Annotated in this window: 52 protein-coding genes (1 of these 52 running past the window's edge); 18 read left to right on the top strand and 34 right to left on the bottom strand. The window is 70.7% G+C overall.

Annotated elements, in window-relative coordinates:
* Positions 1 to 550, top strand: the final stretch of a protein-coding gene (locus tag ACWDEW_RS42385) for a glycoside hydrolase family 13 protein (RefSeq protein WP_450520724.1). Its footprint begins 1,115 nt before the window's first position; 550 of the gene's 1,665 nt are visible here — the last part of the coding sequence; the start codon falls outside the window, past its left edge; its stop codon occupies positions 548 to 550.
* Between the two features lie 150 nt (positions 551 to 700).
* Positions 701 to 2,077, top strand: coding sequence for an alpha-amylase (locus ACWDEW_RS42380; protein WP_450520722.1), 1,377 nt, complete (start codon positions 701 to 703; stop codon positions 2,075 to 2,077).
* Here ACWDEW_RS42380 and ACWDEW_RS42375 read toward each other — a convergent pair.
* Positions 2,053 to 2,916: a helix-turn-helix transcriptional regulator gene (locus ACWDEW_RS42375; RefSeq protein ID WP_450520720.1), complete on the bottom strand. Its 864-nt coding sequence runs from the start codon at positions 2,914 to 2,916 to the stop codon at positions 2,053 to 2,055. The genes ACWDEW_RS42380 and ACWDEW_RS42375 overlap by 25 nt on opposite strands.
* Positions 2,917 to 3,002: 86 nt before the next feature.
* Between ACWDEW_RS42375 and ACWDEW_RS42370 the strand changes: the two genes are divergently transcribed.
* Positions 3,003 to 3,785 (top strand): SDR family NAD(P)-dependent oxidoreductase, encoded by a 783-nt coding sequence (locus ACWDEW_RS42370; protein ID WP_450520718.1) that lies wholly within the window; start codon positions 3,003 to 3,005, stop codon positions 3,783 to 3,785.
* A gap of 53 nt (positions 3,786 to 3,838) precedes the next feature.
* Here the strand turns inward: ACWDEW_RS42370 and ACWDEW_RS42365 are convergent, their stop codons facing one another.
* Positions 3,839 to 4,441: a DUF4232 domain-containing protein gene (locus ACWDEW_RS42365; RefSeq protein ID WP_450520716.1), complete on the bottom strand. Its 603-nt coding sequence runs from the start codon at positions 4,439 to 4,441 to the stop codon at positions 3,839 to 3,841.
* 136 nt (positions 4,442 to 4,577) lie between these two features.
* Positions 4,578 to 6,650, bottom strand: coding sequence for a carbohydrate-binding module family 20 domain-containing protein (locus tag ACWDEW_RS42360; protein WP_450520715.1), 2,073 nt, complete (start codon positions 6,648 to 6,650; stop codon positions 4,578 to 4,580).
* Positions 6,651 to 6,841: 191 nt separating this feature from the next.
* On the opposite strand from ACWDEW_RS42360, the gene pulA reads away from it, so the two are divergent.
* The 3 genes from pulA to ACWDEW_RS42345 all read left to right on the top strand — a co-directional run bounded on the left by pulA (position 6,842) and on the right by ACWDEW_RS42345 (position 14,333).
* Positions 6,842 to 12,247, top strand: coding sequence for a pullulanase-type alpha-1,6-glucosidase (gene pulA / locus ACWDEW_RS42355; RefSeq protein WP_450520713.1), 5,406 nt, complete (start codon positions 6,842 to 6,844; stop codon positions 12,245 to 12,247).
* Positions 12,248 to 12,322: 75 nt separating this feature from the next.
* Positions 12,323 to 13,942, top strand: coding sequence for a SpoIIE family protein phosphatase (locus ACWDEW_RS42350; protein WP_450520711.1), 1,620 nt, complete (start codon positions 12,323 to 12,325; stop codon positions 13,940 to 13,942).
* 34 nt (positions 13,943 to 13,976) lie between these two features.
* Positions 13,977 to 14,333, top strand: coding sequence for a 5-carboxymethyl-2-hydroxymuconate Delta-isomerase (locus ACWDEW_RS42345; protein ID WP_019067327.1), 357 nt, complete (start codon positions 13,977 to 13,979; stop codon positions 14,331 to 14,333).
* 28 nt (positions 14,334 to 14,361) lie between these two features.
* On the opposite strand, the gene ACWDEW_RS42340 is transcribed toward ACWDEW_RS42345, so the two are convergent.
* From ACWDEW_RS42340 to ACWDEW_RS42320, 5 genes are all read right to left on the bottom strand, one after another.
* The gene (locus ACWDEW_RS42340) at positions 14,362 to 15,051 is read right to left on the bottom strand and encodes a TetR/AcrR family transcriptional regulator (RefSeq protein WP_450520708.1); all 690 of its coding nucleotides are present in this window, start codon (positions 15,049 to 15,051) and stop codon (positions 14,362 to 14,364) included.
* A gap of 69 nt (positions 15,052 to 15,120) precedes the next feature.
* Entirely contained in the window at positions 15,121 to 16,146 is a 1,026-nt protein-coding gene (locus ACWDEW_RS42335; RefSeq protein WP_450520707.1) for a PDR/VanB family oxidoreductase, read from the bottom strand.
* The gene (locus tag ACWDEW_RS42330) at positions 16,146 to 17,015 is read right to left on the bottom strand and encodes a metal-dependent hydrolase (RefSeq protein WP_450520705.1); all 870 of its coding nucleotides are present in this window, start codon (positions 17,013 to 17,015) and stop codon (positions 16,146 to 16,148) included. Before ACWDEW_RS42330 ends, ACWDEW_RS42335 begins: the two co-directional genes overlap by 1 nt.
* Positions 17,016 to 17,104: 89 nt before the next feature.
* On the bottom strand, positions 17,105 to 19,024 hold the full coding sequence (locus tag ACWDEW_RS42325; RefSeq protein ID WP_450520703.1) for a hypothetical protein: 1,920 nt from the start codon (positions 19,022 to 19,024) through the stop codon (positions 17,105 to 17,107).
* 49 nt (positions 19,025 to 19,073) lie between these two features.
* Positions 19,074 to 19,574, bottom strand: coding sequence for a tetratricopeptide repeat protein (locus tag ACWDEW_RS42320; protein WP_450520701.1), 501 nt, complete (start codon positions 19,572 to 19,574; stop codon positions 19,074 to 19,076).
* Positions 19,575 to 19,713: 139 nt separating this feature from the next.
* On the opposite strand from ACWDEW_RS42320, the gene ACWDEW_RS42315 reads away from it, so the two are divergent.
* Complete coding sequence (locus ACWDEW_RS42315) at positions 19,714 to 20,115, top strand: hypothetical protein (protein WP_450520699.1); 402 nt, start codon at positions 19,714 to 19,716, stop codon at positions 20,113 to 20,115.
* Between the two features lie 109 nt (positions 20,116 to 20,224).
* On the opposite strand, the gene ACWDEW_RS42310 is transcribed toward ACWDEW_RS42315, so the two are convergent.
* The 7 genes from ACWDEW_RS42310 to glnII all read right to left on the bottom strand — a co-directional run bounded on the left by ACWDEW_RS42310 (position 20,225) and on the right by glnII (position 28,034).
* Positions 20,225 to 21,769, bottom strand: a complete 1,545-nt coding sequence (locus ACWDEW_RS42310; RefSeq protein WP_450520697.1) for a DUF1996 domain-containing protein — start codon at positions 21,767 to 21,769, stop codon at positions 20,225 to 20,227.
* A gap of 183 nt (positions 21,770 to 21,952) precedes the next feature.
* On the bottom strand, positions 21,953 to 22,606 hold the full coding sequence (locus tag ACWDEW_RS42305) for a response regulator transcription factor (protein ID WP_359616215.1): 654 nt from the start codon (positions 22,604 to 22,606) through the stop codon (positions 21,953 to 21,955).
* The gene (locus ACWDEW_RS42300; RefSeq protein WP_450520695.1) at positions 22,591 to 23,844 is read right to left on the bottom strand and encodes a sensor histidine kinase; all 1,254 of its coding nucleotides are present in this window, start codon (positions 23,842 to 23,844) and stop codon (positions 22,591 to 22,593) included. Before ACWDEW_RS42300 ends, ACWDEW_RS42305 begins: the two co-directional genes overlap by 16 nt.
* A 140-nt stretch (positions 23,845 to 23,984) precedes the next feature.
* Complete coding sequence (locus ACWDEW_RS42295) at positions 23,985 to 24,983, bottom strand: NAD-dependent epimerase/dehydratase family protein (protein ID WP_450520693.1); 999 nt, start codon at positions 24,981 to 24,983, stop codon at positions 23,985 to 23,987.
* A gap of 60 nt (positions 24,984 to 25,043) precedes the next feature.
* Positions 25,044 to 25,649, bottom strand: a complete 606-nt coding sequence (locus tag ACWDEW_RS42290; protein ID WP_450520692.1) for a winged helix-turn-helix domain-containing protein — start codon at positions 25,647 to 25,649, stop codon at positions 25,044 to 25,046.
* A gap of 293 nt (positions 25,650 to 25,942) precedes the next feature.
* Positions 25,943 to 26,920 (bottom strand): DUF6891 domain-containing protein, encoded by a 978-nt coding sequence (locus ACWDEW_RS42285; protein ID WP_450520690.1) that lies wholly within the window; start codon positions 26,918 to 26,920, stop codon positions 25,943 to 25,945.
* A gap of 85 nt (positions 26,921 to 27,005) precedes the next feature.
* Positions 27,006 to 28,034: a glutamine synthetase gene (gene glnII, locus ACWDEW_RS42280; RefSeq protein WP_450520688.1), complete on the bottom strand. Its 1,029-nt coding sequence runs from the start codon at positions 28,032 to 28,034 to the stop codon at positions 27,006 to 27,008.
* Between the two features lie 415 nt (positions 28,035 to 28,449).
* On the opposite strand from glnII, the gene ACWDEW_RS42275 reads away from it, so the two are divergent.
* On the top strand, positions 28,450 to 29,337 hold the full coding sequence (locus tag ACWDEW_RS42275; protein ID WP_450520686.1) for an alpha/beta fold hydrolase: 888 nt from the start codon (positions 28,450 to 28,452) through the stop codon (positions 29,335 to 29,337).
* Between the two features lie 3 nt (positions 29,338 to 29,340).
* On the opposite strand, the gene ACWDEW_RS42270 is transcribed toward ACWDEW_RS42275, so the two are convergent.
* Positions 29,341 to 30,024, bottom strand: coding sequence for a hypothetical protein (locus ACWDEW_RS42270; RefSeq protein WP_450520684.1), 684 nt, complete (start codon positions 30,022 to 30,024; stop codon positions 29,341 to 29,343).
* Between the two features lie 142 nt (positions 30,025 to 30,166).
* Positions 30,167 to 30,526, bottom strand: a complete 360-nt coding sequence (locus ACWDEW_RS42265; RefSeq protein ID WP_450520682.1) for an arsenate reductase family protein — start codon at positions 30,524 to 30,526, stop codon at positions 30,167 to 30,169.
* A 164-nt stretch (positions 30,527 to 30,690) separates the two neighbouring features.
* On the opposite strand from ACWDEW_RS42265, the gene ACWDEW_RS42260 reads away from it, so the two are divergent.
* Positions 30,691 to 31,005, top strand: coding sequence for a hypothetical protein (locus ACWDEW_RS42260; protein ID WP_200716533.1), 315 nt, complete (start codon positions 30,691 to 30,693; stop codon positions 31,003 to 31,005).
* Between the two features lie 70 nt (positions 31,006 to 31,075).
* On the opposite strand, the gene ACWDEW_RS42255 is transcribed toward ACWDEW_RS42260, so the two are convergent.
* On the bottom strand, positions 31,076 to 32,257 hold the full coding sequence (locus ACWDEW_RS42255; protein WP_450520680.1) for a winged helix DNA-binding domain-containing protein: 1,182 nt from the start codon (positions 32,255 to 32,257) through the stop codon (positions 31,076 to 31,078).
* Between the two features lie 132 nt (positions 32,258 to 32,389).
* On the opposite strand from ACWDEW_RS42255, the gene ACWDEW_RS42250 reads away from it, so the two are divergent.
* Both ACWDEW_RS42250 and ACWDEW_RS42245 read left to right on the top strand, forming a co-directional pair.
* The gene (locus ACWDEW_RS42250) at positions 32,390 to 33,730 is read left to right on the top strand and encodes a DUF2252 domain-containing protein (protein WP_450520678.1); all 1,341 of its coding nucleotides are present in this window, start codon (positions 32,390 to 32,392) and stop codon (positions 33,728 to 33,730) included.
* A 227-nt stretch (positions 33,731 to 33,957) separates the two neighbouring features.
* Positions 33,958 to 34,257 carry a hypothetical protein gene (locus tag ACWDEW_RS42245; RefSeq protein WP_450520676.1) on the top strand — a complete coding sequence of 100 codons (300 nt, stop codon included), beginning with the start codon at positions 33,958 to 33,960 and terminating at the stop codon, positions 34,255 to 34,257.
* Between the two features lie 37 nt (positions 34,258 to 34,294).
* Here the strand turns inward: ACWDEW_RS42245 and pspAB are convergent, their stop codons facing one another.
* The 5 genes from pspAB to glnA form a co-directional block, all read right to left on the bottom strand.
* Complete coding sequence (gene pspAB, locus ACWDEW_RS42240) at positions 34,295 to 34,879, bottom strand: PspA-associated protein PspAB (RefSeq protein ID WP_450520674.1); 585 nt, start codon at positions 34,877 to 34,879, stop codon at positions 34,295 to 34,297.
* A gap of 2 nt (positions 34,880 to 34,881) precedes the next feature.
* Positions 34,882 to 35,805: a zinc metalloprotease HtpX gene (gene htpX / locus ACWDEW_RS42235; protein WP_450520672.1), complete on the bottom strand. Its 924-nt coding sequence runs from the start codon at positions 35,803 to 35,805 to the stop codon at positions 34,882 to 34,884.
* Positions 35,806 to 35,938: 133 nt separating this feature from the next.
* Positions 35,939 to 37,249 carry a hypothetical protein gene (locus ACWDEW_RS42230; RefSeq protein WP_450520670.1) on the bottom strand — a complete coding sequence of 437 codons (1,311 nt, stop codon included), beginning with the start codon at positions 37,247 to 37,249 and terminating at the stop codon, positions 35,939 to 35,941.
* A 5-nt stretch (positions 37,250 to 37,254) separates the two neighbouring features.
* A complete protein-coding gene (locus tag ACWDEW_RS42225) occupies positions 37,255 to 37,509 on the bottom strand; it encodes an SCO2583/SCO2584 N-terminal domain-containing protein (RefSeq protein ID WP_450520669.1) in 255 nt (84 codons plus the stop codon).
* Positions 37,510 to 37,620: 111 nt separating this feature from the next.
* Positions 37,621 to 39,030: a type I glutamate--ammonia ligase gene (glnA, locus tag ACWDEW_RS42220; RefSeq protein ID WP_450520667.1), complete on the bottom strand. Its 1,410-nt coding sequence runs from the start codon at positions 39,028 to 39,030 to the stop codon at positions 37,621 to 37,623.
* A gap of 198 nt (positions 39,031 to 39,228) precedes the next feature.
* On the opposite strand from glnA, the gene ACWDEW_RS42215 reads away from it, so the two are divergent.
* The 3 genes from ACWDEW_RS42215 (at position 39,229) to ACWDEW_RS42205 (ending at position 41,754) form a co-directional block, all read left to right on the top strand.
* A complete protein-coding gene (locus ACWDEW_RS42215) occupies positions 39,229 to 39,699 on the top strand; it encodes an RDD family protein (RefSeq protein WP_450520666.1) in 471 nt (156 codons plus the stop codon).
* A 214-nt stretch (positions 39,700 to 39,913) separates the two neighbouring features.
* Complete coding sequence (locus ACWDEW_RS42210; protein ID WP_450520664.1) at positions 39,914 to 41,083, top strand: acyl-CoA dehydrogenase family protein; 1,170 nt, start codon at positions 39,914 to 39,916, stop codon at positions 41,081 to 41,083.
* A 164-nt stretch (positions 41,084 to 41,247) separates the two neighbouring features.
* Positions 41,248 to 41,754 (top strand): flavin reductase family protein, encoded by a 507-nt coding sequence (locus tag ACWDEW_RS42205; RefSeq protein WP_450520662.1) that lies wholly within the window; start codon positions 41,248 to 41,250, stop codon positions 41,752 to 41,754.
* Between the two features lie 18 nt (positions 41,755 to 41,772).
* Here ACWDEW_RS42205 and ACWDEW_RS42200 read toward each other — a convergent pair whose 3' ends face one another.
* The 4 genes from ACWDEW_RS42200 to lipB all read right to left on the bottom strand — a co-directional run bounded on the left by ACWDEW_RS42200 (position 41,773) and on the right by lipB (position 44,848).
* Positions 41,773 to 42,477 (bottom strand): DUF4191 domain-containing protein, encoded by a 705-nt coding sequence (locus ACWDEW_RS42200; protein WP_019075887.1) that lies wholly within the window; start codon positions 42,475 to 42,477, stop codon positions 41,773 to 41,775.
* Positions 42,478 to 42,536: 59 nt separating this feature from the next.
* On the bottom strand, positions 42,537 to 42,737 hold the full coding sequence (locus ACWDEW_RS42195; protein ID WP_450520659.1) for an SCO2195 family GlnR-regulated protein: 201 nt from the start codon (positions 42,735 to 42,737) through the stop codon (positions 42,537 to 42,539).
* A gap of 242 nt (positions 42,738 to 42,979) precedes the next feature.
* Positions 42,980 to 43,945, bottom strand: a complete 966-nt coding sequence (gene lipA, locus ACWDEW_RS42190; RefSeq protein ID WP_019075885.1) for a lipoyl synthase — start codon at positions 43,943 to 43,945, stop codon at positions 42,980 to 42,982.
* Positions 43,946 to 44,050: 105 nt separating this feature from the next.
* On the bottom strand, positions 44,051 to 44,848 hold the full coding sequence (gene lipB, locus ACWDEW_RS42185; RefSeq protein ID WP_450520657.1) for a lipoyl(octanoyl) transferase LipB: 798 nt from the start codon (positions 44,846 to 44,848) through the stop codon (positions 44,051 to 44,053).
* A gap of 282 nt (positions 44,849 to 45,130) precedes the next feature.
* Between lipB and ACWDEW_RS42180 the strand changes: the two genes are divergently transcribed.
* Positions 45,131 to 46,567, top strand: coding sequence for a regulator (locus tag ACWDEW_RS42180; protein WP_450520655.1), 1,437 nt, complete (start codon positions 45,131 to 45,133; stop codon positions 46,565 to 46,567).
* A gap of 99 nt (positions 46,568 to 46,666) precedes the next feature.
* On the opposite strand, the gene ACWDEW_RS42175 is transcribed toward ACWDEW_RS42180, so the two are convergent.
* Together ACWDEW_RS42175 and ACWDEW_RS42170 are read right to left on the bottom strand one after the other, a co-directional pair.
* Positions 46,667 to 48,160, bottom strand: coding sequence for an NAD(P)/FAD-dependent oxidoreductase (locus ACWDEW_RS42175; RefSeq protein ID WP_450520654.1), 1,494 nt, complete (start codon positions 48,158 to 48,160; stop codon positions 46,667 to 46,669).
* Positions 48,161 to 48,351: 191 nt separating this feature from the next.
* Positions 48,352 to 49,248, bottom strand: coding sequence for a TIGR01777 family oxidoreductase (locus ACWDEW_RS42170; protein ID WP_450520652.1), 897 nt, complete (start codon positions 49,246 to 49,248; stop codon positions 48,352 to 48,354).
* A gap of 73 nt (positions 49,249 to 49,321) precedes the next feature.
* On the opposite strand from ACWDEW_RS42170, the gene ACWDEW_RS42165 reads away from it, so the two are divergent.
* Entirely contained in the window at positions 49,322 to 49,810 is a 489-nt protein-coding gene (locus ACWDEW_RS42165; RefSeq protein ID WP_450520651.1) for an N-acetyltransferase family protein, read from the top strand.
* A 9-nt stretch (positions 49,811 to 49,819) separates the two neighbouring features.
* Here the strand turns inward: ACWDEW_RS42165 and ACWDEW_RS42160 are convergent, their stop codons facing one another.
* On the bottom strand, positions 49,820 to 51,004 hold the full coding sequence (locus ACWDEW_RS42160; protein WP_450520650.1) for a MarP family serine protease: 1,185 nt from the start codon (positions 51,002 to 51,004) through the stop codon (positions 49,820 to 49,822).
* A 188-nt stretch (positions 51,005 to 51,192) separates the two neighbouring features.
* On the opposite strand from ACWDEW_RS42160, the gene ACWDEW_RS42155 reads away from it, so the two are divergent.
* Positions 51,193 to 52,002, top strand: a complete 810-nt coding sequence (locus ACWDEW_RS42155) for a peptidoglycan recognition protein family protein (RefSeq protein WP_450520648.1) — start codon at positions 51,193 to 51,195, stop codon at positions 52,000 to 52,002.
* A 125-nt stretch (positions 52,003 to 52,127) separates the two neighbouring features.
* On the opposite strand, the gene ACWDEW_RS42150 is transcribed toward ACWDEW_RS42155, so the two are convergent.
* A complete protein-coding gene (locus ACWDEW_RS42150) occupies positions 52,128 to 53,258 on the bottom strand; it encodes a lipid II:glycine glycyltransferase FemX (RefSeq protein ID WP_450520646.1) in 1,131 nt (376 codons plus the stop codon).
* 191 nt (positions 53,259 to 53,449) lie between these two features.
* On the opposite strand from ACWDEW_RS42150, the gene ACWDEW_RS42145 reads away from it, so the two are divergent.
* A complete protein-coding gene (locus ACWDEW_RS42145) occupies positions 53,450 to 53,680 on the top strand; it encodes a hypothetical protein (RefSeq protein WP_450520644.1) in 231 nt (76 codons plus the stop codon).
* Between the two features lie 34 nt (positions 53,681 to 53,714).
* Here the strand turns inward: ACWDEW_RS42145 and ACWDEW_RS42140 are convergent, their stop codons facing one another.
* The 3 genes from ACWDEW_RS42140 to ACWDEW_RS42130 form a co-directional block, all read right to left on the bottom strand.
* Positions 53,715 to 54,242: a carboxymuconolactone decarboxylase family protein gene (locus tag ACWDEW_RS42140; protein ID WP_450520642.1), complete on the bottom strand. Its 528-nt coding sequence runs from the start codon at positions 54,240 to 54,242 to the stop codon at positions 53,715 to 53,717.
* A gap of 58 nt (positions 54,243 to 54,300) precedes the next feature.
* Positions 54,301 to 54,822 carry a DUF4240 domain-containing protein gene (locus ACWDEW_RS42135; protein WP_450520760.1) on the bottom strand — a complete coding sequence of 174 codons (522 nt, stop codon included), beginning with the start codon at positions 54,820 to 54,822 and terminating at the stop codon, positions 54,301 to 54,303.
* A gap of 78 nt (positions 54,823 to 54,900) precedes the next feature.
* Positions 54,901 to 55,887, bottom strand: a complete 987-nt coding sequence (locus tag ACWDEW_RS42130) for a helix-turn-helix transcriptional regulator (RefSeq protein WP_450520641.1) — start codon at positions 55,885 to 55,887, stop codon at positions 54,901 to 54,903.
* Positions 55,888 to 55,961: the final 74 nt, after the last annotated feature.

Raw genomic sequence — 55,961 nt, 5'->3', positions numbered from 1 at the left:
CGCGGCGACGCTGCTGATGCTGGCGCTGCCCGGATCGGCGTACATCTACCAGGGTGAGGAACTCGGCCTGCCGGATGTCGTCGACCTGTCGGACGAAGTGCGCCAGGATCCCGCCTACTTCAGGGGCGCGGGCCAGGACGGCTTCCGCGACGGGTGCCGGGTGCCGATCCCGTGGACGCGCACCGGATCGTCGTACGGCTTCGGGAACGGCGGGAGTTGGCTGCCGCAGCCGGACGGCTGGGGCGAGTTGAGCATCGAGGCGCAGACGGGGACGGCGGGTTCGACGCTGGAGCTGTACCGGGCCGCGCTCGCCGCCCGCCGTACGCAGCCCGACCTCGGCGCGGGCGACTCGGTGGAGTGGCTGCGCGCGCCCGAGGGGGTACTCGCCTTCCGGCGGGGGGAGTTCGTGTGCGTCGCGAACACGAGCGGGGAGTCGGTGACGACGTCGGCGTACGGCCGTCTCCTGCTCGCCAGCGGTGAGGTGACCGAGGCGGACGGCGAGGCGAAGCTGCCCGCCGACACGACGGTCTGGTGGACCACCACCCCGTAACCACCGCTCCGCCGCAGGAAGTTCTTGCAGCAACTTCACACGGCCCGCTGCCCTTTTGGGTGGCGGGCCTTTAACATCTGGCCACCGCAAGGTTTCCACGGGATTTCAGCAAGAACATTCAAGTGCCTTCAACGGAGAAGGAACCCCCACATGGCCAGCAGCAGATCACTTGCAGGAGCCTTCGCCCTCGCCGCCGCGACGGCGGTCCTGGTGCCCGGCACCGCGCACGCCTCCCCGCCCGGCACCAAGGACGTCACCGCCGTCCTCTTCGAGTGGAACTTCGCCTCGGTCGCCAAGGAGTGCACCAACACCCTCGGTCCGGCGGGCTACGGCTACGTGCAGGTCTCCCCGCCCGCCGAGCACATACAGGGCTCGCAGTGGTGGACGTCGTACCAGCCGGTGAGCTACAGGATCGCCGGGCGGCTCGGCGACGCGACCGCCTTCCAGAACATGATCAACACCTGCCACGCGGCGGGCGTGAAGGTCGTCGTCGACACGGTCATCAACCACATGTCGGCGGGCAGCGGCACCGGCACCGGCGGATCGTCGTACACGAAGTACAACTACCCCGGCCTGTACTCCTCGTACGACATGGACGACTGCACCGCCACGGTCAGCGACTACACCAACCGCGCCAACGTCCAGAACTGCGAACTGGTCGGCCTCGCCGACCTGGACACCGGCGAGGAGTACGTCCGCGCCACCATCGCCGGCTACATGAACAGCCTCCTCGGCTACGGCGCCGACGGCTTCCGCATCGACGCGGCCAAGCACATCCCGGCGACCGACCTCGCGAACATCAAGTCCCGGCTGAGCAATCCGTCGGTGTACTGGAAGCAGGAGGTCATCTACGGCGCCGGTGAGGCCGTCCAGCCCACCGAGTACACCGGCAACGGGGACGTCCAGGAGTTCCGCTACGCCTACGACCTCAAGCGGGTCTTCAACAACGAGAACCTCGCCTACCTGAAGAACTACGGCGAGGGCTGGGGCTACATGAGCAGCTCGGTCGCCGGTGTCTTCGTCGACAACCACGACACCGAGCGCAACGGCTCGACCCTGAACTACAAGGACGGCGCCAACTACACCCTGGCCAACGTCTTCATGCTCGCCCACCCCTACGGCGCCCCGGACATCAACTCCGGCTACGAGTGGTCGGACGCGGACGCCGGACCGCCCAACAACGGTGCGGTGACGGCCTGTTGGCAGGACGGCTGGAAGTGCCAGCACGCCTGGCCGGAGATCAAGTCCATGGTCGCCTTCCGCAACGCCACCAGAGGCCAGTCCCTGACCAACTGGTGGGACGACGGCAACGACGCGATCGGCTTCGGGCGCGGCAGCAAGGGCTATGTGGCGATCAACCACGAGTCGTACTCGCTGACCCAGACCTACCAGACCTCGCTGGCCGCGGGCACGTACTGCAACGTCCAGAACAACACGTCGGTGACCGTGAACTCCAGCGGGCAGTTCACCGCCACCCTGGGCTCCAACACGGCGCTGGCGATCTACGTGGGCAAGACGTCCTGCTGATCCATCCGCTGCGTCCCGATGACGGCCAGCAGGCGCAAAGCCTCCTCCGACGGTGAGCCCGGGGTGGCGGTGTAGATCACGACCTGCTGGTCCCGGTCGGTGATGTCGAGGGCGTCGCAGTTGACGGTGACCGGGCCCACCACCGGGTGCTGGAAGGTCTTGGTCAGGGTGGGCTCGGCGGACACGTCGTGCGACTCCCACAGCCGGCGGAACTCCTCGCTCCCGGCGAGGAGTTCGGCCACCAGACTGGTCACCGTCGGCGAGTCGGGGTAGCGGGCGGCGACGGCACGCAGCCGCTGCGCGGAGAGCCTGGCGAAGGCGTCGACGTCCGACACCCCGTACAGCCTCCTGCCTTCCGGGCGCGGGGTGAGGAAGGCACGGCGAACCAGGTTGCGGTCGCGCGGGGCCAGGGCGGAGAAGTCCTCCATGAGAGCGGCGGCGAGATCGTTCCAGGCCAGTACCTCGAAGGTCGCGGACGTCACGAAGGCCGCGGCCTGCGGCAGCCGGCGCAGCAGGTCGAGGAGGCTCTGCCGTACCTCGCGCGAGGGCCCGGGCGGCGGTCCGGGCGGAGCCCCGGCGAGGTGGTGGAGATGCCCGCGCTCGGCGTCCGACAGCCGCAGCGCCCGCGCGAGACCGCCCAGCACCTCCCGTGACGGACGCGGTCCCCGGGCCTGTTCGAGCCGCGTGTAGTACTCGGTCGAGATGAACGCCAGCTGCGCCACCTCCTCGCGCCGCAGCCCGGGGGTACGGCGCCGCGGGCCGCGCGGCAGCCCCACCTCGGCGGGGGAGATCCGCTCGCGCCTGCTGCGCAGGAACGCTGCGAGTTCTTGCTTGTCCACGCCACCAGTGTGCGCCGGACGCGGGGCTCCATCCAGGTACCGCCGGTGCCTGGATGAGCCGCCGGGCCGGGACCAGGCTCGAAGCCATGACGAACACAGTGACGACGTACCAGGGCCTTCTCACCGACAAGGTCGCCTTCATCAGCGGCGCCGGCCGCGGCATCGGCGCGGCCGCCGCTCGGCTCTTCGCCCGCGAGGGCGCCCGGGTACTGCTGGCGGCCCGCACCGAGGACCAGCTCAAGGCGGTCACCGAGGAGATCCGCGCGGCGGGCGGCACCGCGGACTACGTGGTCTGCGACCTGGCCGACGCGGCGAGCATCCGCGCCGCCGTCGACCGCACCGTGGAGGTCTACGGCCACCTCGACATCGCCTTCAACAACGGCGCGGTCGCCCAGCACCCCGGCCCCCTGGACGAACTCCCCGAGCCGGACTTCGACCAGGTCACCGGCGTGAACCTCAAGGGCGTCTGGCTGGCCATGACCGCGGAGGTCAAGGCCATCCGCGCCACCGCCTCCGGCGGCGCCATCGTCAACAACTCCTCCATCGGCAGCCTCCGGGCCAACCCCGTCCTGCCCGTCTACGGCGCCCTGAAGCGGGCCGTCAACAGCCTCACCGAGTCCGCCGCCGTCACCTACGGCCCCGAGGGCATCCGCGTCAACGCCGTCGCCCCCGGCGGCACGCTCACCGAGATGGTCCGCGACTGGGACGCACTCACCCCCGGCGTCATCGACCGTATGAAGTCCATGACCCCGCTCGGCCGCACGGCCGCTCCCGAGGAGATCGCCGAAGCCGCCGCCTGGCTCCTCAGCGACCGGGCGTCCTTCGTGTCGGGCGCGATCCTGCAGGTGGACGGGGGAGCGGGCGCATGACGGAGGCCGCCACCGGCGGCGAAGCCCCCGGTGGCGGCCCGCCCGCCGTGAGGTCACGGCGTGACGTTGATGTGCCTGGCCAGCGCGGTGACGGAGAGGTCGCCGTGGTCGACCCACTGCGGGAAGGCCAGCGTCTTGTGCTGGGTGGAACCGGGCGGGGTGATCTCCAGGAAGGAGGCGCGGACCGCGCCCGAGGTACCGGTGTTGGCGTGGGTCCAGGCGACGACGGCCTCGGCGCTCTGGCCGTCCTTGAGGACGAGAGTCTTCTTGCCGGGGTTGTGCGCGTACCAGGTGTTGCCCCAGTGGGTGTGGGTCGTGAGCTTCTTGTGGGCGGAGTTCTCCAGTCCCAGGCCGGGGTAGCCGCGCAGCGCGCAGGTCCTGCCGCTGAGGTTGCGCAGCGTGATGACGACACCCTGGTGGTTCATGCCGCCCGCCAGCCCGCGGCCGAACGTGGCCTTGAGCGCCCCTGCGGAGCAGGTCGGCGTCGCCGTCGCGGCGCTCGTGGTGGTCGCGGCGTTGGCGGTGCTCGCCCAGGCCGCGAGCCCCAGCCCGGCGACGGCGGCCAGACCGATCACCGTACGCCCGAAGCGGCGCTCGGAGCGGTGCCGGGGCTTGGCGGGGGCGGCCTGGTCGGTGGTGTTCTGCTGCTCGTTCACGGTGATCGTGCTCCCACTCCTGCTCCGCGACGCGGGCCGCTGTGTGCGCCCCGCGCCCTCCTTTGGTGTCGTGCACTGAGTCCGATGCGCGCCACCGCGGATTTGTTCGGAGAAATGAGCGGGAGTTCGAGAAGGGCTACTTCCAGGTGTCGCTCGCCGTGTAGCCGGACGAGGTGCCCGTCGTGTACGAGCGGTTCGTGCCGGACTCCCAGGTCACGGTCCCTGAGCTGTCCTTCTTGATGTACTTGTACGCGAAGGTCGTGCTCTTGGGGACGATGACGAGCTTGCTCCACGTCGGGTACGACGCCGAGGACAGCGGGATCGCGTCGCTCGTGTTCCAGGAGCCGAGCGAGGCGATCGAGCCGACGACGTAGACGTTCGTGCCGAGGGTGGTGGTCGCCGTCTCGTTGAAGGTGACGTCGGTGGCGTCGGCGTCGGCCACGTTCCAGGAGTTGTTGAGCGAGACCGCCGAAGTGGTCGTCGTGGCGGCCCTGTTGACGTTCGACTCCCAGGTGACGTTTCCGGACGAGTCCTTCTTGATGTACTTGAAGGCGAAGGACGTGTTGGTCGGCACGCTCACCGCCCCGGACCAGACCGGGTAGCCCGACGACGACAGCGCGACCGCCTTCGACGTGTCCCAGCCGCCCAGCGCGTCGATGGAGCCGACGACGTAGACGTTCGTGCCGGACGTCGTGGCCGCGTACTCGTTGAAGGTGGCGGTCACCGTGGGGCCGGACGAACCGCCGCCGGTGTCGTCGCAGCCGACCGTGCAGGTGTAGGAGGAGTTGTAGAAGGCGATCGCGCTCTTCGCGGGGATGGTGAGGGACGCGCTGCCGCCCGAGACGGTGACGGTGGACGCGCCGCCGTCGACGACGTTCTTGTACGTGCCGTCGGCCATGCCCGTGGTGAAGGCGTAAGTCGCCGCCGAGGAACCGTTGTTGAGCGCGAAGAAGCCCGCGCCGCTGCGGCCGAAGCCGATCACGCTCGACGACTTGGTCTGCCAGTCGGAGACGGCGGCCGTGTCGACGGCGTTGTGCCAGGCGACCATGCCGACGACTCCGGTGTCCCGGTCGAGGCAGTACCAACTGCCGCCGGAGCAGTCCGTGTTGGTCACGAAGCCGGACGAGTTCGGCGGTGCCTGGTCGCTCTGCGTCCACTCCCAACTGGCGTACACCGTCGGGGTGGACCACTTGTAGGCGAGCTGGAAGAGGTTGGCGAGCTTGTAGGTGTCGCCGTCCTTGTAGCTCATGTGGAGGCCGTTGCGCTCGGTGTCGTGATTGGTCACGAAGGACACCGAGTTGGCGGCCGGGAGGATGCCGCTGCTCCCCAGGGAGGACAGGTCGCTCACGTTGCCCTGGAACGCCGATTTCATCTTGCTCGCGTACGTGAAGTCCAGGACGTCACCGGAGGCGTAGTAGTCGCTGGGCTGCGGGGTCGAGCCCGGATAGATCTCCTGGAAGACGTACGGCGCGGAGCCCGCCGTCGTGTTCGTCAGCTTGCCCTCGATCGCCGCCAGGTCGGCCTCGGGGATGTGCTTGGCCGCGTCGACCCTGAACCCGTCGACACCGAGGGCGAGTTGCTTGTTGAGGAAGTTCGCGATGCCCGCGCGGACCGAGTCCGAGCCGGTCTTCAGGTCGGGCAGGCCCAGGAGTTCGCAGTTCTGGACCTGGGTGAGGTTCGAGTAGTCCTGGATGGTCAGGTCGGAGGTGGGGCAGTCCGCGGAGGTGTGGTAGTCGCCGGGGTCCCAGTCCGGGGTGTCGTACTTGCTGGTGAGCGTGGTGCCGTTGTAGCCGGTGCCGGTCTGCGCTGCGGTGTGGTTGATCACCGCGTCCGTGTAGACCTTGACGCCCGCGGTGTGGCACGCGCTCACCATGCTCGCGAACTGGGCCGCCGTACCGAAACGGCTGTTCAGGTTGTACGAGTACGGCTGGTAGACGTCCCACCAGTAGTAGTTCGTCTGCTTCAGCGACTCGGCGGGCGGCGCCACCTGGACCGCGCCGTAGCCGGCCGGGCCCAGTACGTTCGTGCACTCCGAGGCGATGGAGTCCCAGTTCCATTCCCAGAGGTTGGCGATGACGTCGCCCTTGGCGGAGGTGTCCGCGTGGGCGGTGGCGGCGGGCAGCGCGACCACGCCCGCCAGGGCGAGGGCCCCGACGGCCACGGCAGTGGCCGCGCGCCTGATGGTTCCCGGTGTTCGGTATCTGCTCATGAGCGGCTCCGAAAGGGGGGTTCGGGGTTCAACAACTGGTGAGCGTGGGCCAGTTGAGAAGGGCACGTCAAGGTTGCGGATGAAAGTTCTTTCTGTGACTTTCACATGTCTTGCTGCAACCCTTGCGTCAGCGATACCGTCTCGCCGGGGTCGGACCCGAACTGAGCCGTAATCGCAAGGAGTTCACGCCTGTGATACCGAGATGGCCGGCGTCCCGCACGCGCCGCACCGAGCGACGGAGAAGGGCCACGGGCATCGTCGTCGCCGCGCTCCTCGCCGCGTTCCTCCAACCCCTCGCCGCCCACGCCGCGACCCCGCCCGCACCCCCGTCCGACGCGAAGCTGGCGGCCACGCCCGCCCGGCACGACGACACCCGCGAGCAGTTCTACTTCGTGATGCCGGACCGCTTCGCCAACGGTGACACCTCCAACGACCAGGGAGGGCTGACCGGTTCACGCCTCAGCACCGGCTACGACCCCACCGACAAGGGCTTCTACCAGGGCGGCGACCTCAAGGGTCTGACCGATCGGCTCGACTACATCAAGGGCCTCGGCACGACCGCCATCTGGATGGCCCCGATCTTCAAGAACCAGCCCGTGCAGGGGACGGGGAGCGACGCCTCCGCCGGCTACCACGGTTACTGGATAACGGACTTCACCAAGGTCGACCCGCACTTCGGCACCAACAAGGACCTCGCGACCCTCATCTCCAAGGCGCACGCCAAGGGCATGAAGGTCTTCTTCGACGTCATCACCAACCACACCGCCGACGTCGTCGACTACGAGGGCAAGTCCTACGACTACCTCTCCAAGGGCGCCTTCCCCTACCTCACCAAGGACGGGCAGCCCTTCGACGACGCCGACTACGCGGACGGCAAGAAGACCTTCCCCGCCGTCACCACCGCGTCCTTCCCGAAGACCCCGACCGTCCCGGCCGACAAGGCGGACGTGAAGGTCCCGGCCTGGCTCAACGACCCGACGATGTACCACAATCGCGGCGACTCGACCTACGCCGGCGAGAACGCCACCTACGGCGACTTCTCCGGCCTCGACGACCTGTGGACCGAACGTCCCGAGGTCGTCAGCGGCATGGAGAAGATCTACGAGAAGTGGGTCCGCGACTTCGGTGTCGACGGCTTCCGTATCGACACCGTCAAGCACGTCGACATGGACTTCTGGACCCAGTGGGCGACGGCCCTCGACAAGTACGCCGCCGCGCAAGGCCGGAAGAACTTCTTCATGTTCGGCGAGGTCTACTCCGCCGACACGTCGGTCACTTCGCCCTACGTCACCCAGGGCCGCCTCGACGCCACGCTCGACTTCCCCTTCCAGGACGCGGCCCGCGCCTACGCCTCCCAGGGCGGCAGCGCGCAGAAGCTCGCGAGTGTCTTCGGCGACGACTACAAGTACACGACCGACAAGGCGAACGCCTACGAGCAGGTCACCTTCCTCGGCAACCACGACATGGGCCGCATCGGCTACTTCCTCGACCAGGACAACCCGAAGGCCACCGACGCCCAACTCCTCGCCAAGGACAGACTCGCCAACGAGCTGATGTTCCTCAGCCGCGGCAACCCCGTCGTCTACTACGGCGACGAACAGGGCTTCACCGGCTCCGGCGGCGACAAGGACGCCCGCCAGACGATGTTCGCCTCGAAGGTCGCCGACTATCTCGACGACGACGAGATCGGCACCGACCGCACGGCCGCGAGTGACGCCTATGACTCAACTGCCCCGCTGTACAAGCAGATCGCCGCTCTCTCCAAGCTGCGCAAGGACAACCCGGCACTGACCGACGGAGTGCAGACCGAGCGGTACGCGGCCGACGGCGCCGGGGTCTACGCCTTCACCCGGACCAGCGGCAGCGCCGAGTACGTCGTCGCCCTCAACAACGCCGACACCGCGCAGACGGTGACCTTCGCGACCGGTTCGCCGGACATGAAGTACCGGGGGATCTACGGGACTTCGGCCACCGCGACGAGCGGCGCCGACAACAAGGTGACGGTCACCGTCCCGGCCGGTTCCGCGATCGTGCTCAAGGCGGCCGGTTCCCTCGCCCGGCCTTCGGCCAACCCGACGATCACCCTCAAGGCGCCGGACGCCGGAGCCACCGGCACGGTCGAGCTGAGCGCGGATGTCACCGGCGGCCAGCTCAACCGGGTCGTCTTCGCCGCCCAGACCGGCAACGGCAGGTGGCAGACGCTCGGTTCCGCCGACCACGCCCCGTACAAGGTCACCCAGACCGTCGGCAAGGACGTGGCGCCCGGAACCGCCCTGCGGTACAAGGCAGTTGTGGTCGACTCCACCGGACACGCGGCGAGCGCGACAGCCGCCTCCACCTCCGGCACCCCGCCCGCCGAGGAAGTCCCCACCGCCTCCTCCCGCGACTACGCGATCGTCCACTACAAGCGCACCGACGGCGACTACGACAACTGGGGCCTGTACGCCTGGGGCGACCTCGCGGACGGCGAGGCGACGACCTGGCCGGCCAGTCACCCGTTCGTCGGGCGGGATGCCTACGGCGCCTTCGCCTACGTCAAGTTGAAGCCCGGCGCGACGAACGTCGGCTTCCTGGTGATCGACAAGGACGGCAACAAGGACGTCGCCGCCGACCGTTCGATCGACGTCACCAAGACCGGCGAGGTCTGGATCGAGCAGGGCAAGGACACCGTACAGACGGAACGCCCGTCCTACCCGGCGCAGGACACCGCCAAGGCCGTCATCCACTACCACCGCGCGGACGGCGACTACACCGGCTGGGGCCTGCACGTCTGGACGGGCGCCGCGAACCCCACCGACTGGTCGAGCCCGCTGCAGCCGGTGAAGACCGACGCCTACGGGACTGTCTTCGAGGTACCGCTCAACTCCGGTGCCACCAGCCTCAGTTACATCATCCACAAGGGCGACGAGAAGGACCTCTCCGCCGACCAGTCGCTCGACCTCAAGTCCAACGGCTACGAGGTGTGGCTGCTGAACGGCCAGGAGAAATACCTCCTGCCGCAGCCCGCGGGCAGCGCGGCGGCCCTCGACCTGACCACCTCCAAGGCGGTCTGGATCGACCGGAACACGGTCGCCTGGAACGGCTCCGACGCGGCCGCCTCCACCCAGCTCCTGTACTCCCACGACGGTTCGATCGCCGTACGGGACGGCACGCTGACGAGCGACGACGAGCGGTGGCTGCGGCTGTCGAAGACCACGCTCACCGATGCCCAGAAGGCCAAGTTCCCCTATCTGAAGGACTACACGGCCTGGTCCGTCGACCCGCGTGACCGGGGCCGCGTCAAGGAGGCCCTGACCGGGCAGCTCGTCGCCTCCCAACGGGCCGTCAACGGAGCCGTGTTGGCCGCGACCGGCGTACAGATCGCCGGTGTCCTCGACGACGTGTACGCCGCCGCGACCAAGGCCGCCCTCGGCCCGACCTTCCGCAAGGGCCGTCCCACGCTGGCCGTTTGGGCGCCCACGGCACAGAACGTGTCCCTCGATCTCGACGGCTCGCTGAAGAAAATGAGCCGTGACGCCACCACCGGCGTCTGGTCCGTCACCGGTCCGGCCTCCTGGACGAACAAGCCGTACCGGTACGTCGTGAAGGTGTGGGCGCCGACCGTCCGGAAGGTCGTCACCAACCAGGTCACCGACCCCTACTCGGTCGCCCTCACCGCCGACTCCGAGCGCAGCCTCGTCGTCGATCTCGGCGCCAAGTCCCTTGCCCCCAGTGGCTGGTCGACCCTGAAGAAGCCCAAGGCGGTGGCGCTGAAGGACGCCGAGATCCAGGAGCTGCACATCCGGGACTTCTCCGTCGCGGACAAGACGGTCCCCGCGAAGGACCAGGGGACGTATCTCGCCTTCACCGACAAGAACAGCGACGGCTCCGAGCATCTGCGGGAGCTGGCCAAGTCCGGGACGTCGTACGTGCACTTGCTGCCCGCCTTCGACATCGCCACGATCCCCGAGAAGAAGTCCGAGCAGTCCACCACCGACTGCGACCTCGCCTCCTACGCCGCCGACTCCGAGAAGCAGCAGGAGTGCGTGGCGGCCGTCGCCGCGAAGGACGCCTACAACTGGGGTTACGACCCCTACCACTTCACGGTTCCGGAGGGTTCGTACGCGACCGACCCGGACGGCACCGGCCGTACCGTCGAGTTCCGCGAGATGGTCAAGTCGCTGAACGAGGACGGGCTTCGGGTCGTCATGGACGTGGTCTACAACCACACGGCGGCCGGCGGGCAGGCGGACTACTCGGTGCTCGACAAGATCGTGCCCGGCTACTACCAGCGGCTGCTGGCCGACGGCAGCGTGGCCACCTCCACCTGCTGCGCCAACACGGCGACCGAGAACGCCATGATGGGCAAGCTCGTTGTCGACTCCGTGGTCACCTGGGCCAAGGAGTACAAGGTCGACGGCTTCCGCTTCGACCTCATGGGGCACCAGCCGAAGGCCAACATCCTTGCCGTACGCAAGGCGTTGGACGCGCTGACGCCCGCGAAGGACGGCGTCGACGGCAAGAAGATCATCATGTACGGCGAGGGCTGGAACTTCGGCGAGGTCGCCGACGACGCCCGTTTCGTGCAGGCCACGCAGAAGAACATGGCCGGCACGGGCATCGCGACCTTCTCCGACCGGGCCCGTGACGCGGTGCGCGGTGGCAGCCCCTTCGACGCGGACCCCGGTGTCCAGGGCTTCGCGTCCGGGCTCTACACCGACCCCAACTCCTCCACCGCGAACGGCACTTCGGCCGAGCAGAAGGGCCGCCTCCTGCACTACCAGGACCTCATCAAGGTCGGCCTGAGCGGCAACCTCGCCAAGTACCGCTTCACCGACACGGACGGGAAGGATGTCACCGGCGCCGAGGTCGACTACAACGGCACGGCCGCCGGATACGCGGACGCGCCCGGCGACGCCCTCGCCTATGTCGACGCGCACGACAACGAGTCGCTGTTCGACGCGCTGACGTACAAGCTGCCCGCCGGGACGAGCGCCGCCGACCGGGCCCGGGCGCAGGTCCTCGCGATGGCCACCGCCACCCTCTCGCAGGGGCCGTCCCTCTCCCAGGCCGGAACCGATCTGCTGCGCTCCAAGTCCCTGGACCGCAACTCCTTCGACAGCGGCGACTGGTTCAACGCGATCCACTGGAAATGCGCGGACGGCAACGGCTTCGGGCGGGGTCTGCCGATGGCGGCCGACAACGAGTCCAAGTGGCCGTACGCGAAAGGCCTGTTGACGTCGGTGAAGGTCGGCTGCGGGCAGATCGAGGGGGCCTCGGCCGCGTACCGGGATCTGTTGAAGATCCGTACGACGGAGAGCGTGTTCTCGCTCGACACGGCCGGGCAGGTGCAGGCGAAGCTGTCGTTCCCGCTGTCCGGGAAGGACGAGACGCCCGGGGTGATCACCATGGAACTCGGTGATCTTGTCGTCGTGTTCAACGCGACGCCGAGCGGGCAGGAACAGCGGGTGGACGCCCTGGCCGGTACGGGCTACCGGCTGCACCCGGTGCAGGCCGCGGGCTCGGACGCCGTAGTGAAGTCCGCTTCTTACGACAAGGGCACCGGCACTTTCGTGGTTCCGGAACGCACTGTGGCGGTATTCACCCGGACATCCTGAAAGCGCATTATCGTGGTGGGGCGGGCTGTGACATCGGCCTGCCCCACCGGTGTGTCAAAGGGCCAGGGCTGACAAATGGACGTCGATGGCAAGCTGACGCACGCGACCGTGCTGCTCGTGGACGACGAGCCCGCGAGCCGGTTCGCGGTCGAGAGTGTGCTGAGCAGGGCCGGACATCGGGTCCTCGCGGTCGGCAGCGGCGGCGAGGCGCTCGCCGAGCTCGATGTGCGGCTGCGCAAGGGGAACCTGCCCGACGTGGCGCTGATCGACGTGCATCTGCCGGACATGAGCGGGTTCGACCTCTGCCGGCTGCTCAAGGAACGGCCGCGCATGGCGGGCCTGCCGGTCGTGCATGTCTCCGCCCTCGCCGTCCCCCCGAGTGACCGCTGCGCGGCGCTCGACGCGGGCGACGAGGCCTATCTGACGGTGCCCGCCGAGCCCGAGGAGATCGAGGCGGCCGTCCGGGCCGCGGTCCGGGCCGCCCGGCTGCGGGCCGACGACCAGGCGCTCGTCAAACGGCTGACCCTGCTGTCGGAGATGATCGTCACCATCCAGGCGGCGCGCTCCCTCCAGGAGCTCGTCGAGGTCGCCGCCGACGGCACCGCACGCCTCACCAACACACCCGCCGCCGTGTTCGTCCTCGACCGGGACGACGAGCTGTACCGCGGGCTGCCCCGGGACCGCACCTCGGTCGCGCTGCCCGGCCCGGACGCCGACCGGGCCGTGGCCCGGCTGCTGCGGCGGCTCTCCCAGGGGCAGTCCGGAGTGCAGATCACCACCGTGCCCGCGCCGCTGTGGCCCACCGGGCTCTTCCGGCCCGGCGTGGAACACGACGCCCGGCTCGCGGTGGTCCTCACCCAGGAGGGCCGCGCCCCGGTCTGTCTCGCCGCCCCCACCCGCGGGCTGCGCCGGGTGGGCCCCGAGGCCGAGGCGCTGCTGGCGCAGCTCGCCCAGGCCACCGCGCTCGCCGCCGAGCCGCTCCTCATGTACCAGGTCGAGCGGAATGTCGCCCTCACCCTCCAGCGCAGCTTCCTCCCCAAACCGGACCAGCTGCCCGAACTCCCGGGCGTCGACGCCGCCGTCCGGTACGTGCCCGCCTCCCAGGACGCCGAGATCGGCGGCGACTTCTACGCCGTACTGCGGGCCGGCGGGGGAGTGCTCTTCGCCGTCGGCGACGTCGTCGGGCACTCGCTGGAGGCGGCCACCGTCATGGTGGAGATACGGCACGCGCTGCGCGCCTACTGCGTCGACGAGAGCGACCCGAGCGTGCTCGCCGAGCGGCTGGACCGGATGCTGCGGCACTACCACCCCGAGACCACGGCCACCATGTGCCTGGTCCTCGTCGACCCCGACACCGGGCGCGCCCTCATCTCCAACTCGGGCCACATCCCGCCGCTGATCGTCCGGGACGCCGGCACCGCGGACTACGCCAAGGCGGCGGGCCCGCTGCTCGGCGTGGGCCTGTCCCACCCGCCGCCCACCGAGCTGTTCCTCGAACCCACCGACCGGCTCCTGATGATCACCGACGGTCTGATCGAGACCCGCGGCACGGACATCTCGGCCTCCATGGAACATCTCCGCGCCGCCGCCTCCGGCGCCCTGCCCGGCCTCGACGCCCTGTGCGACACCCTCCTCGACTGCTTCGGCGTCGACCGGGAGGACGACATCGCGATGCTGGCGCTGCGGCTAGGGTGAGCCCGTCATTGGCTGAGAACAACAGGGGAATCCCATGCCGCAGATCACCGTCGACCACTCCCACACGATCTCCTTCGACCAGGACGGTTTCGCCCGTGCGCTGCACGAGGCGGTGGTCGAGATCGCCGCGGCCAAGCCGGAGGCGTGCAAGACCCAGTTCCGCCCGGCCGAGTACACGGCCTTCGGGTACGAGGGTCTCGACGAGCTGGGACACACCGTCGTCCATGTCACCCTCGGCCTGCTCGCCGGCCGCACCGAGGAGACCAAGGCGAAGCTGACCGAGAAGGTCCTGGAACTCCTCCGCGAGTACATCGACGAGGACGGCTCCGTGCTGCACGCCTCCGCCGAGGTACGCGAACTCGACGCGTCGTACCGGAAGTTCGAGCGCTAGAACCTGTCCTTGGTCGCTGGTCGCTGTTCTACGACGCCAGTGCGACGAGCCGGACGACGAGGTCGGTGAACGGCCCGTCGCCCGGCTCGTTCCTGAGGGACTCGCGCAGCAGCGCGGCCAGTTCGTCGTCGTAGGCGGCGCTCACCGCCGCCAACGCCCCGAAGTCGTGCACGAGTTGGCGTTCCAGATCGGCGCGCGGGATACGCCGGCCGTCCAGCCAGATCAGTGCCGTCGACTCGACCAGCGAGATCCACGATCGGATCATCAACTCCAGCCGGGCGGGCGGCTGTTCGACCTTCATATGGGACAGGATCTGGAGGTACGCGGCCTGCCGCACCCCGTCCACGAGCGCGTTGGTGGTGGACGAGCCGACCGCCGGACCACCGCGCATCAGCGCCGCGAAACCGGGCCCGTGGTCGTCCACGAAGTCGAAGAACCGGCCCATCGCCCGCAGCAGCCGTCCCCCCAGCGAGCCCTCCTCAGGCACCACGAACCGCCCGGCGAGATCGTCCGAGGCGCGCTGCAACGCGGCCTCGTACAGGCTGAGTTTGCCGGGGAAGTAGTGGTAGACGAGCGGTCGCGAGATGCCCGCGGCGGCGGCTATCTCGTCGATGGAGACCTCGTCGGGCGAGCGATGGCTGAACAGGTCGAGAGCGACGCCGATCAACTGCTGCCGCCGTTCCTCGACTCCCATCCTGCGGCGAACCCCGGTACTCATGCGAACACCTTACCGATCTCATCCGACCCCGAACGAACCGGACCGACCAGGGTTGTTCACATCACCCCATCACAGATCCAACACCAGACGCACACTTCGGGCCCTGGACACGCAGATCAGCATCGAGTCGGCCCGCTCCGCGTCCGTCAGCAACTCGTCCCGATGCTCCACTTCCCCTTCCAGCACCCGCTGTTGGCAGGTTCCGCAGAATCCCTGCTCGCAGGAGTAGAGGGTGTCCGGCAGCTCCGCACGGACGGCGGCGAGCACGGTGGAGTCGGCGGGGACCGTCAACGTCCTTCCGCTGCGCCGGAGTTCGAGCTCGAACGCCTCGCCCTTCGACGCGGCCCGGGGCGTGAAGCGCTCCACGCGCACGTCCGGGAAACGTTCCGCGACGGCTGCCGTGAGCCCCTCCGGCCCACAGCAGTAGACGGCGGTCCCCTCCGGAACGTCAGCCAACTCCCCGTCCAGATCGGGGAGTCCGGTCACAACGGTCACCCGGTCCGGGCCGAGCTCCTCGATCTCCGCCAGGAACGGCATCGACTCCCGCGTCCGGCCCGCGTACAGCAGCCGCCAGTCGGCGCCCTCGGGCAGGGCCCGCAGCATCGGCAGGACGGGCGTGATCCCGATCCCGCCGGCCACGAAGACGTACTTCGGGGCCGCGACGAGCGGGAACCTGTTGCGCGGCCCCCGCACCTCCAACTCCGCTCCCACCCGCACCTGTTCGTGCACCTCGCGCGACCCGCCCCGCCCGTCCTCGACCAGCCGTGTCGCGACCGTGTACGAGGAGGTGTCCGCCGGATCCCCGCACAGCGAGTACTGCCGCACCAGCCCCGAGGGCAGCACCAGATCGATGTGCGCCCCCGGCTCCCAGCCCGGCAAGTCCCTTCCTTCCAGCCGCAGTTGTACGACGCCCTCGGCGACCGTCTCCTTCGCGGCGACCCGCAGCCGCAGTGCCCGGGTGCGCGGCCGGCCGGAGATCGGCGGGTCCAGCGCGGGCAGCGGCCACAGCGGCGATACCCGCACCCGGCGCCGCAGCGCGCGCCGGGTCAGTAGCGCGGCACCGGCCAGCACCGCGACCGTGAGCGGCCTGGGCACTACTCGGCCCTCTTCTCGGCGGCCAGCGCCGCGGGCGAGGAGGCCAGATAGGCGACGGCCTGCTCGGTGCTGCCCTCCTGCGAGGGGTGGTAGGCGCGGCTCAGGTAGCGGGGTATGGACCTGAGCATGTCGCCGGTGGCGGGCAGGGTGCCACGCCTGCCGCCGACGTAGAAGTCCTTGAAGCTCGCGTGTGCGTCGACGAGGGTCGGGTCGTTCGCCATGAAGAAGCGGGCTCCGCGCTGCCACAGGAACATCAGCGCGGCGAACGCGGTGGCCCAGGTGCGGGCGCGCCGCCGGTAGTTGCCGTCGACGTGCATGAAGAGGTCGAAGGCGACGGACCGGTGCTCGACCTCCTCGGCGCCGTGCCAGCGCAGCAGGTCCAGCATCGTCGGATCGGCGCCGCGCCGGTCCAGCTCCTCGGCGTTCAGCACCCAGTTGCCGAGGAACGCCGTGTAGTGCTCGATGGCCGCGATGATCGCGACCCGCTCCAGCAGCCACCACCTGCGGGCCCGCCCCGGGGGCAGGGTGCGGTCGCCGAGCAGCTTCTCGAAGAACCAGTCGACCTGCGCGGTGTACGGCGTCGGGTCGAGGCCCAACTCCCGCAGGTGCGGGAGGACTTCGTCGTGGGCCTGGGAGTGCATCGCCTCCTGGCCGATGAACCCGATCACGTCCTCGCGCAGCCGCTCGTCCCGGATGAGGGGCAGCACCTGCTTGTAGACGTGCACGAACCACCGCTCACCGGCGGGCAGCAGCAGATGCAGCACGTTGATCGTGTGCGTGGTGAACGGATCGCCGGGCACCCAGTGCAGCGGGGTGCCCTCCCAGGAGAAGGACACCTTTCGGGCCTTGAGCGGCTGCTTGTTGGACATGGCGTCAATGTACTGACGGGTAAGTCCGTGGGGAACCCTTGTGCGGGGACTTGTTGACGCGAGTGTCAGCTAGAGCCTTCGGTGAGCGTCTAACGGAGGCCCGTGACCGTCGTGCCGTCGTCCAGCGTGCCGTTCAGCTCGGCCTGGACGCCCTGCTTCGTCCTCACGGCCAGCAGACCGCCCTGCGCCGAGCCGGTCACCCCGCCCGTCGCCCTGATCGACTTCGTGTCCTTCCCGCCCGCGGCCAGCAGGTACCAGGTGCCCGCCGCCGACTTCCACAGCACCCCGGCCAGCACCTGCGGGTCACGCGCCCCGCACGCCGCCACGTCCTGCGCCTTCGCGGCGACCGCGCCGTACGTCCCGCCCGGCGTGTGGAACTGCGCCAGCACCCGCTCGCCGCCGCCTCGCCAGGTCTCGGCCCGGGTGCACACCCAGGCCGCCGTGCCACTCGCGTCGGGCAGCGGCTGCTGGGCGTACTGCCAGGCGTTCACGGACCGCACGCCCAGCGAGCGCATCGCGCCGAGGGAGCAGGCGAAGGGGGCCCAGGCACGCTGGGTCTCCGCGCCGGACACCTCGTGGGCCGAGCCGGGCCGGCCGGCGGTGAGGTGCGCGGGGACCAGTTCGCCGAGGTCGCTCATCAGGCGGGTGCCCGTGTCGTCGGTCAGCTGGAGCACGTTCCACGACGTGCACGCGCCGGTCTGCTGGGCGGGGCTGGCCAGCGGCGAGGTGATGCCGTCGGTGAGGGTCATGGGCAGAGTGCCGGCGTTCGGCTTCAGCAGGTCCCGCTCGGCCGCTTTCTTCACCCAAGGGGCCGTCAGATAACGGACGTTGCCGTCAGCCCGGTCCAGGACCACCGCGTTCGCCTCGGTGCCGGTGGCGCCGTCGACCCGCGCGAAGTCCAGCGCGGCGCCCTTGGTGCCGTCCTTCGGTTCGGCGTAGCGGGCGATGCGCAGACCGTCGTAGAGGATCACCACGCGGGCGTTGTCGACCGTTCCTGCGTACAGGAGTTGGGGCGGTCCTGCCGGGCCGCCGGAAGGGGTGCCGGGGGTCGCCGAGACCTGGACGGACTCGCCGGGGCGGGCCCATACGGCGAGGGCGCGGCGCAGCAGGGCGGTGTCCTTCGTGAGGTCGCCACGGGCGGGCCAGACGGAGAAGTCCTTGCGGGTGGCGGACTCCCAGGCGGTGGGCACGACCCTCGTCAACTTGCCGGGGTTCAGGGCGGCTTCGGCCGCCGGGTTCTCGGCATACGCGGGTGCGGCGGCGCCGTCCGGGCCCCAGCCGCCGCCCGGCAGCACGAGCAGCGCGCCGCACACGGCGACGGCCGCGGCGGCGGCCAGCGCGGCCTTGCCGTGCTGGCGGCGGCGCATCAGATCGGTGGGCCGGGCGTGCAGCGAACAGGGGTCGAACTCGGGGGAGTTCAGCAACTCGTACTGCGCGGGCGCCTCGTCGGCCTCGCGCAGCGCCTCGTCCACCTCGTCTACTCCGGCCGCAGCCAGTACGCGGCGTACGTCGCCGTCGGGCAGCTTCTCCAGGCCGCGCAGCGCGTACACCGCGCGGGCCGCGCCCGACAGGGCCGACAGCCGCTGGTCCAGGGCGAGTTCGTCGGCGCCGCCTGAACGCGGGAAGAGCCGCAGGCCCCACACCTGGGGGAGCAGCGGCGGGAGTTGGGAGCGCTTGGGCCACGCCCGGAACGACAGCGGGAGGCCCGCCTCCAGTGCCGTACGCACCACTCGGAGGCGGACGAACGCGTAGCCCGGGTCGCCGTCCCGCCCTGTCGACTGGGCCGGGATCGCCGACGCCGACGCGCGGCCCCTGGGCAGGGCGCGCTGGGTGAGGGCGTGCGCGGTCAGGACGCGCCGGTTGCGGCCGAGGCTCGGGGGGAGCACCAGATAGGCGAGCCGGACGAGCCGTGGATAGTGCTCGACGAGCGCGGCCTCGGCCTGTTCGACATCGACGACCGGGGCGATGGGTGAAGCTGCGGGGCGCTTGGCGACATCCTGTGACTGCACGTTCAGCAAAACGAGCGAATCGTGAGTTGGTCACCGCCACCCGGGTGACTCAGTCCTCCGGCTCCACCAGCGCCCGCGCGTAATTCGCCATCGACCGCTGGTAGCGCGGCAGATGGGGCGCCAGCGCGCCCAGCACGAGGGACAGGCCCTCGCGGTCGCGGCCCAGGCTGGACAGACACAGGGCGAGGCACGCGCGTACCGCGTCGTCCAACTCGTCCGAGGGGCCGTCGAGTTCGGGCGTGAGCAGCTTGACGCCCTCCTCCGCCTGCCCGATGTTCCGCAGCGAACTGGAGAGTTGGATCTTCGCGCGACGGCCCTTGTACCCGTCCAGCCCGCGTGCCAGCGCCTCCCGGTACAGCGGAGCGGCCTGGTCCGAGTGCCCGGTCGAGTCCCAGGCGCAGGCCTGCTCGAAGGGGCCGAGCGGGCTGCCGTCCGGGAGTTCGGCGACGAGCGCGTCGATCACGGCCCGGAAGTCGGCGGCCCGCTCTTCCGGATAGTCGTCGAAGGTCGCCCAGGCGGCGGTCACGCGGTCTTCCCAGTCTCTGTTCACGGGCGCCACCTTCGCACACGCGTCCAGCCGGGGCCCAGGGATTTGAGTGCGGGGCCCGTTGTGTCCGTATCGAAGGAGAAGGCCCCTCGTCGGGGCCGTCTGCGGCATGCTGCTGACCGGACTAGCGGAGGAACGACAGATGAGGCTGACCCGACCGATGCTCGCGGTGGCCGGCGCCACGGCGGCGCTGGCGCTGGTGGGCTGCGGCGCCGACACCAAGGCCGCGACCATACCTCCGGCGGCCACCGGCAGCCTGGAGAGCCTGGCGGCCAAGGTGAAGTGCACGCCCGACATCCAGACCGACGCCGACGAAATCCGCCAGGCCATCTGCAAGATGAGCTACGGCAAGTTCGTCCTCGCGACCTTCGCCACCGACCGCGGCCAGCGCGAGTGGATCAACGACGCCAAGGACTACGGCGGTTTCTACCTCGTCGGCCGCAAGTGGGTCGCCGTCGGCACCGAAAAGATCGTCAAGAAGCTCCAGCTGACGCTCGGCGGCGACGAGGAGATCGGCACCGACCACTCGAAGCACACCAGCTGAACCAGCTGAACTCCCTTTGGGGAAAGTCCCCTTGGGGGCACACGAAAGCGGGCGGTGGGAGAATCCCACCGCCCGCTTCGTACTACCGGGTCCTACCGGCTAGCTGCGCTCACTGGCACTTCTTGCCGGTGTTGATGCAGTTGGCGATCGTCGCCGCCAGGTTGTTCTTGGTGACGCTGATGAAGTCGTCGTGGTCGGTCGACGCCTTGTGCAGCTGCTCCGGGAAGCCGTCCACCGCGTAGGCGTTCTTGACCACGCCGTTCTGGATGGTGGGCGGGGTGATCTTGTAGACGAGGCGCATCGTCAGCTGCGGGATGGCCTTGAAGCCGTTCCCGCAGACGCCGCTCGCCGGGTCCGCGAAGGCCACGTGCGTACGGTGGTTGGCGCTGTCGATGTTCACGCCGTCCCAGCAGCTCTGGAAGGCGAAGGTGCGCACCACGTTGCTGCCCTGCGGGCAGATCGGGTACTGCTCCGTCAGCTGGACCTTGTTCTCGAAGCCGGTGCAGCTCCAGTGCGCGTTGGCGTTGGCCAGACCGTTGGTGAGGGTCTTGGCGTCACCGGTGATGATGCGCAGGAACTGCGGCATCGCGACGACCTTGCTGGCCGGCGAACCGACGTACTTGATCTGCGCCGACTGCGGGGTCAGGATCTTGCCGACGTTGCCTTCCTTGCCACCGCCGAGCGCGTTCGCGTCGAACTCCTGCGAACCGTCCTGCACACGCACGACCGGCCAGTAGTAGGCAGAGAGGTCACTCTGGTTCTGGCAGCTGGAGGGGGCGGCCAGCAGCGAGTCGTTCGTGGAGAACGCGTTGACCTTCTGGTTGCCGACGTAGTCGTGCTCGTGGTGCGCGCCGTTGTTCACGCCGGGCGCCACGATGACGTTGTCGGTGTTGTGGTTCTTGTTGGCGTTGACACCGCACCTGGTGGTGAAGGAGCCCGTCGAGGCCTGAGCCTGCTTCTGCGGCTTCGCCTGGACGTTGTTCGCGACCTTCGTGATGTCCACGAAGTCCGCGGCCGTCGGACCGTTGCCGGCCTGACCACCGTTGTTGGCGGCGGGCGCGGAGGCGCTGGCGCTCGGAGCGGCCGTGTTGCCGTTGTTCTGGCCGCCGTTGTTGTTGTTCTGACCACCGTTGTTGTTGCCACCGTTGTTGTTCTGACCCCCCGCGGTGGTCGTGTTGGTGGCGGTCTGCGTCGTACAGGCAGCGAGCTGCTTCAGTGCAGCCGCATTAACACTGCCGCCCACTCGCTGGATGTCGATGCGGATGCGGTCGATCGTCGCGGCCCGCTTCTCCTTGAGGGGGCCGACGATCGCGTTCTGCACGAAGCTCGCGTCGTTGGCCTGGGCCTGGCGCGTCGACGCGAGCCGGGCGTAGGCCTCGGTGATCTGCTTGTCCAGGTTCGCCAACTCGGTGGCGACACCCTGACGAGCCTTCTGCGGCACGTTCGTCAGCTGCTGGCCGACGTCCGGGCAGGCGATCGTCGCGACGGTCGCCGCGGCGGCCTTCGTCTGGTTCTGGCCCGACGAGTTGGACTCGTGAGCCGAAGCGTTCATCTGTGCCCAGAGCAGCCCGGCCCCACCGAGCGCTAGGGCAGCCGAGGCGGCAATGGCCTTGGTGGCCATCGGCGTACGGCGTTTACGATCATTGCGTCCCATGGAACTCCTCTGACTTCCTTGCGGGGCAGCGAGGCGCCCGACAGGAGTGAAGCGGCTCCCTCAGATACGCAGGAGGTCCCAGGAGTGTTCAGCCGTCTCATAAATTGATGAGAGGTTCCTGCATAAGTCCCCTCTCAACTGGCCCCTAAACACCGGCAGTTGTGATCAACTCACAGCTAGTGCTCAGCGTCCCTGGTCCAAATAGGCCAATACCGCCAGTACGCGGCGATTGTCGTCGTCGGAGACTTCCAGCCCCAGCTTGGCGAAAATATTGGACGTGTGCTTCCCGATCGCCCGTTCCGTCACGACGAGTTGCCCCGCGATCGCCGCGTTCGACCGCCCCTGCGCCATCAGTTCGAGGACCTCGACCTCCCGGGGCGTCAGCCGCCCCAGCGGCCGGTCGTCGGCCGCCCGCCGCGCCAGCAACTGCTGAATGACCTGCGGATCCATCACCGTCCCCCCGCCCGCCACCCGCCGTACGGCGTCCACGAACTGCTCCGCGTCGAACACCCGGTCCTTCAGCAGATAGCCCACCCCGCCACTCCCGTCGGCGAGCAACTCCCGCGCGTACAACTGCTCCACGTGCTGCGAGAGCACCAGCACCGGAAACCCGGGACGCTCCCGCCGCGCCCGCAACGCGCACTGCAGCCCCTCGTCGGTGTGCGTGGGCGGCAGCCGTACGTCGACCACGGCCACGTCCGGCGCCAACTCGGCCAGCGCCTTGGTGAGTTCGGGCCCGCTCTCCACCGCGGCGGCGATCTCGAAGTCGTAGGCCTCCAACAGCCGCACCAGCCCGTCCCGCAGCAGGAACAGGTCTTCGGCTAGGACAACACGCACGGAATCTCCATGGTCACCACGGTGGGACCGCCCGCGGGGCTGCTGACGGCCAGGACGCCGTCGAATGTACCGAGTCGCCGCCCGACTCCGGAGAGTCCCGACCCCGCCCCGACCACCGCACCACCCCCGCCGTTGTCGGTGACGGAGATCCGCAGCCTCCCCTCCTCGTGGTGGAGGTCGACCCAGATCCGGTCGGCACCGGAGTGCTTGACGGCGTTGGTCAGCGCCTCGCTCACCGCGAAGTACGCGGCCGACTCGACCGGCGCGTCCGCCCGCCCGCCGAAGTCCACGCCCACCTCCGTCGGCACCGGCATCCGCAGCGCCAACGCCCTGACGGCATCCCCGAGTCCACGCTCCGCCAGCACCGGCGGATGGATCCCGCGCACGAGGTCGCGCAGTTCGCCCAGCGCCTCGGCGGAGGACTGACGCGCCCGGCCCAGCAGCTCCTTGGCCTTCGCCGGGTTCTTCTCGATGAGCGCCTCGATCGTGCCGAGATCCATCCCCATGGCCACCAGCCGGGCCTGCGCACCGTCGTGCAGATCGCGCTCGATCCGCCGCAGCTCGGCCGCCGAGGAGTCCACGGCGTCCCGCCGAGTCTCGGTCAACACCCTTACCCGCTCGGCGAGTTCACCCTGCGCCGGGGCGAGCACGGAACGGGTCAGCAGGAAATGGACGCGCAGCAGGGCGGGCGTGAGGAAGTAGGAAGCAACGAGCAGCGCGACACCCAGCAGCCCCGCGAGCAGCGCACTGCCCTGCCCGCTCACCGGCACGAACCCGTACCACCACCCCACATACGTCCCGTCCGTGAACACCCGCCACAGTCCGAAGGCCAGCGCGAACCCCTCCAGCGGATAGAACACGAGAGCCGCGGGCACCAGGGCGGTGACGAACCCGGCGACCGTGTCGACGGGCAGCCACCGGACATCACGCCAGGTGGCGGGGTCGCCGAGCATCCGGAAGGTACGCGTCCAGGGTCGCGCACCATGAGGCACCGGCCGATAGGCCGGCGGAATCCGCACCCCGCACCACTCCACGGCGAACAACCGCCGCCGATCCGCGTGCGCCCGCACGCCTGCCAGCACCCAGGGCGTGGTGATCAGCCCGATCCCCACCGGGATGAGCACGAGGGAGACGAGCGTGAGAACGAAGAGGACGAGCGACCCGTAGAGGGAGAGCAGAGCGAGCGCGAGGCCGCGCAGCCCGGCCGTGACGACTGTACGGGCCCTGTTGGTGTCCATGGGCCCAGTCTCACGGAGCGGGAGGACGAGGTCACGGGGCCGAGCCACCATGGAGGGGGTGTCGCTGTCCCCACCTGGTTTTTAGGCGCGCGGGGAACTGCGCGACCAGCCCCCACGCACCCGCAGTCGACAAACCACCCCTACAACGGCACCCCAAGCACCTTCGCTTCTACAACAGGGTCAAGCCCCACCGCCGGCCGATCCGGCCGCTGAGGTGCGGAACCTCCAATGCCCTGCAACCAGTCCCACGTATCAGCCACCGTCTCCTCGACGGACCGACAGCTCAACCCCGTAGCAACCGCCCGAGACACATCCGCACTGTGCAACGCGTCGTACCCCTCACTCCCGGCCGGAATCCACACCGGCAACTGAGTCCACGGCTCGATACCGGCATCGAGCACGACATCCGCAGAGGTCCACCGCAACTCGGCCACCCCACCCGTGACCCGCACACACGCGTCCAACAACGACCCCGTCGTCGCGTGCCCCTGCGGCGAGATCAGGTTGTACGCCCCGCTCAACTCCCGCTCCACCGCCCCGAGCACCCACTTCGCGAGGTCCCGCACATCCACGTACTGAAGAGCAAGCTCCCGCGGCCCAGGCGCCAGCACCGGCCCACCCCGCGCGACCCGGGTCAGCCACCACGGCAGCCGCCCGATGTTCTCGTACGGCCCGAGGATCAGCCCCGCCCGCACGAACACGGACCGCTCCGCCCCGAACGCGGCGAGCGCGGCCAGCTCCCCGCCCCGCTTGTCGCGCGCGTAGTCCGTCTTGCCGGCGTCGGGCTCGGCGCCCTCGACGACGGGCGCGTCCTCGGTGTACCCGGCGGGCGGCGCCCACTCGTACACCGAGCAGCTCGACACATACACGTACCGGGCCGCCCGCCCGGCGAGCAGCCGTGCGGCGTCGTGCACCGCGCGGGGCGCCGCCGACCAGGTGTCGACGACGGCGTCCCACTCGCCCTCGGCCAGCGCGGCGAGCCCACCGGGCGCGGTGCGGTCACCCCGCAGCGCCCGCACCCCGGGCAGGGGCTCGTGCCGTCCCCGGTTGAGGACGGTCACCTCCCAGCCCCGCCCGAGGGCCGCCTCCACGACGGCCCGTCCCGCGAACTCCGTACCGCCCAGCACCAGAAGTCTCATACCTGCGACTCTGCCCGCGCGGCCCGCGGAACGGAACGTGAATCTGCTGTCGGCAGATGATCAGCGCGCGGTCGGCGGCGTGTACTTGTACCCGACCCGGCGCACCGTCTGGATCGCCTTGCGGTGCTCGACGCCCAGCTTGCGGCGCAGCCGGGCGATGTGGACGTCGACGGTGCGGCCGTCGCCCACGTGCCCGTAGCCCCACACCGTGGTGACGAGCTGGTCGCGCGTGTGCACCCGGTTGGGGTGGGCGACGAGGTGGGCGAGGAGTTCGAACTCCAGGTACGTGAGGTCGAGTTCCTCGCCCTTGAGCTGCGCGGTGCGCTGCACGGTGTCGATGCGGACGAGCGGTTCGGCGTCGGCGGTGAGGCCGGCGGTGATGTCGGGTCCGCCGTCGGGCAGCACGTCGGGGTGCCCGGTCCGGGCGAGGTGCGGGCTGTCGGCCGGGATGAGGACGAGGTACCCGACCATCGGCGGCTGCCCAGGAAGGGTGGGCAGCGTGTGCGGCGGCGCCGGCAGCCAGGTGGCACCCGGCGGCAGGAACTCCGCGACGCCGATCACCTCGTCCCGGTCGACGGCACGCAGATGGTTCCGCGTGCCGGTCGGGGCGGGGGAGGACGCCGGGGCGTCGAGGGTGGCGGAGGGCAGAGAACGGATGATCGCCATGAGAGGTCAGCTCTTTCGCGCGAGAGGTTCGTCGAGGGACGTACGTCGAGGCGCGCGGGCCGGAGGCCGAGGGTGTACGGCTTTAGAGGGCCGGCGCGTTCATCGCGCGACAACACACCCGGTCGAAGTCATGGTGCTGACGGGAAGGCCAGAAGGGCTCCAGGTCATGGCGACCCGTCGCTCCGCACTTCTGGTAGTTGCCCATGGGCCCATTGAAGCAGACACACGCCCGCAACAGGACCCTCCTCTCACAGCTTGGACGCCCCCTTGGCGGGAAATTGACGGCCGGCCCCTCATCCCACCAGCCGTCTGTGCCAGGTCAGCGGCCTGACGTCGATCGCGTTGTCCGGATCGCCGTCCCAGTCGGCGGACAGTCCGGCGGCCCGGAGCGCGGCCAGCACCTCGTGCCCGACGGTGGTGGTGGTCTCGGCGGAGCCGTCGAACCCGCCGTAGTGCAGAGCGAGTCCGTGCCCCTCGGCGGCGTGCTCGGTGACCTGCTGATGGAAGAAGACGAAGCCACGCGCACCCTCCCGCTCCGCGCCTATCTCCGCGAGGCCGCAGCCCCGGCAGCAGGCGAAGTTCTCCCGGGCCGTGATGCCGCTCGCGTTCAGCGCCTCGAAGGCGCGGGTGAGCCGGTCCGGGTCGGTGCCCCCCTCCCAGGCCGCCTGCTCGGTCACGCGCTCCACCCACAGCCGGTCCACCAGCCGCGCGGCCTGGGCGCGGGACACCGGCCGCTCGTCGCCCTTCACGAGGTAGTCCTCGGCGATCTCGGTCAGTGTCCTCCGGTCGTCGTAGCCGCAGCGCAGCCGTGTCCTGACCCGTTCCTCGACCTTCTCCCGCACCTCGTCCGGGAGTTCGGGCACTTCTTCCCGGGGGCCGAGGTCGACCGGCTCCCAGTCGAGGCCCGCGTCCCAGCCGGCCGTCTGCCCTGCCCAGCCGGTCAGCAGCTCCGTCACGCGCAGGGGATCCGTGAGGTTCGTGCCGTAGAACTCGGTCTCGCTCAGGCGGTGTTCCAGCCGGTAGTCGCCGCCGTTCTCGTGCCACACCTGGGCGAACACGTCCGGGAGGTCGGGTATCCGCTGCACGATCAGGAAGCGGTCGCGGGCGCCCCCGATCCGCGCCACCAGCTCCCGCAGCCTCCCCCACTCTCGAATTCGCTCGAGCGGGGGGACCCCCATCGCCGAAGTCCGCGGGTATGTCTGCCCGTTCTCCGTCTCGACCTTGATGTCGAGACCCTCGTCGATGCCCGTGAGGCCCCCGTCGATGTCCATGGATCGAGACTCGCACGCGCCACTGACAACGCGAGGGGGCGCCCACCGTGACGGTGGGCGCCCCCTCGCGCAGGTGCGGGGCGGATCAGACCTGGCCGGCCTTCTCCAGCGCGGAGCAGCACGTGTCGACGATCAGGCGGGTGACGACGTACGGGTCGACGTTGGCGTTCGGGCGGCGGTCCTCGATGTAGCCCTTGCCGTCCTTCTCGACCTGCCAGGGGATACGGACCGAGGCACCGCGGTTGGAGACGCCGTAGGAGTACTCGTTCCACGGGGCGGTCTCGTGCAGGCCCGTCAGGCGGTCGTCGATGCCGGCGCCGTAGTTCTTGACGTGGTCGAGGGGCTTGGAGCCCTCGCCGAGGGACTCGCACGCGGTGATGATCGCGTCGTAGCCCTCGCGCATCGCCTTGGTGGAGAAGTTGGTGTGCGCGCCGGCGCCGTTCCAGTCGCCCTTGACCGGCTTGGGGTCGAGGGTCGCGGAGATGCCGAAGTCCTCGGCGGTGCGGTAGAGCAGCCAGCGGGCGATCCACAGGTGGTCGGAGACCTCCAGCGGGGAGACCGGGCCGACCTGGAACTCCCACTGGCCGGGCATGACCTCGGCGTTGATGCCGGAGATCGCGAGGCCGGCCTTGAGGCAGTTCTCCAGGTGGGCCTCGACGATCTCGCGGCCGAAGATCTCGTCGGCGCCGACGCCGCAGTAGTAGCCGCCCTGGGGGGCCGGGAAGCCGCCCTCGGGGAAGCCCAGCGGGCGGGAGCCGTCGAAGAAGGTGTACTCCTGCTCGATGCCGAAGATGGGCTCCTGCGAGCCGAACTTCGCGACGACCTCGGCGAGCGCGGCACGGGTGTTGGACTCGTGCGGCGTGAAGTCGATGTCGAGGACCTCGCACATGACGAGGATGTCGTCGCCGCCGCGGATCGGGTCCGGGAAGCTGGCGACCGGCTTGAGCACGCGGTCCGAGGAGTGCCCCTCGGCCTGGTTCGTGGACGACCCGTCGAAGCCCCAGATCGGGAGTTCGGCACCCTTGGCGTCGTCGGCCAGAATCTTCGTCTTGGAACGGAGCTTGGCCGTCGGCTGGGTGCCGTCGATCCAGATGTACTCAGCCTTGAAGGTCACGGGCCTCATCCTTCGGGGTGGGTCATTCTTCGCACTTGCGGGTGCTGCGGCGCAGCGGCACTGGAGCGCCGCGATTCATGCCGGGCAGCCTGTCAACATGCGATTTCCCGATCATTGCTCAAGTGTGAACCCCGTGTTACCTGGTGGCGCTGTGTCGCGATTCACGTGCCCTGTGTGCGGCGCACCTGTGAGAGCGCTGTTCGCAGTCGCAGACGGGGGTGGTCGGACAGCTCGTATGCGATGGGGTTAGCCCTCGCTCCGCGCCCGCCGTGCATGCCCGGCCCGTTCCAGCCGGTCGGCCGGGGCGCGTACCTCCGTCGGTTCATGCCGTTCTGGTTCGCGAACCGGGCGCTGTGCAGGCCGAGTTCGACCGCGAGGGCCCGGGGACAATGCAGGGGAGGGAGAGGTGAGCCGTATGGGCATCCGTGGTGGGACGTACGAGACGAGCGGCTTCGACCCCGACCGTTTCGGCTCCGCCTACGACCAGGTCATGGCGAAGTGGCCCGACGCGCGGGAGGCGGTGGTCGTCCCGACGCCGTTCGGGGAGACGTACGTGAATGTGTGCGGGCCCGCCGACGGGCGGCCGCTCGTGCTGCTGCCGGGTGGCGGAGGAGCGACCTCGGCGTCCTGGTACGCGCAGGCCGGCGAACTCGCCGGGGCCGGCCACCGCGTCCATGCCGTCGACCTAATCGGCTTCCCCGGCCGCAGTGTCCCGGCGCCCGGCCGCCGCCCGCGCACGGTGGCCGACCTGATGACCTGGCTGGACGCGGTGTTCGACGGGCTGGGCGTGACACCGGCCGCCGACCTCGGCGGTCATTCCTACGGCGGCTGGATCGCCCTGCACTACGCCCTGCACGCGCCCGACCGGACACGCCGTCTGTTCCTCCTCGACCCGACCCAGTGCTTCGCCGGGTTCGAGACGGCGTATCTGCTGCACGCGCTGCCGATGCTGCTGCGGCCCACTCCACGCCGGGTCCGCGCGTTCCTGGAGTGGGAGACCGGGGGAGTGTCGCTGGACCCCGACTGGCTGCGCCTCCAGGAGGCGGGCGCGGGGTTCCCGTCCGCGAAACCGGTGACCGGTCCACGCCCGGCGCCGGACGCGCTGCGCGGGCTCAACGCGTCGGTCCTGCTGCTTCTGGCCGGAAGCAGCAGGACCTATGACACGCACCTGGTGGCGACCCGGGCGGCGAGTCTGCTGCCGCACGTGGAGACCGACATCCTGGCGGACGTCTCCCATCACATGCTGCCGCAGTCCGCGCCTGAGCGACTGGGCCGTCACCTCACCGGTTTTCTCGGATCCTGAGCGTCACCCCACCTTCTGGATCAGAGCACGGCGGATGAGGAACTTGCCGGGCTCACGGACCTGTTCGAATGCGGCGTTGTTCAGCAGGACACAGCTGCCGGAGACCGAAGTCACCTTCACCGTCGTGGACTTGTTGTTGTCCAGGTTGGTGACCTTCAGCGTCGTCCCCGCCGGGAACTGGTTGCTGGAGGCGGCGGGCGCACCGGCCTCGCCGGAGAGCGTCACGGTCGAGCCGTTGCACACCTGGCTGCCCGCGGCGGCGCCGGTACCCGTGTTGCCGGTGTTGCCCGCCGGAGGGGTCGCCTTGGGGGTGGCCGTGGCCGCGGGTGCCGACTGCGCGGGCGCGGTCTGGGAGCCCTGAGCCGACTCCCCAACCGTGCAACCGGACGCCTTCTGCTGCACCTTGATCTGCGCGATGACCGCCTCGCGGTTGGCGATCCGCGCCGCCGACTGGGCGTCGGGATTGGCCTTCTGGCCGGCGATGAAGCTCTGGTTGTTGCCGAGAGCGGTGGCGAGACCCTGGCAGACCGTCGAGTTCGGCGCGGACAGCGTCTTGGCGTTCTGCGTGTTCGTCTGCGAAGCGTTCGACGTGGTGGCCAGAGCGAAGGCCCCGCCTCCGGCGACCGCCGCTGCGGTGACCAGCAGCGCCATCTTCTTCTTCGTGCTGGCAGTTCTCCTGCGCGACATGCGCGGCTCCTGTGGGGTAGGGGACCGTACGCCGCTATGTACGGGATGCCGAACGGTGTAACTCATCCGACACAGAAGTCGCCGAAGTGACGTACGCCACAGGGGAGTTGTGGATCATTCGCCGCGCACCCGCTGCCGGGAGCTACCGGGACAGCGCCTCCCGTACGGCCTCGTCACTGCGCGCGACCACCGCCGTGCCGTCGTCGGCCGTGATGATCGGCCGCTGGATCAGCTTCGGATGCGCGGCGAGCGCCGACACCCACCGCTCCCGCGAACTCGCGTCCCGCGCCCACTCCTTGAGTCCCAGCTCCTTCGCCACGGTCTCCTGGGTGCGGGTGATGTCCCACGGTTCGAGCCCGAGCCGCTCCAGTACGTCCCTGATCTCGGCCTCGCTCGGCACGTCCTCCAGATAGCGGCGGACGGTGTACTCGGCGCCCTCCGCGTCGAGCAGGCTCACGGCGCTGCGGCACTTGGAACAGGCCGGGTTGATCCAGATCTCCATGGGGCCCACGGTACGCGAAAACCCGTCTTCCACCTGCGTCACAGCACCCTCAACAGCCGTTGTGGCCAGGGCGTTTGTCAGTGGCGGGCAGTAGAATAGAAGCAGTGTTCGAGGGTGTCGCCGGGGGGTCCGGACGGCGCCCTGACCGCGACAGGAGGATGTCCGTGCCCGCTGCCGCACTGAAGCCGAAGCCGCTGCCGACCCAGTCCACCGCGAAGCGCTCCGTCCAACTCGACCTGCCCTACGTCCCCGTGGCGAAGCGCCCGCTGCCGCCCGGACGCCCGCGGGAGTGGTACGTCACGCACAACCGCCGCCTCAAGGCGATGCGGCTGGCCATCGCCCTGCTCGACTCGGGCGTCTACGTCCCGAACCAGGCCCGCAACGAGACGATCCGCAGCACCGCCGAACTGATCGGCGTCCACGCACCGTCGGACACGACGTGTCACATGGTGCGGGCGCTGATGCGGTACTCGCGCTGAGCCGTGGCGCCGGGTGCCCTGTGGTCCTGGGGCACCCGGCGCAGGCACGCCGACCAACAAGGGTGTGCCCCTACGCCGACAACTCCTTCTCCACCGGCGTCCGGAACCGCGGAGTCACCCGTGTCGCCCCCACCCACCCCCGCAGCCGTTCCGCCGCCTCCCCGATCGCCGCCTCCGCCTCGCGGCCGACGTCCGTCCGGTCGAGCACGCGCCAGACGATCTCCCCGTCCGGCCGCTGGGCCCAACTGCCCACCACCCGCCCGTTCCACCACACCGTGGGGCCCACGTTGCCGCTGTAGTCGAACAGCGCGGGACGCAACTCCGGTGCCAGGTACCAGTCCCGGTACTGCCAGCCCATCGCCGTCGGATCGAGGGCGGGCAGCAGGGCCGCCCAGGGTTCGGCGGGGCCGGCCGGTGGGGCGAGGTCACCGGCGGCGACGTACCCAGTGCCCTCGTCCAGGGACACCGGCTCGGCACCGATCGCCGCCAGCGCCCGGCGGACCTCCGTCACCCGCCACCCCGTCCACCACTTCAGGTCGGCCTCGGTGGCCGGTCCGCAGGCGGTGAGCCAGCGTCGCAGCAGGGCCGACTGGGCCGCGGCGACGTCGAGTTCGGGATGTTCGGGCGCCACCGCCCAGCGCAGTTGGCTCGACGTCCAGCCGCCGAGCGGACGGCCCCGCACGACCTTCCCCTCGACCCCCAGCACCCTCAGCAGCCGGGTCGACAGGGTGTGGACGCCCTCGTAGCTCTTCCCGGCCGCGTACACCCACTGTTCCCTCAACCTCGGCTCGTCCTCGGCGAGTTCGGCCGCCGTCGCCTGCCCGCGCCGGGCCAGCGCGGCCAGCGTCGCGTCCTCGACCTCCTTCAGCCAGACCGCGTCCGGCGCGCCCGCCTTCGCCATGTCCTTGACCAGCGAGGCCCGTTCACGGGCGGCGACGGTGAGTCCGGTGGACGCGTGCACGACGGCGGTCAGGGCGGTGGGGAACACGAACACCGTGTGCCGCATGCCGTGCATACGGAGGAGGGTGCGGTCGTCGTAGAGGGCGCGGGCGGTCTCGGCCACGGTGCCGGCCGGATCGGCGAGGCGTGCGCCGACGGCCAGGAACACCGTCGCCGGGTCCGAACCGTGCAGGGCGACGAGGGAGTCGGCGACGTCCTCGGGGCTTGCCGCCCGAGTCGTTTCCGCCAGGCGGTGGCGGAGGGCGAGCCGGATCCGCCGTTCGGCCGGGGTGACGTGGCGCGGGCTGCTCATCCGGACCTCCGCTGGAAAGGGTGACTTCTCGACCGACAGTAAACGGGTCGGTGGGTGGGCGGACAATCTGATCGTTCACCTGATCGCCGTGCACGGAATGCGCCCCCACGCCCACCCGGGTTGACTGCCTACATGACCACCCCGGCCGACCGAGCGAACCGGGGCCGCGCCGCGCGCAAACGCGTTCCCCGTTCCGCGCACGCCGGCTGGATCCCCTCCGTGGACCGCCCGGACCCCGTCGCCGTACTGGAACGCCAGGGCCGCGACCGGCTCCCGGAACTCCTCCCGATCCGCTACGGCCGGATGGTCGCCTCCCCCTTCGCCTTCCTGCGCGGTTCGGCCGCCGTGATGGCCGCCGACCTCGCCTCCCAGCCGCACACCGGGCTCACCGTGCAGTTGTGCGGCGACGCGCACCTCCTCAACTTCGGCCTGTACGCGTCCCCGGAACGTGCCCTGCTCTTCGACCTCAACGACTTCGACGAGACGTTCCCGGGCCCCTTCGAGTGGGACGTCAAACGCCTCGCCGCCAGCGTGGCCGTCGCCGCCCGCGAGAACGGCCACGGGGACGGCAAGGCCCACCGCGCCGCCCTGGAGGCGACCGCCACGTACCGTACGACCCTCCGTGCCCTGGCCCGCAAGGGCGAACTCGCCGTCTGGTACGACCGGATCGACGCCGACAGCCTGCTGCCCCTGGTCCGCTCCGCCCGCGACCGGCGCCGGGTCGAGTCCAGCCTCACCCGCGCCCGCCGCCGCACCAGCCTGCACGCCGTCGGCAAACTCACCGAGACCGTCGACGGCCGCCGCCGTATCGTCCGGGACCCTCCCCTCCTGGAACCGGCCGGCGCCTCGGACATGGCAGCCGTACGGAAGATCTTCAGCGACTACCGCTCCACCCTCTCCGAGGAGCGCCGCCTGCTGCTCGACCGCTACCGCTTCGTCGACGCCGCCCGCAAGGTCGTCGGCGTCGGCAGCGTCGGCACCCGCTGCTTCATCGTGCTGCTCGCCGGCCGCGACCAGGACGACCCGCTGTTCCTCCAGATCAAGGAGGCGCGGAAGTCCGTACTGGAGGAGCATCTGCCGAGCGGACCGTACGTCCACCCCGGCCGCCGTGTTGTCGTCGGCCAGCGACTGCTCCAGGCCGCGAGCGACATCTTCCTCGGCTGGATGACCGGACCGCAGGGCCGCGCCTTCTACTGGCGCCAGCTCCGCGACATGAAGGGCTCCGCGGACGTCGCCGGCATGAGCCCGGCCGAACTCCTCGCCTACGGCCGCCTGTGCGGCACCGCCCTGGCCCGCGCCCACGCCCGCTCCGGTGACCGCGTCGCCATCGCCGCGTACCTGGGCGGCACCGACACCTTCGAACACGCGGTGGCCGACTTCGCCTCGGCCTACGCCGCCCAGACCACCGCCGACCACGCGAGCCTGAGCGCGGCGGTGGCGGCGGGTGTGGTGACGGCGGCACCGGGGATCTGACGGGGCGACTCCGGGCCGCACAAAAAGAAGATGCACGCCGAGTGATCGCGCCCCTACGCTGGACACACGTTGCGGAGCTGCCCACCACCGCTTACCGCAGGACGGGCACCACCTCGCGGACTCGGGGCTACTCTCTACGCACCGACGGCCGGACGCCCTCCCCCAGCGCCCCGTCGCGTCCACAACAGATCACCGCTCGTACACACCCACGCCCACGGAGGCCCGTCATGGGCACCATCGTCATATCCGGGACCGTCGTCCTGGTCGTCTTCGGCTTCGGCAACCACATCTGGTGGCTGGCCGCGGTCGCCGTTCTTTTCCTGTACCTGCAGTACGGCCGGGACTCCTCGTCCTCTTCCTCGGTGTCGTCCTCGTCGGCCCAGGGCTCCTCCTCGGGAGGCGGAGCCACACCGTCGAGCTACCGCGCGTACCGCGACCGCCGGGACAAGCAGGCCAAGTGGGAGCGCCGCTACCAGCGCGAACGCCCCCTGGAGTCGCGTCGGCAGGCACGCGAGAAGAGCAACTGAGAGCAGGGGGACATCAGGTAGGACCCGGGGGCGCCTCTCACAACCCGGGGGCGCCCCACACCGGGAACCACCGGCTCAGATCCTGCTCGATCCGCAGGTCGTTGCCGAGCATCGACTTGACCTGCAGTTCCAGTGAGCTGTCGCGCCGCTGCCCGTCACCGGCCAGCGGCGCGAACGGGAAGAACGTGCCGCGCTTGTAGAGATAGACGAGCGCGAGCCGCCTGCCCCCGTCGTCCTCGAACCCGGCCAGCGAGCACAGCAGTTGGGGCCCGAAGCCGTTGACCTCCATCGCGCTGTTGACCGCGTGCAGATCGTTGACCAGCGCGGAGAGCTCGTCGGGGGCCCGGTGGGAGACCAGCCACGAGTAGCCGTAGGCATCCTGGGTCAACTCCACCGGCGGCCCGGTGCGTTCCGCGTCCGCGTCCAGCAGTGCCTGGACCTCCCGGTGCGTCTGCTCGAACGCCCCGCCCTCCACCGTGGCGAAGCACACCGCACCGCGCCCGGTCGGCGTGAATCCGGCCGCCGCCTCCAGCGTCACCGCCGCCGAGGGCAGCGCGAACAGCTGATCGAGATCGGGGGCGACCGGTTTCGTACGGCCGAGCAGGATGTCCAGCAACCCCATACTCAGCCCGCCTTGTCGATGCCGGGCACCGCCGCCTCACCCAACTCGGCGGAGATCCGCCCCAGTTGGTCGAGCCGCTGCTCCAGGCTCGGGTGCGTCGAGAAGAACTTGGTGAAGCCGGGCTCGGTGCCGGTCGCCGGGCTGAAGTAGAAGGCGTTGAAGGCCTGCGCGGTCCGCAGGTCCTTGGTCGGGATCCGGGCGATGTCCCCGTCGACCTTGGTCAGCGCGGAGGCCAACGCCGAGGGCCGTCCGGTGAGCAGCGCCGCCGCCCGGTCCGCCGCCAGCTCCCGGTACCGGGACAGCGCCCTGATCAGCAGGAAGCTGATCGCGTACACGGCCGCCGAGATCCCCATGATCCCCGCGAAGACGGCCAGCGTGTTCTGGTCCTTGCGCCCCCGGAAGATCTGCGAGTAGAAGGCGAACCGCACCATCAGCCCGGCGAGCACCCCGAGGAACGACGCCACCGTGATCACGGCGACGTCCTTGTGCGCCACGTGCGACAGCTCGTGCGCGAGCACACCCTCCAGCTCGGCCGGCTCCAGCCGCCGCAGCAACCCGGTGGTCACACAGATCACGGCGTTGTCGGCGTTCCGCCCGGTGGCGAAGGCGTTGGGCATGTCGATGTCCGACACGGCGACGACGGGCTTGGGCATGTCGGCCACGGCACACAGCCGGTCGATCACGCCGTGCAGCTCGGGATACTCCTCCCGCTCCACGATCCGGCCCTTCATCGCGTACAGCGCGATCCGGTCGGAGAACCAGTACTGCGCCACGAGCAGCCCGCCGGCCAGTACCACGACCAGCACCCAGGACTTCAGCAACACGATCAACGCGGCCACGAACGCCACGTACAACAGCCCGAGCAGGAACAGCGTCAGACCCATACGCACGGTCAGCCGCCGGTCGCTCCGGAAGCGGCTCTGCATCTGCCATCACCCCGCAGTCAGGCACTCGTCCCACCGCCCAGTGTGCACCCGCGCCTTCCCATGAAGTGGTCCCGATCGGCCCTAGGCGGAGCAAAAGGTCCCTGAGAATCCGATGAGCGCGTGCGAGCGCGGGTCAGGCGTCGAGCCCCGCCTCCCACAGCCGCCGCTTCAGCACGTACTCACTGAACAGATGCCGTGCCCGCCCCAGCAGCTCACCCACCTCGGCGTCCCCGGGCACCGTCCCCTCCTCCGGACGCCACCGCTGCACCACCTGCTCACCCCAGGCCCGCAGCCGCCCGTCCGGATCGCCGAGCACGGCCACGGCGGCTCGCAGCCGTACGATCCCGCCCCGCGCGTCGAGCAACCGGAAAGCCGCCACCCGCTGTGCCCGGCCCCCGCCCACGAGCCGCTCGGTCAACCAGTCCTCGGGCAGCACCGCAGCCGACGGCAACAGCGCGAGCGTCGCCTCCCGCACCACCCCGGGCGCCGGATCGTCGAGCAACGGCAGCATCCGCCGTACGTCCACCACGTCCAGCACCCGCAGCCCGGCCACCGCCCGAGCCCGCACCGCGGCCGCCGGATGCCCGGCGAACCCCCACAGCACCCCGGCATCGTCCCGCCCACCGCACTCGGCGAGCCCGATCACGGCCCCCGGCACCGGATCCCCGCCCGAGCACCAGGCCCGGTACACCGTCGACGGATCGCCCCCGTGCTGCCGTACGACATACCGGGCGCAGGCCCGCACCACCCCCGACCGATCCGCCAGAAACCCCTCGGCCCGCCCGGGCTCCCCCGCCACCCGCAACGCGGTGACCCCGGTCGCCCTGGCCCGCGGATTCCGCGCCCCGAGCAGCGGTTCGAGCACCGCGTCGCAGTCTCCCGACTTCGCCACGGCGGCCAGGGCGGCCTCCGCGCACAGGGTCTGTACGACGGCGTCGGCGTCCCGGGCGGCGGCGCGGGCGAGCGCGGCGGGGGAGAGGAGCCCTCGCTCGACAGCGAGCCGGAAGCCGTACCGACGCACGACGCGGCCGGTGTCGACGAAGAGCGGCGCGAGCTGTTCCAGGGACGCCCGGCGCAGCACCGAGTCGAGCAACTCGACGGCGAACACCCCCCGCCCCCGCCGCCCGAACAGCAGAATCAACGGCGCAAGCGCCACGCCGGTCTCCACGTCGAGGACCTCGGCCAGCAACTCCCGGGCCCGCTCCCGCACTTGCCCGACCCAGTCGGCACACCGGACGACGACCAGCGGCAACAACACCGGGTGGCCGACGGCCTGTTGGAGCGTGGCCTCCCTGACCCTGCCGTTCCGGTGGCACAGCGCGATCGCGAGTTCGGGCTCGGCGAGCCCGGCGGGCGCATACGGCTCCTGCCGCAGGGCCTCGTCCAGCCACAGCCACGCGAGGGGATCACCGAGGTCGACCTTCTCGCCGCGCTTCTGGTCCATCTCCATTACGGCGCCCTGAAGTTGACGTACCCCAGCAACACGATGACCGCGGCGACACCGCCCAGCACGATCACCGTCGATACCCACGAGGACCGGCGCGGCCCCACCCCCTCCGGCTCACCCCGGAACGGCACCGGCCCCGGCGGGTTCTCCTTCCAGCGGGCCGCGAGCATCCGGGCCCGCGCGGAGGGCTCCTTGTGCTCGGCGTTGTCGGCCCACTTGAGGTCGAACTCGCGCTCCTCGTCGTCGTGTTGTCCCATCCCCGTTGCCCCTCCCGGAAAACAGTCTGCGCAGAACAGTCTGCGTACGACGGTGCCCCCGCCTCTCCGAAGAGAGACGGGGGCACCCGACGATCGGTTCGATCGGTCCGATCACACGTCGAAGTACAGCTCGAACTCGTGCGGGTGCGGACGAAGCTGCAGCGGCGCGATCTCGTTCGTGCGCTTGTAGTCGATCCACGTCTCGATCAGGTCGGACGTGAAGACGTCGCCGGCGAGGAGGAACTCGTGGTCGGCCTCAAGGCGGTCGAGGACGGCCGGGAGGGAGGTCGGGACCTGGGCGACGCCCGCGTGCTCCTCGGGGGCCAGCTCGTAGAGGTCCTTGTCGATCGGCTCGGCCGGCTCGATCTTGTTCTTGATGCCGTCCAGGCCCGCCAGGAGGAGGGCGGAGAAGGCGAGGTACGGGTTGCCGGAGGAGTCGGGCGCGCGGAACTCGACGCGCTTGGCCTTCGGGTTGGAGCCCGTGATCGGGATGCGCATCGCGGCGGAGCGGTTGCGCTGCGAGTACACCAGGTTGACCGGCGCCTCGAAGCCCGGCACCAGGCGGTGGTACGAGTTCACCGTCGGGTTGGTGAAGGCGAGGAGGGAGGGCGCGTGCTTGAGGATGCCGCCGATGTAGTAGCGGGCGGTGTCCGACAGACCCGCGTAGCCGGCCTCGTCGTAGAAGAGGGGCTGGCCGCCGGTCCACAGGGACTGGTGGACGTGCATGCCCGAGCCGTTGTCGCCGAAGATCGGCTTCGGCATGAAGGTCGCGGTCTTGCCGTTGCGCCAGGCCACGTTCTTCACGATGTACTTGAAGAGCTGGAGGTCGTCGGCCGCGGCGAGCAGCGTGTTGAACTTGTAGTTGATCTCGGCCTGGCCGGCGGTGCCCACCTCGTGGTGCTGGCGCTCGACCTGGAGGCCGGACGCGGCCAGCTCCAGGGAGATCTCCGCACGCAGGTCGGCGAAGTGGTCGACCGGCGGGGTCGGGAAGTAGCCGCCCTTGTAGCGGACCTTGTAGCCGCGGTTGTCCTCGACCGCACCGGTGTTCCAGGCGCCCGCCTCGGAGTCGATGTGGTAGAAGGACTCGTTCGACTTGGTCTCGAAGCGCACGCTGTCGAAGACGTAGAACTCGGCCTCGGGACCGAAGTACGCGGTGTCGGCGATGCCGGTGGAGGCGAGGTACGCCTCGGCCTTCTTCGCCACGTTGCGCGGGTCACGGGAGTACTGCTCGCCCGTGATCGGGTCGTGGATGAAGAAGTTGATGTTGACCGTCTTGTCGCGGCGGAAGGGGTCCACGCGCGCGGTCGACAGGTCGGCGCGGAGCGCCATGTCGGACTCGTGGATGGCCTGGAAGCCACGGATCGAGGAGCCGTCGAAGGCGAGTTCCTCGTCCGGGTCGAAGGCCGTCGCCGGCAGCGTGAAGTGCTGCATCACACCCGGCAGATCGCAGAATCGGACGTCGACGAACTTGACGTCCTCGTCCGCGATGAACTTCTTGGCCTCGTCGGCGTTCTGGAACATCCAGCTCCTCCTACTCCCGACCGTCCGTGCCGGGGTGGTAGTTCGTTCGTGCGGCCAGTGCGGTGGCACACGCTGGACCCGACCTTAGGGACGGGGGATTTCTCAGGCGTGACCCATTTGTTTCGCCCAAGTTAACCGGTCTTGAGCTGCCTGGCCCCTCCTGTCCGCATGGCAGAACGGGGGCAGTACCGTGGACGGGTGGACAACAGGGATGCAATCGGCTCATGGCTCTCCGGGCCCCGGGAAGCCGCGGAGCGGGCAGGTGTCGACTTCGGCTACCGCGGCGAGCAGCTCGGCCTGCCCGAGCACGGCCCCGGCTCGATCGCCCGCCCCGGCCGCCGCCTCGGCGCACTCCTCGTCGACTGGGCCCTGTGCCTGTTGATCGCATACGGCCTGCTCACCCACGGCTACAAGCCGGGGTCGACCGGCAACTGGGCCCTGCTCATCCTCTTCGTCCTGAGCACCCTCACGGTCGGCACCATCGGCTTCACCCCGGGCAAGCGCCTCTTCGGCCTCCGCGTCTACGCCCTGGACACCGGCCGCCCCAGCCCCCTCCGCGCCCTGCTCCGCTCCGCCCTGCTGTGCGTCGCGATCCCGGCCCTGATCTGGGACCGCGACGGCCGCGGCCTCCACGACCGGCTGGCGCGCACGGTGGAGGTGCGGACCTAGCGGCGGCGGTCGTACGGCCCGCCGACCGGCGGTGGTCGTACGGCTCGCGGATCCGGCAGCAGTCGTACGACCGAGGGGGCGCCCCGGAAGGACCCGGGCCGCCCCCTTTGGCGTGCCGGGCGGGTGACCGTCGGCCGGTCCCGGCCCGGGGTGCGCTCCGTGACGGGCCGTGACCGGGACACTGTCGCCGTTCCCGACGGAAGTGGTGGGCAGGATGGCAGCAGGCGACAAGTCGACGGTCGTGGCCGGGGCGCCGATGGTCGCGGAGATCGCGGCGCGGTACGCGGACGAGGCGGAGAGTGCCCGGCGGCTCTCGCCGCAGGTGGTCCAGGCGGTGCGGGACGCGGGGTTCGCCCGGCACTTCGTACCGCGGGCCCACGGCGGCGAGGCCGGTGGTTTCGCCGACGTGACCTCCGCGGTCGGCCTGGTGGGGGAGGGTTGCACCTCGGCGGCCTGGGCCGCCTCGCTGGCCGCCTACGCCGGGCGGTACGGGGCGTTCCTGCCCGAGGAGGGACAGGCCGACATCTGGGCGGACGGGCCGGACGCGCTGCTGGCCGGCGCGCTGATGCCGTCCGGCAAGGCGGAACCGGTGGCCGGCGGCTGGCGGCTGAGCGGTGAGTGGAAGTACATCAGCGGGGTGCACTTCGCCGACTGGGCGCTCGCCTGCGCGGCCGTACCCAGTGAGGGTCCCGTGGACCCGGACGCGCGGCCCGAGGTGCGGTTCTTCGCCGTGCCGCGGGCCGACTTCGCCATCGAGGACAGCTGGTTCACCGTGGGAATGCGCGGCACCGGCAGCGACACCCTGCTCCTGACCGACGCCTTCGTGCCCGAGCACCGGACCCTGGCCCGGTCGGCGGTCCATGCCGGACGGGCGCCCGCGTCGGACGCGCGCTGCCACCTCGTCCCGATGTACGCGGTGAGCGCGCTGCCGTTCGCCGCCCCGCTGGTCGGCGCCGCCCGGGGCGCGCTGCGGGCCTGGATCGCCCGGACCGGGGCCCGCGTCGACCGGCGGGGACAGGCGGTCGGCGAGAAGCCCTCGACGCAGGTCGCGCTGGCCCGCTCGGCGGCCGAGGTGGACGCCGCCGAACTCCTGATCCTGCGTACGGCGGCGGTCGCCGACGGCACGGAGCACGTGCCGGACGGCGAGGCGGCGGTCCGGGGTGCCCGCGACCTCGCCCTGGCGGTGGAGCTCCTGGTCTCGGCGGTCGACCGGGTCTTCCGTGCCGGCGGCACCTCCGGACAGTCCTCGTCCGACCCCGTGCAGCGCTTCTGGCGCGACGTGAACAGCGCCGCCTCCCATGTCGCGCTCTCCTTCGAGACGACCGGCGCGGCCTACGGCGCCTGGGCGCTGGCGGGCGGGGAAGGGGCGGGAGCCGTGCACTGAGCCGGTCCCGGTTGCCGGTCGGGAGTGGTGACCGCATAGTCGATCTGGAGCCGGGTGACGATCTCGATCACCGTCGGTGAGCCGTGTCCGAGGCCGTCCCGAGGCCACTGAACTCGCGGCGGCCTCCACGAAGGCCCGCAGAGGCCAACAGGTGGTGCACCGTCATGACGGAGCGTCAGGAAGTACTGGAAGCCGAAGCCGCGGTGGCACCCGAGGACTTCCGGGCCGCGATGGCCCGCTTCCCCTCGGGCGTGGTGGTGGTCACCACCCGCTGCGGGGACGGCACGCCCCGCGGATTCACCGCCAGCTCCTTCTGCTCGGTCTCGCTGGAGCCGCCGATGGTGCTGGTGTGCCTGGCCAACTCGGCGGACTCGGCACCGTCGTTCGAGCGCTGCGACCGCTTCGCCGTGAGCGTGCTGGCCCCGGCCCACCGCCCGCTCGCCGTGCGCTTCGCCACGAAGGGCACCGACAAGTTCGCGTCCGAGGGCCTCGGCCTCAGCCCGGACGGACTGCCGACGGTCGAACGGGCCCTGACCGAACTGGACTGCGCCGCACACGCACGACACCCGGCCGGGGACCATACGGTCCTGATCGGCCGGGTGACGGGTGTGCGACTGGGGGAGGGGTCCCCGATGGTGTATTACGACCGCGCGTTCAGGACGCTGGCCTGAGCCTCGGCGGCCCGGGGCTCAGCGGGCCTTGCCGCCGCCCTTCGGGAGCTTCATGCCCTTCGGCATCGGGCCCTTCGGCAACGGCATGTTGCTCATCAGGTCGCCCATCGCGCGCAGCCGGTCGTTCGTCGCCGTGACCTGCGGGCCGGTCAGGACGCGCGGCAGCTTCAGCATCGTCGTACGGACCTTCTTCAGCGGGATCTGGCCCTCGCCGGTGCCCACCATCACATCGTGCACCGGGACGTCCGCGACGATGCGGTTCATCTTCTTCTTCTCGGCGGCCAGCAGGGACTTCACCCGGTTCGGGTTGCCCTCGGCCACCAGCACGATGCCGGCCTTGCCGACCGCGCGGTGCACCACGTCCTGGCTGCGGTTCATCGCCACCGCCGGAGTCGTCGTCCAGCCCCGGCCGATGTTGTCCAGTACCGCGGCGGCAGCGCCCGGCTGGCCCTCCATCTGCCCGAAGGCGGCCCGCTCGGCGCGTCGTCCGAAGACGATCGCCGTCGCGAGGAAGGCGAGCAGCAGGCCGAGAATGCCCAGATAGATGGGGTGACCGAGCAAGAAGCCGATCGCGAGGAAGACACCGAAGGTGACAATTCCGACAGCCGCGAGTACAAGACCGATCGTCTTGTCGGCCTTGCGCGTCATCTTGTACGTCAGGACGATCTGCTTGAGTCGCCCGGGGTTCGCAGCGTTGTCCGCTGTCGTGTCCTTCCTCGCCATGCCACGAGTCTACGTGGCTCCCGGAGCGCCGACGACGGCGGTGCCCGGGGCGAGAGGATTCAGGAGTGCGAGGTGAGGGACTGCTCCAGGACGAGCTGGGCCTCGACCCGGTCCTTGGCGCGGCGGCGGTCCTCCAGGACGGAGGTCCACGCGTTGCGGCGGGCGGTGCGCTGGCCACTGCTCATCAGCAGCGACTCGACGGCGCGCAGGGCGTCGGTGACGGACGGGATGGCGGTGGCGCGGACGGGTGCGGCCTGCATCGTGGAGGTCCCCCCTCGGAACGGCTCTGGGTACGGGGCTACATGCTGTAAGTCGAGTGTCACTGTTTGGTGTTACCAGGGCGTGACCGACCGGTCAAACGCCAATGAAGCCTTGATGCGGAGGGCCGAAACGCTGACGCGGCCCTGATGGACGCCCTCAACTGGGAGGACGGTCAGGACCGCGACGGCGACGGGTATTACTGGCGGGTAGCTGCTTGTGCGCGAATTCACACGGTCTTGCTTCAGACCGCCTGCGAGGCCACGTACGCGCCCCGCTTCTCGATGGCCATCTGGTAGAGGCGGCCGGCACGGTACGAAGAACGCACCAGCGGGCCGGACATGACACCGGAGAAGCCGATCTGCTCGGCCTCCTCCTTGAGTTCGACGAACTCGTGCGGCTTCACCCAGCGCTCGACGGGGTGATGACGCACCGACGGCCGCAGATACTGCGTGATCGTGACCAACTCGCAGCCCGCCTCGTGCAGTTGGCGCAGCGCCTCGCTGACCTCCTCGCGGGTCTCGCCCATGCCGAGGATCAGGTTCGACTTGGTGACCAGGCCGTAGTCGCGGGCCTCGGTGATGACCTTCAGGGAGCGGTCGTAGCGGAAGCCGGGGCGGATGCGCTTGAAGATGCGCGGGACCGTCTCGACGTTGTGCGCGAAGACCTCGGGGCGGGACGAGAAGACCTCGGCGAGCTGCTCGGGGACCGCGTTGAAGTCGGGGGCGAGCAGTTCGACCTTCGTACGGCCGCCCTCGCGGGACTCCGTCTGCTGGTGGATCTGACGGACCGTCTCGGCGTACAGCCAGGCGCCGCCGTCCTCCAGGTCGTCGCGGGCGACGCCGGTGATCGTGGCGTAGTTCAGGTCCATCGTGACCACGGACTCGCCCACACGGCGCGGCTCGTCGCGGTCCAGGGCCTCGGGCTTGCCGGTGTCGATCTGGCAGAAGTCGCAGCGCCGGGTGCACTGGTCGCCGCCGATGAGGAAGGTCGCCTCGCGGTCCTCCCAGCACTCGTAGATGTTCGGGCAGCCGGCTTCCTGGCAGACCGTGTGCAGACCCTCGCTCTTCACGAGCGCCTGCATCTTCGTGTACTCGGGACCCATTTTCGCCCGGGTCTTGATCCACTCGGGCTTGCGCTCGATGGGGGTCTGGGCGTTCCGGACCTCCAGGCGCAGCATCTTGCGTCCGTCGGGTGCGACTGCGGACACATCGGCTCCCTGTAGCTTCGATTCTTCGGCGTACACCAGGGTACGCCCGTGATTTCAGGCCCCCGCCTTGAGGCCAACCGCAGAGCGGAAAGTCACATTCCCGGGTCAGGCGGTCGCCTTCTCGATCTCCCGGGGCTTCAGATCCGCGTGCTCCAGTACGTCCTTCAGGTGACGCTCGACCACCGGCAGGACCTCGTCGATCGTGACATCCCGGCCCAGCTCGGCCGCGAGCGAGGCCACGCCCGCGTCACGGATGCCGCACGGGATGATGCGGTCGAACCAGCGGTTGTCCGGGTTCACGTTCAGCGCGAAGCCGTGCATCGTGACGCCCTTGGCCACCCGGATGCCGATCGCGGCGATCTTGCGGTCCTCGCGGCGCTGGCCGGCGTTCGAGGGCGCGTACTCCGGGCCGTTCATCCGCGGGTCGAACTCCTCGTCCTGGAGCCGCGGATCGAAATCGAGGGACAGCCCGCCGATCGACGGCCGCTGCTCCACCGGATCGCCCAGCACCCACACCCCGCTGCGGCCCTCGACCCGGCTGGTCTCCACGCCGAACTCCGCGCACACGCGGATCAGCGCCTCCTCCAGGCGGCGTACGTGGGCGACGACGTCCACCGGGCGGGGCAGCTTCTGGATCGGGTAGCCGACGAGCTGGCCCGGGCCGTGCCAGGTGATCTTGCCGCCGCGGTCGACGTCGATGACCGGGGTGCCGTCGAGCGGGCGCTCGTCGTCCTGCGTGCGGCGGCCCGCCGTGTAGACCGGCGGGTGTTCGAGGAGCAGCACGGTGTCCGGGACCGCGTCCTCGAAGCGGGCCGCGTGCACCCGGCGCTGCTCGTCCCACGCCTCCTGGTACTCGACGGCTTCAGCGCCGAACCCCATCCGGACGAACCGCAACTCACCCACGGCAAGCGCCTCCCTCACAGCACCCACGAGTCGTAAGGCACGAAACATGCCTACGCCACTGTACGACCGACCGCTGACACCTCACCGGGCGGCCGGGACCGTCAGCCCTACGACCAATCCTCACACGATCGGATGAATGCACGTCGGAATGTGCGACGAGCCGCTTACGCTCCGCTACATTCGCGCCGTTCACGAGGCCAAAAGGGCTGCTCACAGGCAATCCGGGCAGCAGGGGTCGCATCGGCCTCTGTGAGGCCCGAAAGGCAGGAGACCGCACCGCAGATGACGGAACGACCCGCGCAGCGCACTCCCAACCGTCAGCTCGCCGCGCTCATCGCAGAAGCGGGGTTCTCCAACGCAGGTCTCGCCCGTCGCGTGGACCAGCTCGGTCTTGAGCACGGACTCGACCTGAGATACGACAAGACGTCCGTCACCCGATGGCTGCGCGGCCAGCAGCCCAGAGGCACCACCCCCGCCCTCATCGCCGAGGTCTTCACTCGCCGGCTCGGGCGCCGGCTCACCGCACAGGACCTCGGCCTCGACGCCTGCGCGCCGGTGTACGCCGGGCTCGAATTCGCCGCGACCCCCGAGGAGGCCGTCGACATCGTCAGCGGGCTGTGGCGCAAGGACTCCGGCAGCCACGCCGAGCTGCGCAAGATCGCCTTCACCCCGGCCGGTCTTGTGGTGCCCAGCCGGGACTGGCTGATCGGCCGCGCCGACGACCGGGTCGGCCGCGCCGAACCCGCCGGCCGGGTGCCCCCGCAGGGCCGCCCCGTCGTGCCCCGGCAGCGCGGCGCGGCCGAACGCGGCCCCGGCCAGAAGGTCACCGGCGGCGACATCTCCGCGCTCCGCTCGGTCGGCGAGCTCTTCCGCACCCTCGACAACGCCTACGGCGGCGGCCACGCCCGCCAGGCCCTCGTGCGCTACCTGGAGCACGAGACCGAGCCGATGCTGCGCGGCACCTACGGCGAACAGACCGGCCGGCGCCTGTTCGCCGCGGCGGCCGACCTCACCCGGCTCGCGGGCTGGACGTCGTACGACATCGCCGCGCACGGGCTCGCGCAGCGGTACTTCGTGCAGGCGCTGCGGCTCTCGCAGGCGGCCGGGGACCGGGCCTACGGCTCGTACGTCCTCATGACCATGAGCAGGCAGGCCGTCTATCTCGGGCACGGGCGCGAGGCCGTGCAGCTGGCACGGGTGGCGCAGCAGGGAGTCGGGACCAGCGCGCCCCCTGTCGTGCAGGCGCTGCTGCACTCCGTGGAGGCGCGGGCGCACGGGGTGCTCGGGGAGGTGCGGGCGTGCACCTCCGCGCTCGTGCGGGCCGAGCGCGCCCTCGAAGCGGCGCGGGCCGGGGACGAAGTGCCGTACTGGGCGCGGTTCTTCGACGAGGCGCAGCTCGCCGACGAGTTCGGGCACGCGCACCGGGATCTTCAGCAGTTCCGGGCCGCCGCTCAGCACGCGGAGCGCTCGCTGCAGTTGCGGGCGCCCGCGTTCGCCCGCAGCCGGCTGTTCTGCCGGGTCGTGCTCGCCTCCGCGCGGCTCGGGCTCGGCGAGCTCGATCAGGCGTGCGCGCTGGGGGCGGAGGCGGCGGGGCAGGCGGCGGAGATGCGGTCGGTGCGGGCGATCGAGTATGTGCGTGACTTCGAGCGGCGGCTTGAGCCGTACAAGGACGCGGCGCCGGTGCGGGGGTATCGCGACAAGGTCGCGGCGTTCGGGTGACGCGGGCTGGGGGCGGCGGGACTGCGCGGGTCCGTTGTGGCTGGTCGCGCCCACGCGGCGGAGCCGCATATCGATACAGTCCCGCGCCCCTGGGGCGTTTCAGGCGGCCCGTGTTGTCTGGATCTGTTCCGCCCTGTGCATCGAGCCCGCCGCTCCCAGGTCCGCAAGGATCGCGGACGACGCCCGGTGGCCCGAGTGCAGCGCCCCCTGCACGGTGCTCGTGTCCCGGTGGTCGCCGCACACGTACAGGCCGGCCAACAGCCGTACGGGACGCCGCAGATCGTGCGGTGGGCGCATGACCGGGACGGCCGTGGCCGTGTGGTGGACGGCGAGGGTCTCCCAGCGGGTGGTCGAGGTGCCGTAGAGGCGCGAGAGATGCCTGCGTACGGCGGTCTCGACGTCCGGCGGGGGAGGACCCAGGACCGTCGAGGAGACGAGGGCGCGGCCGGCGGGTGCGCGGCTCGGGTCGACCTCGCTGACGATCGCGGTGTGCGCGACCGGGCCGCCGCGGTCGGAGTCGACTAGCAGGGCGGCTCCCGTGGCGGGCGGCTCGTCGGTCGTGTGGTGCACCACGGTCACCTGATGGAAGTCGGGTACGCGCAGGCCGGGCAGGAGTACGGCCGCAGCGCGCGCGTCCGTCGCGACGAGCACGGCCCGGCAGTGGATCTCGCCGTGTTCGGCGGTGGTCACCGACGTCGTCGATACGGCGGTCACGCGTACCCCGGTGTGCACGGTGCGCGGCGGCAGCGCCGCGGCCAGCACCTCGGGCAGCATCTCCGCGCCGCCCTCCGGCAGGCACAGCCGCCCGCCCGCGAAGGCGCGCAGCGCGAGGTCGGCGCACCGGCTGGAGGTGGTCAGCTCCGGGTCGCAGAGAAGCGCGGCGAGAAGCGGACGCAGGAAACCGTCGATGGTCCGCGCGGGCACCCCGCGCGCCGCGAGCGCCTGCCCGGCGGGCAACTCGGGGCGGGCCAGGAGCCGTTCGACGGGCGTTCCGGCGAGGCGGGTGAGCGCGGTCCCGAGCCGGGCCTGGTCGACCGGGCCGCCGAGCGGGGCGCCGGTGCGTGGCCTGGGCACCGCGGCGACCCTCTGGGTGTCCACGGGGCGGTCCTTGAGCGTGGGGCCGCCCCAGGAGGAGTCCGTACGGTCCCTGAGAGGCGTACCGCGTCCGGAAGGTCCTGCGCCGCCCCACACCGATCCCCTCCGCATCCGCGGTACCGCCCCCGCCCTGGGGGCGCTCGCCAGGGCGCGCGCCGCGTGGAGTGCGCCCCATGCGCCCCCTCCGGGCGCCGGGGTACCCGCGCGGTGGTGGCGGCCGTCGCTGTGGAGGAGGACGCCAGGGGCGAAGGGGCGCAGGATCAGGGAGTCGAGGCCCGGGGTGAGGCGTAGTTCGGGGTATGAGGTGGACAGGAGTTGTCCGATCCGGTCGAGCCGGAAACCGTCGACCTTCTCGGTCGACATACGGCCGCCCACGTAAGGGGCGGCCTCCAGGACTGCGGTTGTTACTCCTGCGCTGATCAGCCGATGTGCCGCGGCGAGTCCGGCGACCCCGGCCCCCACGACGACGACGTCCGCCTGGTACGCGTGCTCAAGCACGTGCCCCTCCTCAGGGTTGCGCGGCCGGTGGAAACGTCATGCCCCCAACAGCCTCCAGGGATACCCGAGTTCGGGTCGAGGTTAGGGCCGTGATCGGTCGGGGGAAGTCGCGCATACGCAGGGCACGGTCGCACGGCGGTCGCATACGGTCGCCGTGCGTCACCATGTGCCGTCGGTCCGGTCCCGGACGGTCACAGCGCCGCCCGGATCGCCCCCTCGATCTCCGGGAACGTGAAGGTGAACCCCGACTCCAACAGCCGTTTCGGCAGCACCCGTTGACTCCCCAGCACATCGCCCGACATCTCGCCGAGCACCAGCTTCAGCGCGGGCGCCGGCACCGTGAAGAGGGACGGGCGGCGCAGGACGCGGCCCATCGCCGCCGTGATCTCACGGTTCGTCAGCGGGTTCGGGGCGGTGAGGTTGAACGGTCCCGACAGGCCCTCGGTGTCGATGAGATGCCGGATCGCCGCGACCTCGTCGTGCAGCGCGATGAACGACCAGTACTGCCGCCCGTCGCCGAACCGCCCGCCGACCCCCGCCTTGAACAGGGGGAACAGCTTGGCCCACGCCCCGCCGTCCTTCGCCACGACCAGACCGGTCCGCGCGAACACCGTCCGCACGCCCGCCTCCTGCACGGGCGCCGTCGCCTCCTCCCACTCCACGCACAGCGAGGGCAGGAAACCGTCACCCGGAGGCGCGTCCTCGTCCACCGCGCGGTCGCCGGTCTCGCCGTAGAAGCCGATCGCGCTGCCGTTCACCCACACCCGCGGCGGCCGGTCCAGTGCTGCCACGGCCTCCGCCAGCGCCGCCGTGCCGAGGACACGGCTGTCGCGGACCGTCTTCTTGTAGGCGTCCGTCCAGCGGTGGTCGCCGACGCCGGCACCGGCCAGGTTGACCACGGCGTCGCAGCCGTCGAGCGCCGCCGCGTCGACGTACTCACCCTCGGGGTCCCAGCACACCTCGTCGGCGGCCCGGGCGGCCCGCCGCACCAGGCGCACCACCTCGTGACCGTCGGCGGTCAGGGACCGCACCAGTGCGCTGCCGATCAGACCGGAGGCGCCGGTCACCGCGATTCGCGAGCGTTCCATGGCGCCCATCCTGCCTCGTTGATCCATAAAAGCCCCATGAGGACGGCGTGGCCCCCGCCGTAGTCTGGCTCATATGCCCGAGCCGTACATACGTACCGCCCTGCCCGACGACGACGAGGAACTCGGCGCACTGGACCGCGCGACCTGGTCGCACCTGCACGCGGTCATGCCGCGCCCGCAGCCGCCCTACGGGCCCTTCTTCGACGAGCGGCACGCGCCGGGGGACCATCTGGTCGCCGAGGTCGACCGCCGGATCGTCGGTTACATCCGGCTGGCCTTTCCCACCCCGCTCGCCTGCAACGCGCACGTCCGGCAGATCCAGGGGCTCGCCGTCGCAGAGGAGGCGCGCGGGCACGGGGTCGGGCGGGCGCTGGTCCGGGCCGCCGTCGAGGAGGCCCGGCGGCGCGGCGCCCGGCGGCTCACCCTGCGCGTGCTCGGCCACAACACCCCGGCGCGGAAGCTCTACGCGGCCGAGGGCTTCGCGGTCGAGGGCGTGCTGCCGGAGGAGTTCCTGCTCGACGGGGAGTACGTCGACGACGTGATGATGGGCCGGGCTCTGTGACCCGGTGTCTCATGACGTGATCAGGTCGCCCGTGTCTACCTCCGCCGTCGCGGTCGCCGCGCGCTGCGCGTCCCCGGAGACCTCGTCGGCCGTCAGCACGTACCCCGTCTCGTCGTCCGAGGTGGAGCGGGCGAAGACCACGCCGTAGACCTTGCCGCCGGTCGTCAGGAGCGGGCCGCCGGAGTTGCCGGGGCGGACCGTGGAGCGGATCGAGTAGATCTCGCGGGTGACGGTCCCGTCGTTGTAGATGTTCTGCCCGGTCGCGTTCACCCGGTTGGCGACGGTCGCGGCCTGGAGGTTCAGGTCGCCGTCCTGCGGATAGCCCGCGACCACGGCGGAGTTGCCGCGTTCCGCGCTGTCGTCGAAGCGCAGGACGGGTGCCTCCAGCCCCGGCACGTACAGCACGGCGACGTCCTTGTCCGGGTCGAAGAGGACGACCCGTGCCTCGTACGACCGGCCGACCCCGCCGATGCGGACGGTCGGGTCGTCGATGCCGGCCACCACGTGCGCGTTGGTCATCACGTGCTGCGGCGCGTACACGAAGCCGCTGCCCTCGCGGCCCTGGGTGCCCGAGGAGCCCTCGATCTTGACCGTGCTCCGCTTGGCGGCGTTCGTCGCGGCGGCCGTGACGCTGTCGCCGGTGGGCTTGGCCACCTCGGCCGTCGACGCGTTCTCGAACGGGTTGAAGACCTGCGGGAAGCCCGCCGAGGTGAGCGCGGAGGTCGCCCGCGAGAACCACGTCGGTGTCGTGTCCGGCATGAGCTTCTGCACGCTGCCCAGCAGGGTCGAGTCCTGGATCGCCGTCGTGACCAGCGCCGACGAGGACGCGCCCAGGACGCTCGCGGCCACCCATGCCACGATCAGCACCGCCACCGAGTTCGCCGCGGCCCCGCCGATCCCGTCGGCCACCCGCAGCGGGCCCCGGTCCAGCTCCTTGCGCAGCTTCAGCGCGAGCCGCCCCGCCAGTTCGTGCCCGACCACCGCCGGTACCAGCACGGTGAGCACGGCGGTCACCGTCGCCGTCGTCGTCCCCGGTGTCACCAGGTCCATCACCCACGGCAGCACCCACACGCCGACGACCGCCCCGCCCACGAACCCGGCGAGCGACACACATCCGGCGACGAGGCCGCGCCGGTACCCGGACGCCGCGTAGGCGAGGATCACCAGCAACAACAGCAGGTCGAGCAGGTCCACGGAGCCGCCTTTCTCTCGGAACCCTTAGTACGCGAGGAACGGGCCCACTGATCAGTCACGCGCGCGTGACCCCGGGGAAGCCGCCACGCGTGCGTGTACCCCCAGAAACGTGCCGGACCAGGACGATGGTTCCACCGGGTGGCACAGCACACATCGCGGACGGAGCGTTTCCGGCCGAGAGTGTGACCATGCGTGTTCCGAGAAGAACGCCGGGTGCCCGGCGGCGGCGCCGGATCCGAATACCGCGCCCGGCGCTCGTGCTGCTGGCCTGCCTCCCCGGCCTCGCCGCCGTCCTCGTGCTGGCGCTGTGCGCGAACGGCATCGGCCGCCGGGCCACGGCCGCCGCGCACGCCCCCGTCGCGGCCCGCCCCGCGGCGCTGCGGCACACCGCGCCCGAGCCGCGCATCGTGCCCCGCTCGGCCTGGCTCGACGCGCTCTCCCGGCACGCGCAGCCGCCGCCGCGCTACGACGACAAGGTCGTCGCCGTCTTCGTCCACCACACGGATTCGCCGAACGGCTACGACTGCGCGGACGCGCCCCGCATCATCCGGTACCTGTACGCCGGTCAGACCGGGGTCCGGGACTGGGACGACATCGGCTACAACTTCCTCGTCGACCGGTGCGGCACGATCTACGAGGGGCGCGCCGGCGGTGTCGACCGGGCGGTCACCGGGGCGCACACGCAGGGGTTCAACCACCGTACGGCGGGGATCGCGGCGATCGGGACGTTCACCTCCGGGATGGCGGTTCCGAAGGCGATGACGGACGCGATCGCGGCGCTGGCCGCGTGGAAGCTGGGGCTCGCGGATGTCGATCCACGCGGCAAGGCGCGGCTGGTGTCGAGCAACAGCCTCAGTCGGTACCGCTCCGGTACGACCGCGGTCCTTCCCGCTCTCGCGGGGCACAAGGACGGGTACATGACGAGTTGTCCGGGGGCGGCGTTGGCGGCGCGGCTGCCGGGGGTTCGGGAGTTGGCGGCGCGGTTGCAGGGGCGGTGATCTCGCCCCCGCCGCCCCTACCCGTCCCGTCCCCCGGGGGCTGCGCCCCCGGACCCCCGCTTGGTTCGTTGTCGGGTGCGGGGCGGTGGGGGCTGGGCGCGCAGTTCCCCGCGCCCCTAAAGGCCTTATCTGCGGCCGAGATACACCGCCAACGCCCGTTGCAGCATCTTCCCTTGGGTGCCCACCGGGCGTTCCCACTCGCCCAGGTACTCCACTGCCTGGCCGCCCGCGCCGGTCTTGAAGAGGAGGCGGCCGACCAGGCGGTCCTCGGCCACCAGGGACGGGGTGATGGAGCGGAGGTCGTAGGTGTCGGCGCCGGAGTCCAGGGCCTCGCACAGCATGCGCCACAACAGGATGCTGCTGGGGCGGAGTTCGCGGCCTCGGCGGCCGGAGGCGGGGTACGAGTGCCAGACGCGGGGGCCCACGCCGATCATGAGGGCGGAGGACAGGACCTCGTCGTCGTACTCGGCGAGGTAGATCCGCATCCGGTCGGACTCCTCGGCGTTGAGCGCCTGCCACATGCGCCGGAAGTAGTCGAGGGGGCGGGCCTTGAAGCCGTCCCGTTCGGCGGTGGCGCGGTACAGGCGGTGGAAGGCCGGCAGATCGTCGGCCGAACCCCAGAAGACCCCGACACCGCCCCCCTCGGCGGTCTGCAGGGACTGCAGCCAGTGCGGGGCGAGGCCGCGGCGCAGTTCGTCGACGGACCGTCCGGTCAAGGGAATTCGGCAGCCGTAGCGGGGCTGCCCGAGCCCGAAGCCGCTGTTCTCGTTCTCCTTGCAGCGCCGCCAGCCGAGACGTTCGAGTCGGTCCGCCGCGTCCAGCGCGTAGCCGTCGATCCCGTCCGTCGGCAGATCCCGCAGATGCCGTACGGCGCGGTCGGCGACGCCCGCCGCGACGGTGGCCGCGTCCCAGTGCCGGACCACGAGCGGGGGGCCGATGCGGACCGAGAACGCGCCCTCCTTCTCCAGGTGCGCCAGGAGCGGGTCCAGCCAGCGTTCGAGGCGCTGGCTCCGCCAGTCGATCGCGGGGCCGTCGGGGAGGTAGGCGAGGGAGCGTCCGGTCCCGGGGAACGCCCGGTACAGCACGAGGGCCACGGCGACCAGCGCGTCCCCCTCGAACCAGCCGACGCTCTCCCCGGTCCAGTCGGGCTTCACGTCGGCCCACTCGGGGATCTGCAGATGGCTCGCGTCCGGATGCAGCCGGAGATGGGCGAGGTGCTCCTCGCGGGTGATCCCCTTCACGTACGGGCTGGTCATGGGCACGGCGCTCCTGTTCGGCGGCGGCCACCGTAAGCCGGACATCACGGCGCGGGTCAAGACCTCAAGTCTGTGAACTGCGCGAACACTTGGCCCCGCCACGCTCACAGGTTTCTCGCAGGCAACTCACCGGGTCCACCGAAACAAGCTCCCTATCGTCATGCACACGCACTGACAGGGAGGTGGGGAACATGAACAGCAGTCACTCCAACACCACGGAGAAGTCGGCCGGTTGGGCCAGGTCCGCCCGCGGGCCGTGGGCCGTTGTCTGCGCCGTCGCTACCGTCGTCCTCGGCCCGGCCGCCGTCACGGCCTCCGCGCTCGACCAGGCCAACGCGGCCCCGATGCACCACGCGGTACGGGCCGACCAGAACCAGGCCTACATCCCGACGGACACGTCACGGCGCCGCGGCGCCGCCTAGAAGTCACCGGCGCGGCGGCGGAAGCGGCATGGCCCTAACGGCGGCCCAGTTCCCAGTACTGCTCGCCCACCGGATCGATGTCCACGCCAAGGCCGTTCAGGAGACCGGCCAGCATCGTGTAGTAGCCGACCGTCGTGATCAGCTCGACCACCTGACGGTCCGTCAAATGCTTGCGCAGTGAGCCCAATGTGCCGTCGGTGAGCGTGTGCCGGGCCAACAGCTCCTCCGTCGCGGTCAGCAACGCCGACTCGGCCGCGTCGAACTCGCCTTCCTCCGCCCGGAGTTCGACGACGGCGTCCAACTGCTCGGCGGTCACCCCCGCGTGCAGCGCGATCGGGCGGTGCTGCACGACCCCGTACGCGCAGTCCGTGCGCGCCGCCACCGCCACTATCACCAGCTCGCGCAACCGCACCGGCAACGACGACCCGAGCACCGCCAGCCCCAGGTCGATCGCCGGACCCGTCAGTTCGGGAGCGTGGGACAGCATGCGGAACGCGTTCAGCGCGGTGGGGAGCTTGTCGAGGGCTTCGGCGGAACGCTCCGGGTACGGTATTCGAGCCACGATGACCTCACAGGGATCCGGTCTGTCGACGGACGGGGCACCCATCGCCGTACCCCCCTCACTCCCGCCGGAACCTCTCGCGCAGTTTCGGGAAGCGTTCCGCGAGCACGGCCTCGTTCTCCAGGTCGAGCGGCGCCCCGAGCGGCTCGGCCGGCGCCGGCGGAATGCCCAGGTCGGGGGCGACGGTACCGGTGAGCTGCTCGTACGCCTCGTCGGCCGCGTATCCGAGTTCCTCCCCGTCGCCGTCGATCTCGTCGTCGAAGTCGTCGATGAGCTCGGCCAGCGAGTCGGGGTCGTGCACGGCGCCCTCGTAGACCTCGCGGCCCTGGCCGATCAGCCAGCACCGGAAGAAGTCGAACGCGTCGTCGCTCGCCCCGTCGAGCAGCACCCACGCGGCACCCCACAGGTCCCAGGTGTAGGCGCGGTTGTAGCGGGCCTCGAAATGACGGGCGAAGTCCAGCACCAGCTCCGGATCCAGCAGGAGCAGCCGGTCCACGAGCAGGTCCGCCTGCTCCTCGGGGTCGCCCTCGGCGGCCTCGCGGGTGGCGTCCACCAGCTCCCAGAACTCCGTCTCGTCCATCACGGGTCAAGCATCGGTCCTGGACGGGTGGTGCGCACGTGGAGTAGGGCGGATTGTCACCTGGAGAGGGGCAGATCGTTATGGGCGGTACAGCGCCGCCAGCCGCGTCGCGTCCTGCGTGAAGCGAGCCCGCAGACTCGTCGGTGCCAGCACCTCCACCTCGGGACCCAGCCCCGCGAGCTGGCCGTGGGCCACCTCCTCGGACTCCACCGGCAGGGTCAGCGTCACCCACCCGTCCCCGTCGCCGTCCGGTGCGCCCGCGAGCTCCAGCGCCTCCCGCGCGGCGGCGGGGTCGACGGCGTACGGCAGTCTCCGGGCGCCCTCGGGGGAGACCCGTACCACCACCTCCGCCCGCAGGATCGACCGCGCGAACTGCTCCGCCCGGTCCTCCCAGAACGCCGGGAGGTCGAAGTCCTCCCGGCGCGTGAAGCGTTCGTCGGACGGCGTCGGGTCGACCGCGGTGAAACGGTCGATCCGGTACACCCGGAAGGAATCGTGGTCCGCCACCCGCGCGCACAGGTACCAGACACCCGCCTTGAGCACGAGCCCGTACGGCTCCAGCTCCCGTTCGACGTCGGAGTCCCCGCGCCGGTACCGCGCCACCACGCGCCGGTCGTCCCACACCGCGTCCGCCACGGCGGGCAGCAGCTCGGGGGTCTTCGGTTCCGTGAACCAGCTCGGCGCGTCCAGATGGAACCGCTGCGCCGCCGCCCGGGAGGCGTCCGACAGGGACGGGAGCAGGGCCGCGGACACCTTCAGGCGGGCCGCCGACGCGGCGTCCTCCAGCCCCATCTCGCGCAGTGCGCCCGGCACCCCGCTCAGGAACAGCGCCTCCGCCTCGCCCCGGGCCAGGCCGGTCAGCCGGGTCCGGTACCCGCCGACCAGCCGGTAGCCGCCGGCGCGCCCCCGCTCCGCGTACACCGGCACACCCGCCTCGGACAGCGCCTGAGCGTCCCGTGTCACCGTCCGCTCGGACACCTCCAGCTCCCGCGCCAGCTCGGCGGCGGTCATGGAGGGGCGGGACTGGAGCAGCAGCACCATTTTGATGAGACGGGCAGCGCGCATGCCTTCATGATGAGGGATCTCGCCCCCGCCGCCCCTACCCGTCCCGTCCCCGGGGGCTGCGCCCCCGGACCCCC

The sequence above is a fragment of the Streptomyces sp. NPDC001100 genome (assembly GCF_053598575.1).
The sequence above is the reverse complement of the archived record's forward strand: the minus strand, read 5'-3'. Positions and strand labels throughout refer to the sequence as shown.

What these genes read in the sequence shown, in the direction of transcription:
- glnA (WP_450520667.1), bottom strand. Translation starts at nt 39,030, where the DNA reads ATGTTCCAGAACGCCGACGAGGCCAAGAAGTTCATCGCGGACGAGGAC.
- ACWDEW_RS42275 (WP_450520686.1), top strand. Translation starts at nt 28,450, where the DNA reads ATGGGCATCCGTGGTGGGACGTACGAGACGAGCGGCTTCGACCCCGAC.
- ACWDEW_RS42245 (WP_450520676.1), top strand. Translation starts at nt 33,958, where the DNA reads ATGGGCACCATCGTCATATCCGGGACCGTCGTCCTGGTCGTCTTCGGC.
- ACWDEW_RS42210 (WP_450520664.1), top strand. Translation starts at nt 39,914, where the DNA reads ATGGCAGCAGGCGACAAGTCGACGGTCGTGGCCGGGGCGCCGATGGTC.
- ACWDEW_RS42285 (WP_450520690.1), bottom strand. Translation starts at nt 26,920, where the DNA reads ATGGACATCGACGGGGGCCTCACGGGCATCGACGAGGGTCTCGACATC.
- ACWDEW_RS42200 (WP_019075887.1), bottom strand. Translation starts at nt 42,477, where the DNA reads ATGGCGAGGAAGGACACGACAGCGGACAACGCTGCGAACCCCGGGCGA.
- ACWDEW_RS42165 (WP_450520651.1), top strand. Translation starts at nt 49,322, where the DNA reads ATGCCCGAGCCGTACATACGTACCGCCCTGCCCGACGACGACGAGGAA.
- ACWDEW_RS42265 (WP_450520682.1), bottom strand. Translation starts at nt 30,526, where the DNA reads ATGGAGATCTGGATCAACCCGGCCTGTTCCAAGTGCCGCAGCGCCGTG.
- ACWDEW_RS42340 (WP_450520708.1), bottom strand. Translation starts at nt 15,051, where the DNA reads ATGAGTACCGGGGTTCGCCGCAGGATGGGAGTCGAGGAACGGCGGCAG.
- htpX (WP_450520672.1), bottom strand. Translation starts at nt 35,805, where the DNA reads ATGCAGAGCCGCTTCCGGAGCGACCGGCGGCTGACCGTGCGTATGGGT.
- ACWDEW_RS42360 (WP_450520715.1), bottom strand. Translation starts at nt 6,650, where the DNA reads ATGAGCAGATACCGAACACCGGGAACCATCAGGCGCGCGGCCACTGCC.
- ACWDEW_RS42150 (WP_450520646.1), bottom strand. Translation starts at nt 53,258, where the DNA reads ATGACCAGCCCGTACGTGAAGGGGATCACCCGCGAGGAGCACCTCGCC.
- ACWDEW_RS42330 (WP_450520705.1), bottom strand. Translation starts at nt 17,015, where the DNA reads ATGTCCAACAAGCAGCCGCTCAAGGCCCGAAAGGTGTCCTTCTCCTGG.
- ACWDEW_RS42310 (WP_450520697.1), bottom strand. Translation starts at nt 21,769, where the DNA reads ATGGGACGCAATGATCGTAAACGCCGTACGCCGATGGCCACCAAGGCC.
- ACWDEW_RS42130 (WP_450520641.1), bottom strand. Translation starts at nt 55,887, where the DNA reads ATGCGCGCTGCCCGTCTCATCAAAATGGTGCTGCTGCTCCAGTCCCGC.
- ACWDEW_RS42345 (WP_019067327.1), top strand. Translation starts at nt 13,977, where the DNA reads ATGCCGCAGATCACCGTCGACCACTCCCACACGATCTCCTTCGACCAG.
- ACWDEW_RS42145 (WP_450520644.1), top strand. Translation starts at nt 53,450, where the DNA reads ATGAACAGCAGTCACTCCAACACCACGGAGAAGTCGGCCGGTTGGGCC.
- ACWDEW_RS42295 (WP_450520693.1), bottom strand. Translation starts at nt 24,983, where the DNA reads ATGAGACTTCTGGTGCTGGGCGGTACGGAGTTCGCGGGACGGGCCGTC.
- ACWDEW_RS42300 (WP_450520695.1), bottom strand. Translation starts at nt 23,844, where the DNA reads ATGGACACCAACAGGGCCCGTACAGTCGTCACGGCCGGGCTGCGCGGC.
- ACWDEW_RS42350 (WP_450520711.1), top strand. Translation starts at nt 12,323, where the DNA reads ATGGACGTCGATGGCAAGCTGACGCACGCGACCGTGCTGCTCGTGGAC.
- ACWDEW_RS42270 (WP_450520684.1), bottom strand. Translation starts at nt 30,024, where the DNA reads ATGTCGCGCAGGAGAACTGCCAGCACGAAGAAGAAGATGGCGCTGCTG.
- ACWDEW_RS42315 (WP_450520699.1), top strand. Translation starts at nt 19,714, where the DNA reads ATGAGGCTGACCCGACCGATGCTCGCGGTGGCCGGCGCCACGGCGGCG.
- ACWDEW_RS42225 (WP_450520669.1), bottom strand. Translation starts at nt 37,509, where the DNA reads ATGGGACAACACGACGACGAGGAGCGCGAGTTCGACCTCAAGTGGGCC.
- ACWDEW_RS42380 (WP_450520722.1), top strand. Translation starts at nt 701, where the DNA reads ATGGCCAGCAGCAGATCACTTGCAGGAGCCTTCGCCCTCGCCGCCGCG.
- ACWDEW_RS42290 (WP_450520692.1), bottom strand. Translation starts at nt 25,649, where the DNA reads ATGGCGATCATCCGTTCTCTGCCCTCCGCCACCCTCGACGCCCCGGCG.
- ACWDEW_RS42195 (WP_450520659.1), bottom strand. Translation starts at nt 42,737, where the DNA reads ATGCAGGCCGCACCCGTCCGCGCCACCGCCATCCCGTCCGTCACCGAC.
- ACWDEW_RS42230 (WP_450520670.1), bottom strand. Translation starts at nt 37,249, where the DNA reads ATGGACCAGAAGCGCGGCGAGAAGGTCGACCTCGGTGATCCCCTCGCG.
- ACWDEW_RS42180 (WP_450520655.1), top strand. Translation starts at nt 45,131, where the DNA reads ATGACGGAACGACCCGCGCAGCGCACTCCCAACCGTCAGCTCGCCGCG.
- pspAB (WP_450520674.1), bottom strand. Translation starts at nt 34,879, where the DNA reads ATGGGGTTGCTGGACATCCTGCTCGGCCGTACGAAACCGGTCGCCCCC.
- ACWDEW_RS42250 (WP_450520678.1), top strand. Translation starts at nt 32,390, where the DNA reads ATGACCACCCCGGCCGACCGAGCGAACCGGGGCCGCGCCGCGCGCAAA.
- ACWDEW_RS42170 (WP_450520652.1), bottom strand. Translation starts at nt 49,248, where the DNA reads ATGGAACGCTCGCGAATCGCGGTGACCGGCGCCTCCGGTCTGATCGGC.
- ACWDEW_RS42155 (WP_450520648.1), top strand. Translation starts at nt 51,193, where the DNA reads ATGCGTGTTCCGAGAAGAACGCCGGGTGCCCGGCGGCGGCGCCGGATC.
- ACWDEW_RS42255 (WP_450520680.1), bottom strand. Translation starts at nt 32,257, where the DNA reads ATGAGCAGCCCGCGCCACGTCACCCCGGCCGAACGGCGGATCCGGCTC.
- ACWDEW_RS42205 (WP_450520662.1), top strand. Translation starts at nt 41,248, where the DNA reads ATGACGGAGCGTCAGGAAGTACTGGAAGCCGAAGCCGCGGTGGCACCC.
- ACWDEW_RS42135 (WP_450520760.1), bottom strand. Translation starts at nt 54,822, where the DNA reads ATGGACGAGACGGAGTTCTGGGAGCTGGTGGACGCCACCCGCGAGGCC.
- ACWDEW_RS42370 (WP_450520718.1), top strand. Translation starts at nt 3,003, where the DNA reads ATGACGAACACAGTGACGACGTACCAGGGCCTTCTCACCGACAAGGTC.